Source organism: Stenotrophomonas sp. GD03777, assembly GCF_029842485.1.
In the GTDB taxonomy this organism is placed as follows: domain Bacteria; phylum Pseudomonadota; class Gammaproteobacteria; order Xanthomonadales; family Xanthomonadaceae; genus Stenotrophomonas; species Stenotrophomonas sepilia.
On the sequence record NZ_JAOCGL010000019.1, the window covers coordinates 1 to 47,922 of the forward strand.

40 protein-coding genes, 1 tRNA gene and 7 pseudogenes are annotated in these 47,922 nt (G+C 63.5%); 32 read left to right on the forward strand and 16 right to left on the reverse strand.

Annotation, left to right across the window (positions count from 1 at the left end; translation table 11 throughout):
* Positions 1–96 precede the first annotated feature (96 nt).
* The 3 genes from serC to aroA all read left to right on the forward strand — a co-directional run bounded on the left by serC (position 97) and on the right by aroA (position 3,817).
* Positions 97–1,182: a 3-phosphoserine/phosphohydroxythreonine transaminase gene (serC, locus tag N5E02_RS06705; protein ID WP_279946103.1), complete on the forward strand. Its 1,086-nt coding sequence runs from the start codon at positions 97–99 to the stop codon at positions 1,180–1,182.
* Positions 1,183–1,233: 51 nt separating this feature from the next.
* Positions 1,234–2,433: a prephenate dehydratase gene (gene pheA, locus N5E02_RS06710; RefSeq protein WP_049414995.1), complete on the forward strand. Its 1,200-nt coding sequence runs from the start codon at positions 1,234–1,236 to the stop codon at positions 2,431–2,433.
* Between the two features lie 76 nt (positions 2,434–2,509).
* Positions 2,510–3,817 (forward strand): 3-phosphoshikimate 1-carboxyvinyltransferase, encoded by a 1,308-nt coding sequence (gene aroA / locus N5E02_RS06715; RefSeq protein ID WP_005417295.1) that lies wholly within the window; start codon positions 2,510–2,512, stop codon positions 3,815–3,817.
* Between the two features lie 186 nt (positions 3,818–4,003).
* Here the strand turns inward: aroA and N5E02_RS06720 are convergent, their stop codons facing one another.
* On the reverse strand, positions 4,004–4,576 hold the full coding sequence (locus N5E02_RS06720) for an energy transducer TonB (RefSeq protein ID WP_069139846.1): 573 nt from the start codon (positions 4,574–4,576) through the stop codon (positions 4,004–4,006).
* A gap of 119 nt (positions 4,577–4,695) precedes the next feature.
* On the reverse strand, positions 4,696–5,334 hold the full coding sequence (locus N5E02_RS06725) for an energy transducer TonB (protein WP_005417291.1): 639 nt from the start codon (positions 5,332–5,334) through the stop codon (positions 4,696–4,698).
* 113 nt (positions 5,335–5,447) lie between these two features.
* On the opposite strand from N5E02_RS06725, the gene serS reads away from it, so the two are divergent.
* Positions 5,448–6,728, forward strand: coding sequence for a serine--tRNA ligase (gene serS / locus N5E02_RS06730; protein WP_065196080.1), 1,281 nt, complete (start codon positions 5,448–5,450; stop codon positions 6,726–6,728).
* 144 nt (positions 6,729–6,872) lie between these two features.
* Here the strand turns inward: serS and N5E02_RS06735 are convergent.
* Positions 6,873–7,220 (reverse strand): annotated as a pseudogene (locus tag N5E02_RS06735) (ligand-binding protein SH3); the annotation flags it as partial.
* 137 nt (positions 7,221–7,357) lie between these two features.
* Entirely contained in the window at positions 7,358–7,945 is a 588-nt protein-coding gene (locus N5E02_RS06740; protein WP_005417285.1) for an NAD(P)H-dependent oxidoreductase, read from the reverse strand.
* Between the two features lie 127 nt (positions 7,946–8,072).
* Between N5E02_RS06740 and N5E02_RS06745 the strand changes: the two genes are divergently transcribed.
* Both N5E02_RS06745 and N5E02_RS06750 read left to right on the forward strand, forming a co-directional pair.
* Positions 8,073–9,065: a LysR family transcriptional regulator gene (locus N5E02_RS06745; protein WP_005410175.1), complete on the forward strand. Its 993-nt coding sequence runs from the start codon at positions 8,073–8,075 to the stop codon at positions 9,063–9,065.
* Positions 9,066–9,220: 155 nt separating this feature from the next.
* Positions 9,221–9,310, forward strand: a tRNA-Ser gene (locus tag N5E02_RS06750).
* A 43-nt stretch (positions 9,311–9,353) separates the two neighbouring features.
* Here N5E02_RS06750 and N5E02_RS06755 read toward each other — a convergent pair.
* The 3 genes from N5E02_RS06755 to N5E02_RS06765 all read right to left on the reverse strand — a co-directional run bounded on the left by N5E02_RS06755 (position 9,354) and on the right by N5E02_RS06765 (position 13,761).
* A complete protein-coding gene (locus tag N5E02_RS06755) occupies positions 9,354–9,839 on the reverse strand; it encodes a DUF6713 family protein (protein WP_279946104.1) in 486 nt (161 codons plus the stop codon).
* A gap of 27 nt (positions 9,840–9,866) precedes the next feature.
* On the reverse strand, positions 9,867–12,620 hold the full coding sequence (locus N5E02_RS06760; RefSeq protein WP_279946112.1) for a UvrD-helicase domain-containing protein: 2,754 nt from the start codon (positions 12,618–12,620) through the stop codon (positions 9,867–9,869).
* Positions 12,621–12,771: 151 nt separating this feature from the next.
* The gene (locus tag N5E02_RS06765; RefSeq protein WP_279946105.1) at positions 12,772–13,761 is read right to left on the reverse strand and encodes an oxidoreductase; all 990 of its coding nucleotides are present in this window, start codon (positions 13,759–13,761) and stop codon (positions 12,772–12,774) included.
* 101 nt (positions 13,762–13,862) lie between these two features.
* Between N5E02_RS06765 and N5E02_RS06770 the strand changes: the two genes are divergently transcribed.
* The 4 genes from N5E02_RS06770 to N5E02_RS06785 all read left to right on the forward strand — a co-directional run bounded on the left by N5E02_RS06770 (position 13,863) and on the right by N5E02_RS06785 (position 17,391).
* Positions 13,863–14,210, forward strand: a complete 348-nt coding sequence (locus N5E02_RS06770; protein WP_049471387.1) for a helix-turn-helix domain-containing protein — start codon at positions 13,863–13,865, stop codon at positions 14,208–14,210.
* Positions 14,211–14,698: 488 nt separating this feature from the next.
* Positions 14,699–15,106 (forward strand): hypothetical protein, encoded by a 408-nt coding sequence (locus N5E02_RS06775; protein ID WP_134970660.1) that lies wholly within the window; start codon positions 14,699–14,701, stop codon positions 15,104–15,106.
* A gap of 76 nt (positions 15,107–15,182) precedes the next feature.
* Positions 15,183–16,049: a hypothetical protein gene (locus N5E02_RS06780; protein WP_065179542.1), complete on the forward strand. Its 867-nt coding sequence runs from the start codon at positions 15,183–15,185 to the stop codon at positions 16,047–16,049.
* 19 nt (positions 16,050–16,068) lie between these two features.
* Entirely contained in the window at positions 16,069–17,391 is a 1,323-nt protein-coding gene (locus N5E02_RS06785) for an XVIPCD domain-containing protein (RefSeq protein WP_279946107.1), read from the forward strand.
* A gap of 49 nt (positions 17,392–17,440) precedes the next feature.
* Here the strand turns inward: N5E02_RS06785 and N5E02_RS06790 are convergent, their stop codons facing one another.
* The gene (locus N5E02_RS06790; RefSeq protein ID WP_279946108.1) at positions 17,441–19,582 is read right to left on the reverse strand and encodes a TonB-dependent receptor; all 2,142 of its coding nucleotides are present in this window, start codon (positions 19,580–19,582) and stop codon (positions 17,441–17,443) included.
* 72 nt (positions 19,583–19,654) lie between these two features.
* Positions 19,655–20,299 (reverse strand): TetR/AcrR family transcriptional regulator, encoded by a 645-nt coding sequence (locus tag N5E02_RS06795; RefSeq protein WP_279946109.1) that lies wholly within the window; start codon positions 20,297–20,299, stop codon positions 19,655–19,657.
* A gap of 79 nt (positions 20,300–20,378) precedes the next feature.
* Between N5E02_RS06795 and N5E02_RS06800 the strand changes: the two are divergent.
* A pseudogene (locus N5E02_RS06800) lies at positions 20,379–21,901 on the forward strand (FAD-dependent monooxygenase).
* 8 nt (positions 21,902–21,909) lie between these two features.
* Here N5E02_RS06800 and N5E02_RS06805 read toward each other — a convergent pair.
* The 6 genes from N5E02_RS06805 to N5E02_RS06830 form a co-directional block, all read right to left on the reverse strand.
* Positions 21,910–23,613: a PAS domain-containing sensor histidine kinase gene (locus N5E02_RS06805; RefSeq protein ID WP_065186201.1), complete on the reverse strand. Its 1,704-nt coding sequence runs from the start codon at positions 23,611–23,613 to the stop codon at positions 21,910–21,912.
* Positions 23,614–23,990: 377 nt separating this feature from the next.
* On the reverse strand, positions 23,991–24,239 hold the full coding sequence (locus N5E02_RS06810) for a hypothetical protein (RefSeq protein ID WP_005417258.1): 249 nt from the start codon (positions 24,237–24,239) through the stop codon (positions 23,991–23,993).
* A gap of 113 nt (positions 24,240–24,352) precedes the next feature.
* Positions 24,353–24,598: a hypothetical protein gene (locus tag N5E02_RS06815; protein ID WP_005417256.1), complete on the reverse strand. Its 246-nt coding sequence runs from the start codon at positions 24,596–24,598 to the stop codon at positions 24,353–24,355.
* Positions 24,599–24,722: 124 nt separating this feature from the next.
* Positions 24,723–24,992 (reverse strand): hypothetical protein, encoded by a 270-nt coding sequence (locus N5E02_RS06820; protein ID WP_005417254.1) that lies wholly within the window; start codon positions 24,990–24,992, stop codon positions 24,723–24,725.
* 143 nt (positions 24,993–25,135) lie between these two features.
* The gene (locus N5E02_RS06825) at positions 25,136–26,347 is read right to left on the reverse strand and encodes an MFS transporter (RefSeq protein WP_005417252.1); all 1,212 of its coding nucleotides are present in this window, start codon (positions 26,345–26,347) and stop codon (positions 25,136–25,138) included.
* Between the two features lie 127 nt (positions 26,348–26,474).
* Positions 26,475–26,894 (reverse strand): HD domain-containing protein, encoded by a 420-nt coding sequence (locus N5E02_RS06830; RefSeq protein ID WP_049415052.1) that lies wholly within the window; start codon positions 26,892–26,894, stop codon positions 26,475–26,477.
* 130 nt (positions 26,895–27,024) lie between these two features.
* On the opposite strand from N5E02_RS06830, the gene N5E02_RS06835 reads away from it, so the two are divergent.
* The 19 genes and pseudogenes from N5E02_RS06835 (at position 27,025) to N5E02_RS06925 (ending at position 45,351) form a co-directional block, all read left to right on the forward strand.
* Complete coding sequence (locus N5E02_RS06835; protein ID WP_005417248.1) at positions 27,025–27,282, forward strand: hypothetical protein; 258 nt, start codon at positions 27,025–27,027, stop codon at positions 27,280–27,282.
* 35 nt (positions 27,283–27,317) lie between these two features.
* Positions 27,318–28,997 (forward strand): type IV secretory system conjugative DNA transfer family protein, encoded by a 1,680-nt coding sequence (locus N5E02_RS06840; protein ID WP_061480696.1) that lies wholly within the window; start codon positions 27,318–27,320, stop codon positions 28,995–28,997.
* A gap of 424 nt (positions 28,998–29,421) precedes the next feature.
* Entirely contained in the window at positions 29,422–29,868 is a 447-nt protein-coding gene (locus N5E02_RS06845) for a hypothetical protein (protein WP_095377175.1), read from the forward strand.
* 89 nt (positions 29,869–29,957) lie between these two features.
* Positions 29,958–31,013 (forward strand): type IV secretion system protein, encoded by a 1,056-nt coding sequence (locus N5E02_RS06850; RefSeq protein WP_019660295.1) that lies wholly within the window; start codon positions 29,958–29,960, stop codon positions 31,011–31,013.
* Positions 31,010–31,789 carry a TrbG/VirB9 family P-type conjugative transfer protein gene (locus N5E02_RS06855; protein ID WP_014037652.1) on the forward strand — a complete coding sequence of 260 codons (780 nt, stop codon included), beginning with the start codon at positions 31,010–31,012 and terminating at the stop codon, positions 31,787–31,789. Before N5E02_RS06850 ends, N5E02_RS06855 begins: the two co-directional genes overlap by 4 nt.
* Complete coding sequence (locus N5E02_RS06860) at positions 31,786–33,057, forward strand: TrbI/VirB10 family protein (protein WP_053500185.1); 1,272 nt, start codon at positions 31,786–31,788, stop codon at positions 33,055–33,057. The genes N5E02_RS06855 and N5E02_RS06860 overlap by 4 nt, the downstream gene beginning before the upstream one ends.
* A 14-nt stretch (positions 33,058–33,071) precedes the next feature.
* Entirely contained in the window at positions 33,072–34,115 is a 1,044-nt protein-coding gene (virB11, locus tag N5E02_RS06865; RefSeq protein ID WP_049415061.1) for a P-type DNA transfer ATPase VirB11, read from the forward strand.
* 15 nt (positions 34,116–34,130) lie between these two features.
* A pseudogene (locus N5E02_RS20930) lies at positions 34,131–34,595 on the forward strand (lytic transglycosylase domain-containing protein); the annotation flags it as partial.
* Positions 34,596–35,175: 580 nt separating this feature from the next.
* Complete coding sequence (locus tag N5E02_RS06875; protein WP_046431329.1) at positions 35,176–35,583, forward strand: TrbC/VirB2 family protein; 408 nt, start codon at positions 35,176–35,178, stop codon at positions 35,581–35,583.
* Positions 35,576–35,884 carry a VirB3 family type IV secretion system protein gene (locus N5E02_RS06880; protein WP_019660289.1) on the forward strand — a complete coding sequence of 103 codons (309 nt, stop codon included), beginning with the start codon at positions 35,576–35,578 and terminating at the stop codon, positions 35,882–35,884. The genes N5E02_RS06875 and N5E02_RS06880 overlap by 8 nt, the downstream gene beginning before the upstream one ends.
* A gap of 81 nt (positions 35,885–35,965) precedes the next feature.
* Positions 35,966–38,407, forward strand: coding sequence for a VirB4 family type IV secretion/conjugal transfer ATPase (locus N5E02_RS06885; protein ID WP_279946111.1), 2,442 nt, complete (start codon positions 35,966–35,968; stop codon positions 38,405–38,407).
* A gap of 45 nt (positions 38,408–38,452) precedes the next feature.
* On the forward strand, positions 38,453–39,250 hold the full coding sequence (locus tag N5E02_RS06890) for a hypothetical protein (RefSeq protein ID WP_231109098.1): 798 nt from the start codon (positions 38,453–38,455) through the stop codon (positions 39,248–39,250).
* A gap of 78 nt (positions 39,251–39,328) precedes the next feature.
* On the forward strand, positions 39,329–40,486 hold the full coding sequence (locus tag N5E02_RS06895) for a type IV secretion system protein (RefSeq protein ID WP_065186154.1): 1,158 nt from the start codon (positions 39,329–39,331) through the stop codon (positions 40,484–40,486).
* A gap of 43 nt (positions 40,487–40,529) precedes the next feature.
* The gene (locus N5E02_RS06900; protein ID WP_081275808.1) at positions 40,530–41,009 is read left to right on the forward strand and encodes a DUF4189 domain-containing protein; all 480 of its coding nucleotides are present in this window, start codon (positions 40,530–40,532) and stop codon (positions 41,007–41,009) included.
* Positions 41,010–41,220: 211 nt separating this feature from the next.
* The gene (locus N5E02_RS06905) at positions 41,221–41,457 is read left to right on the forward strand and encodes a hypothetical protein (protein ID WP_231109097.1); all 237 of its coding nucleotides are present in this window, start codon (positions 41,221–41,223) and stop codon (positions 41,455–41,457) included.
* A gap of 293 nt (positions 41,458–41,750) precedes the next feature.
* Entirely contained in the window at positions 41,751–42,257 is a 507-nt protein-coding gene (locus N5E02_RS06910; protein ID WP_111175885.1) for a DUF4189 domain-containing protein, read from the forward strand.
* A gap of 349 nt (positions 42,258–42,606) precedes the next feature.
* Positions 42,607–43,320, forward strand: a pseudogene (locus N5E02_RS06915) (type IV secretion system protein); the annotation flags it as partial.
* 995 nt (positions 43,321–44,315) lie between these two features.
* Positions 44,316–44,720 (forward strand): annotated as a pseudogene (locus N5E02_RS06920) (type IV secretion system protein); the annotation flags it as partial.
* A 208-nt stretch (positions 44,721–44,928) separates the two neighbouring features.
* The gene (locus tag N5E02_RS06925) at positions 44,929–45,351 is read left to right on the forward strand and encodes a DUF4189 domain-containing protein (RefSeq protein WP_279946113.1); all 423 of its coding nucleotides are present in this window, start codon (positions 44,929–44,931) and stop codon (positions 45,349–45,351) included.
* A gap of 229 nt (positions 45,352–45,580) precedes the next feature.
* Here the strand turns inward: N5E02_RS06925 and N5E02_RS06930 are convergent.
* Positions 45,581–46,087, reverse strand: a pseudogene (locus tag N5E02_RS06930) (integrase core domain-containing protein); the annotation flags it as partial.
* A 792-nt stretch (positions 46,088–46,879) separates the two neighbouring features.
* On the opposite strand from N5E02_RS06930, the gene N5E02_RS06935 reads away from it, so the two are divergent.
* Positions 46,880–47,359 (forward strand): DUF4189 domain-containing protein, encoded by a 480-nt coding sequence (locus tag N5E02_RS06935; protein ID WP_279946114.1) that lies wholly within the window; start codon positions 46,880–46,882, stop codon positions 47,357–47,359.
* A gap of 372 nt (positions 47,360–47,731) precedes the next feature.
* Positions 47,732–47,922: pseudogene (locus N5E02_RS06940) on the forward strand (type VI secretion protein); the annotation flags it as partial.

Sequence of the window (47,922 nt, forward strand, 5' to 3'; positions counted from 1 at the left end):
CCGATGGATTCCGATGAAACCAAATTTCCCTTGCCGCACAAGGCCGCAAGGCTGGTGCACTGCGGCATACTAGGGGTCTTGCCCCACAGGTGTGACATGACGCGCGCGTTCAACTTCAGTGCCGGCCCTGCGACCTTGCCGGAATCGGTCCTGCGCCAGGCGCAGGCGGAAATGCTGGACTGGCACGGGTCCGGCGCTTCGATCGTGGAAATGAGCCATCGCGGCGCGGAATTCATGTCCGTGGCCGCCGAGGCCGAGGCCGACCTGCGTCGCCTGCTCGATATCCCCGAAGACTACGCGGTGCTGTTCCTGTCCGGTGGTGCCACCACCCAGCAGGCGTTGATCCCGCTGAACTTCGCCGCCCCCGGCCAGCGTGCCGACTACGTGGTCAGTGGCCACTGGGGCAAGACCGCGGTCAGGCAGGCCGGTGTCTACGTGGACGTCAACATCGCCGCCAGCAGCGAGGCCGATGGCTATCGCACGCTGCCGCCGCGCGCCGACTGGCAGCTGTCACCCGATGCCGCCTACGTGCACATCACCGCCAACGAGACCATCCACGGCGTCGAGTTCCGTGATGTGCCCGACACCGGCAACGTTCCGCTGATCGCCGACTTCAGCTCGTCCATCGCCAGCGAGCCGCTGGACGTGCGCCGCTACGGCGTGATCTATGCCGGCGCGCAGAAGAACCTGGGCCCGGTCGGCATCGCGGTGATGATCATCCGCCGCGACCTGCTCGAGCGCAGTGGCCAGCCACGCGCGGACATCTTCGATTACCGCTCGCATGTCGCCCGCGATTCGATGCTCAATACCCCGCCAACCTGGAACTGGTACCTGGCCGGCCTGGTGTTCAAGTGGATGCTGGCCGAGGGCGGCGTGGCCGAGTTCGCCAGGCGCAATGCCGCCAAGGCCGCGCTGATGTACGGCGCCATCGACGGTTCCGGCGGCTTCTACCGCAATGAGGTTGCACACGCGGCCCGTTCGCGGATGAACATCCCGTTCTTCCTGCCCGATGCCGATCTCGATGCCCGCTTCGTGGCCGAGGCCAAGGCCGCTGGCCTGCTGGCGCTGAAGGGGCACAAGGTCGTCGGTGGCATCCGTGCCTCGCTGTACAACGCCATGCCGCTGGCCGGGGCCGAGGCGCTGGTCGCCTTCATGGCCGATTTCCAGCAGCGTCACGGCTGAGCAATGAACGGCGCGCACCGTCGGGTGCGTGCCCCGAAACAAGGAATTCCGATGGCAAGCAGCAAATCCAGCAAGAAGGCGCCGAAGAAGGCCGAACCGGCCAAGGACAGCGTGCCCACCAAGGCGAAGGGCAAGGCCAAGGCCACCTCGAACCCGGCACCCACCCTGGCGCCGCTGGCGCTGGCCGATGTGCGCTCGAAGATCGACCAGATCGACCGCGACATCCAGAGCCTGATCGCCGAGCGCGCGCGCTTCGCCCACCAGGTCGGCAAGGCCAAGGGCAAGCTCGCCGCCGCCGTCGACTACTACCGCCCCGAGCGCGAAGCGCAGGTGCTGCGCATGGTGGTGGACCGCAACGAAGGCCCGCTCAGCGATGAACTGCTGGTGCACGTCTACCGCGAGATCATGTCGGCCTGCCTGGCCCAGCAGGAGCCGCTGAAGATCGGTTACCTCGGCCCGGAAGGTACTTTCAGCCAGCAGGCCGTGCTCAAGCACTTCGGCCGCTCGGCGCTGGGCCTGCCGATGGCCAGCATCGAAGAGGTGTTCCAGGAAGTGGAAGCGGGCAACGCCGATTTCGGCGTGGTGCCGGTGGAGAATTCGGGGCAGGGCACCATCCAGATCACCCTGGACATGTTCCTGACCTCCAACCTGAAGATCTGCGGCGAAGTGGAACTGCGCGTGCAGCAGTTCCTGATGTCGCGCAGCGGCCGCATCGAGGACATCGAGCGCATCTACGCGCATCCGCAGTCGTTCATGCAGACCTCGGCGTGGCTGCGCGCCAACCTGCCGAAGGCCGAGAAGATTCCGGTGTCGAGCAACGCCGAAGGCGCGCGTCGTGCGCGCAACGCCGACGACGCGGCGGCCATCGGCGGCGAGAGTGCAGGCCACGTGTACGGCCTGAAGAAGGTGGTCACCAAGCCGATCCAGAACGATGCCGACAACACCACCCGCTTCCTGGTGGTGGGTCGCAACATTTTCCCGACCTCCGGGCACGACCGCACCTCGGTGCTGGTGTTCATCCATGACAAGCCCGGTGCGCTGTTCGACGTGCTCAGCCCGTTCGCCCGCCACGGCATCAGCATGAACCGAATCGAGTCGCGGCCGTCACACCACGGCAAGTGGGAGTACGGCTTCTTCATCGACCTGGCCGGCCATATCGACGACGCGCCGATGCAGGCCGCGCTGGCCGAACTGGAAGCGCACTCGGCGCAGATCAAGGTGCTGGGCTCCTATCCGGTGGCCGTGCCCTGAGTGCTGCTGTGGCGGCAACAGCCGCCGCTCCCTGATGCATCGCCGGCGCTGCCGGTGTTTACGGAATGATCGAACGATGAGCAACGCGCAACACTGGATTGCCCGCAAGGGCCAGCCGCTGCAGGGCAGCCTGACCATTCCCGGCGACAAGTCGGTCTCGCACCGCTCGGTGATGTTTGCCGCGCTGGCCGATGGCACCTCGCACATCGAAGGCTTCCTGGAAGGCGAAGACACCCGCGCCACCGCGCGCATCTTCAGCCAGCTGGGGGTGCGCATCGAAACCCCCAGCCCGTCGCAGCGCATCGTGCATGGGGTGGGTATCGACGGCCTGAAAGCACCGCAGGCACCGCTGGACTGCGGCAATGCCGGTACCGGCATGCGCCTGCTGGCGGGCCTGCTGGCAGGCCAGGCCTTCGACTGCACGCTGATCGGCGATGAATCGCTGTCCGGCCGACCGATGCGCCGCGTGACCGGCCCGCTGTCGCAGATGGGCGCAAGGATCGACACCCAGGACGACGGCACGCCGCCGCTGCACGTGCATGGTGGCCAAGCGCTGCACGGCATCGATTTCGCCTCGCCGGTGGCCAGTGCGCAGGTCAAGTCGGCGGTGCTGCTGGCCGGGCTGTATGCGCAGGGCGAAACCAGCGTGACCGAACCGCACCCGACCCGCGACTACACCGAGCGCATGTTGTCCGCATTCGGCGTGGACATCGCGTTTTCGCCGGGCAAGGCCCGCCTGCGCGGTGGCCAGCGCCTGCGCGCCACGGATATCGTGGTACCCGCCGATTTCTCTTCGGCCGCGTTCTACCTGGTCGCCGCCAGCATCATTCCCGGTTCCGAGCTGCGCCTGAAGCAGGTCGGCCTGAATCCGCGTCGCACTGGCCTGCTGCATGCGCTGCGCCTGATGGGTGCGGACATCAGCGAAGAGAACCCGGCAGAACAGGGCGGTGAACCGGTGGCCGACCTGGTGGTGCGCTACGCCCCGCTGAAGGGCGCACGCATTCCGGAAGAACTGGTGCCGGACATGATCGACGAGTTCCCGGCGCTGTTCGTGGCCGCCGCGGCCGCCGAGGGCCAGACCGTGGTGAGCGGTGCGGCCGAACTGCGAGTGAAGGAATCCGACCGCCTTGCGGCGATGGCCACCGGCCTGCGTGCGCTGGGCATGCAGGTGGACGAGACCGAAGACGGCGCCACCCTGCACGGCGGCGTTCGGCTGGGGAGTGGCACCATCGAAAGCCACGGTGACCACCGTATTGCCATGGCGTTTGCCATTGCCGGCCAGATCAGCGACGGCGAAGTGCGCATCAACGACATCGCCAACGTCGCCACCTCCTTCCCGGACTTCGACGGCCTGGCACGCAGCGCCGGCTTCAACCTGGCCTGATCGGCCGATCAGGTTTTCCGGTAGGTGCCAACCATGGTTGGCACGCGCCCCCTGTCCGGTAGGTGCCGACCTCGGTCGGCGCGCTCACATCGCCCGGTAGGTGCCGACCTTGGTCGGCACGCTTCTCCGCATAAAAGGACGGAGGCCGAAGCCTCCGTCTAAACATCACGAACCCCTCGTCCGCGATCAACGCTGTCCGGTACGGAAATCCACCGGGACCCGCACCACACTGGCCACTGCACGGCCTTCATGCATCGCCGGCTGGAACTTCCAGTTCTGCACGGCGCTCAGCACCGCACGATCCAGGTCACGGCTGCGCTCGCCGCTGCGCGAAACAATCGCAGCATTGGTGACCTGGCCGCGGGCATCGACATTCAGGCTGGCGACCACGCTGCCCTGCACGCCATTGCGCAGCGCGGCAGCGGGGTAGGTCGGCTTGCTGTTGCCTGCCAGCGGGCGTGCCTCGCGATTGCGTACGGCAGGGGGGGCCTTGCGCTGGTTGCCGGCCGCTGCGGCCTGGCGGGCCGCAGGCTGTTGTACATCGGCGACCGGCGCCTGCTCGGGCGCGGGCAGCATGCGCTCGCCGACCGGTGCCGGCGCCACGTCTTCCTGGTTCGAGTGACGCAGCCAGAGCAGCGCGGCGGCAAACATCGCCACGATCAGCGCGATCCACATCCAGGGCGACGTGGGCTTGTGCTGTTCGCTGGCGTCCTGCTGCAGCTGCGGCGAATGAAGGTCTTCGTGGGTGGTGGCGGTCATCGCAAACTCCTTCCGTCAATGGACGACGGGGAGAGTGTTGCGCGGGCCAGTGGCGGGAAGTGTCAGCGTTGCGTCAACGCGACCGGCAGGGTTCAGTTTGCCTGCCGGGAAACGTTCAGTTACTGGGTCTTGAAGTCGAACGGCACTTCAATGCTGCCCGGTACGGCCTGGCCGTTGCTCTGCGCCGGGGTGAAGCGCCAGCGGCGCACCGCATCGGTCGCGGCACGGTCGAGCTCGCGTGAGCCGCTGCGCTGGATCACCGTGGCATTGTTCGGATAGCCGGTGGCATCCACGTCCACGCGCACCACCACGCTGCCGGTCTCGCCGGCGCGCAGCGCGGCGGCCGGGTAGGCCGGTGGAGGCGACTGACCGGCGATCGGCATCGGCTGGCTGTTGCCTGTAGCAGCCGGCGCCGGGGCCGGTGCGACCGGGGCCGCTTCAGCGACGGGCGCCGGCGGTGGCGGCGGGGTTTCGACCAGCTTCGGGGCTTCCTCCTCGACCGGGGCCGGCTTGGCATCGGGCATGTCGCTGGAACCGGCGGCCGCAGCCAGCGGTTCGGGCAGCGGTTCCACCTGCGCCGTCTCCTGCGGGGTCTGTGCGGCCGGGTCGGCGCGGAAGAATTCCTTGTCGCGACCGGTGTACCAGACCAGCACGAACAGCAGCACGCCCACGCCGAAGGCGATGCCCGCGATCTTCAGGGCGTTGCGCGGGATATGCACGGTAAACGACTTGGCGGACGACGAGCGGGGTGCAGACATGGACCGGACCAGTACGGAATGCCCCGATTCTGCCACGGCGGGAATGAACCGGGCGGCAGAAATCCGTATAACAAGCGATAATCCCATCCCTGATACCCACCACGACACCTGCCATGCTTGATCCAGCCCTGCTCCGCCACCAGCCCGCCGACCTCGCCGAACGCCTGCGCACCAGCCGCGGCTTCGAGCTCGACGTGTCTGCCCTGGAGTCCCTGGAGGCCGATCGCAAGCGCATCCAGGTGCGTACCCAGGAGCTGCAGAGCCTGCGCAACAGCCGTTCCAAGGCTATCGGCCAGGCCAAGGCCAAGGGCGAGGACGTGTCGGCCATCATGGCCGAGGTCGCTGCATTCGCCGACGAGCTGAAGGCCTCGGAAGTGGCGCTGGACGAGCTGCGCGAGAAGATCGAAGCGATCTCTATGGGGATTCCGAACCTGCCGGCCGATGACGTGCCGGCCGGTTCCGACGAGAACGACAATGTCGAGCAGGCGCGCTGGGGTACTCCGCGCCAGTTCGACTTCAAGGTGCTCGACCACGTTGAGCTGGGTGCGCGCAACGGCTGGCTGGACGGCGAGACCGCGGCCAAGCTGTCCGGCTCGCGCTTCACCGTACTGCGCGGCCCGATCGCGCGCCTGCACCGTGCGCTGGCCCAGTTCATGGTCGACCTGCACACCGGTGAGCACGGCTATGAGGAAACCAACGTGCCGCTGCTGGTCAACGCCGATTCGCTGCGTGGCACCAGCCAGCTGCCGAAGTTCGAGGACGACCTGTTCAAGACCGCCGTGGGCGACTCCACGCGGTACCTGATCCCGACCTCGGAAGTGCCGCTGACCAACATCGTGCGCGACGAGATCGTCGACGCCGAGCGCCTGCCGCTGCGCATGACCGCCCACTCGATGTGCTTCCGTGCCGAGGCCGGCAGCGGGGGCCGCGACGTGCGCGGCATGATCCGCCAGCACCAGTTCGAGAAGGTCGAGCTGGTCTCGATCAGCCGCCCGGAAGACAGCGACGCCGAGCACCAGCGCATGACCCGCTGTGCCGAAGTGGTGCTGGAAAAGCTGGGCCTGCCGTACCGCAAGGTGCTGCTGTGCACCGGCGACATGGGCTTCTCGGCGGTGAAGACCTACGATCTGGAAGTCTGGCTGCCGTCGCAGGAGACTTACCGCGAGATCTCCTCGTGCTCGAACTGTGGTGACTTCCAGGCCCGCCGCATGCAGGCGCGCTGGCGCAACCCGGCCACCGGCAAGCCTGAGCTGGTGCATACCCTGAACGGCTCGGGCGTGGCGGTTGGCCGCGCGATGATCGCGGTGATGGAGAACTACCAGAACGCCGACGGCAGCATCACCGTGCCGGAGGCCCTGCGCCCGTACATGGGCGGTCTGGAAACCATCGCCTGATTCTCTGGCTGGGTGGGTGCCATGCTTGCATGGCACCGTATCCACGCATGGCGTGGATCTACTTGAGGATGTTGCACGCGCCGGGCATGAATTCAACGATGCCCCAGTAGATCCACGCCATGCGTGGATGAACCCCCGCGAACACTCCACAGCGCGCAGCTTCTCCAACGGCACCCATCCCGGTTCGCCGGCCTCCGGCATGCACCATGCCCACCCGTTAAGCGTGCGCATCCCTCGCAGCAGCTGCCCCGGATCCACATCCAGTTCGCGTGCGCAGTAATCCTGCGTGGCAAACGCGCCACCCTGCGCATCGTGGCCGATCACCGGCGCCGGCACGAAGCCGGGCTGCTGCCCCTCGGCCTCGCACAGGAACCAGTCGTCCCAGCCCTCCGGGCCTTCATAGCGTTCGCCCACTACCAGCGCCTGGCCGCGGCGCAGGGTGATCGGGTGCGGAAATTCGCTGCGGTGCGCAGCCGTCACGATGTAGTTCATGCCCCCAGCCTAGCGCGTCGCAAAAGAAAACGGCCCCGCATAGCGGGGCCGCCAGGGTGGGCCGGGATGGGGGAGGGGATCCCGGCCCGCGTTCAGCGCCCAGACGAGGAGAGAGGGGCGCCGAACGTTGGAACGCGTTACGCAGCGACGGCTTCGGCCGCTTCGTGCGACGGAAGTGCCGCCAGCGCACCGGCAATGGCGTCTTCACGGTGCTGCGGCGAATAGGCGATGCCTTCGGCGCGCACGAATTCGACCTCGTTGATGCCCATGAAGGCGAACACCTGGCGCAGGAACGGCTCCTGGAAGTCGGCCGGCGAGTCGGTGTAGATGCCGCCACGGCTGCTGGCGATTATCACCCGCTTGCCACCGGCCAGGCCCACCGGGCCGTTCTCGGTGTACTTGAAGGTGCGGCCGGCCACGGCCACGCGGTCGATCCAGGCCTTCAGCGTGGATGGAATGCTGAAGTTGTACATCGGCGCGCCGATCACCACGATGTCGGCGTCCAGGAACTGCTGCATCACCTGTTCAGCGTCGGTCGCCTCGGCCGCGTCGGTCTTGGCCAGCGAGCTGCTGCGCAGATGCGGTACCGGATTGGCGTCAAGATCGCGATAATCGACCTGCAGGCCATCGATCTGGCTGGCGAAGCGGGCGACCACAGCGGCCGACAGCTGGCGCGAGACGGAGTTGTCGCCAAGCACGCTGGCGTCGAGATGCAGAAGCTTCATGGCAGTCACCTGTGTTCTGGGAGGAAGGGGCGGGATGGCCCCGCCGACGGAGAGAACGATAGGTTGTTGCAAAGGCGGAATAAAGGTGGTTGAATGCCACGTATTGTTCTAGATATGGAACTCGGGTATGCATGACCTGAATGACCTGTACTACTTCGCGATGGTGGTCGACCATGGCGGATTCGCCGCCGCCGAGCGCGCACTGGGTATTCCCAAGTCGCGCCTGAGCCGCCGCATCAGCCAGCTGGAAACCGACCTGGGCGTACGCCTGCTGCAGCGCTCCACGCGCCGTTTCGCGGTCACCGATGTCGGCACCAGCGTGCACCGCCATGCGCAGACGATGCTGGCCGAGGCCCAGGCCGCACGCGAAGTGGTGGACCGCCTCAGCGCGGAGCCGCGCGGTGTGGTGCGCGCCAGCGTGCCGGTGTCACTGGCGCAGATGCAGCTGCCCAAGCTGCTGCCCAAGTTCCTTGAGCAGTACCCGAAGGTGCGGCTGCAGCTGAACATCAGCAACCGCCGCGTGGATATCATCAATGAAGGCTACGACGTCGCCCTGCGCGTGCGTTCGCGCCTGGATGACGACGGCAGCCTGGTGATGCGCAGCTTCGGCCAGGTGCAGGAACTGCTGGTGGCCAGCCCGAAGTACCTGGACCGCGCCGGACGCCCCAAGGACCCGGAAGAGCTCACCCAGCACGTCACCCTCAGCATCAGCGAAGACGAAGCACGCCAGCGCTGGGAACTGCATGGCCCGGAAGGCGAAGTGCGCCGGGTCGACTTGCAGCCGCGCGTGGCCGGTTTCGACTTCCCGCTGCTGCAGAGCATGGTTAAGGACGGTTTCGGCATCACCATGCTGCCGGAGACCGTGTGCGCCGACGCCGTGCGCAACGGCGAGTTGGAAGTGGTGCTGCCGGACTGGTCGCTGCCGCAGGGCGTGTGCCACGCCGTGTTCGCTTCGCGCCGCGGCCTGCTGCCGGCGGTGCGCGTGTTCATCGACTTCCTGGCCGAGCACCTGCCGCCGCAGCTGGAGGCCTCGCGCCTGGATTGCGGTGGCGCCTGTGAAAAGGCCAAGGAGCGGATCAAGGCCAGTGCGCTGGGTGCGCTGGCGGTGGATGCCGGCTGAGAGGTCTTGAAGGCAGCGCCGGGCGATGTCCGGCGTTGCTGTTCTACGGCGAAGGCCCCACCGTGCCGGATGCGGAGGGCAGGGGCATGGTGGTCTTGGGCAAATGTCCGTCACGTGCGAGAATACGGCGCTGCCCGGGCGACCGGGACCCGATTGGAGAGATGGCCGAGCGGTTTAAGGCACCGGTCTTGAAAACCGGCGAAGGGTCAAACCTTCCGTGGGTTCGAATCCCACTCTCTCCGCCAGTTGATTCAAAGAGCCCCTGGATTCAGGGGCTTTTTCGTCTCGTCAGTCCACGCCATCGATCTGCACGCGAGCCGGGGTAGCACGGCGGCCTTGCATGAGGAGCCCGACGCCGGCCACGAGGCAGGCCGCCAGCGTTGCGATGGAGAGCGGAAGCAGGAACTCGTCACGACCGGCCGCGGCGAAGCCCACATGAATCATGGCGGTGCCGGCGCCAACTGTCCCGCACAGGCTGGCATACGCCCGCGCGGAGGCCTTGGCCAGCACAACCTGGCGATAGCCATGCAGCAGGGCGCCCACAGCGATCAGGTTGAAAGCCAGAAACCCCTGGATGCCGCCGGGAACGCCGAACAGGGCCCACTCGTGCCAGAACGCTGCATCAATCTGGTGCAGGACCAACGCCAGCAGTGTTGCCAGATACCACCGTTCCATGGGGTCGTCCATTTGAATGTCGGCAAAGTCTAGCAGCCGGAGTGAGTAGTCGATCTCCGCCTGGGCGAAGCTCACGGTGACGGTGAGGGCAGTGCGCACATCGCCAGGAAAGCGCAGAGAATACGCTCACCCACGACGCTCACTCTTCGGCTTGTTATGGCACAACGGGTAACTCGAGCACGACCGGAACGCCCCATGCGGCCCATTGCGGTCCACGAACACGCCCACCTTGCACACCGGGCAGCGCTCTTCGTGGATGGCCGCGCCTGAAATCGCGGTCACTTCTACGGCCCCGTCCTTCACCAGCTCATCCAGGAATGGCGAGTGCCTGCCCTGCAGGGTGAACATCGCAACCGACCGTCGCGCACGCGTCAGCGCGACATAGAACAGGCGCCGTTCTTCGCTCAGCGGATAGGTATCGCCGTCCGGCATCGCCAGCGAAAGCACCGGGTCATCCGCGCGCAGGTTCGGGAAGCTGCGGTTGATCATGCCCGGCAGGATCACGTAGTCCGCCTCGCGCCCCTTCGATCGATGTGCGGTCAGGAACTCGACGTCCATCGTGCTGCCAAAGGCCGTCTTCCAATCCGAAGGCACTGCACCGCGATCCGCGCGATACCGCCCCAGAACAAAGACCGTCACGCGTCCATTGCGGCCCTGCGCCACCGCGCCTGACAACAGTTGCTGGTGCAGCTTCGAAAGGTACTGGCGAACGCCATCCTGCACCTCCTCACGCCGGTTCATCTGGAACGCCTGCAGCACCGGGCCGACTGCCGGCGCAGCAGAGCGGACCTTCTTGGCCATCTGCGCGGGGTTGCGGCTGATGAAGCGGCTGGAGACGTCGCACAGTGCCTGCGGGCAGCGGAACGTCTGCTCCAGTTTCAGCACCTGGCCATGCCCCATCCATTCACGGAATCCGGTCATCACCGAAACGTCGGCGCCAGCGAAGCGATTGATCGACTGCCAGTCATCGCCCACCGCAAACAGATAGCGGCCCGGTTGGCTGACCAGCGCACGGCAGAGGCGCGCACGGGCGCGCGAGGCATCCTGGAATTCGTCGGCCATCACCAGATCGTAGGGTGATTCATAGTGGCCCTGTTCCAGCAGCCCGGCGGCCATGTTGAGCATGTCCTCGAAGTCGATGCTGCGCTCGTCAGCCAGCGCGTTGTCCCAGGCCTGGAAAACCGGCCCGGCGATCTCCAGGAAGCGCCGGTAGCGTTCCTTGAACTGATCCTCGGGCATCTGCCGCAGGCGCGCCGCCATGTCATCCAGCGTCAGGCAGTTGCTCTTGGCATGCGCAATGAAGGTGCGCATCAGGCCAATCAGGTCTGCATCCGGCATCGGCTTGGCGCCCTGGTCAGGCAGCTCGCGGTCCGGGTGCGGGTCGAGTTCGACACCAGACGCACCCAGCCGCTCGGCAAGATGCTGCAGGGCCTGTCCACTGCGCAGGCCGAACGACGTCGTTTCGACCAGTGCGGTGCCGCGTGCCGCATGCTGCTGCCGCTTCCAGTGCATCCCTTCGCTGTAGTTGGCAAAGTGCTTCGGCGGATGGCCATCGGCATCCAGCGCAAAGTGCTCGTGATACAGCCGGGCGTCCGGATAGTAGAAGTCCGGACGATACTGGCGGTGGGTATCCGTCGCGGTATCGAACTCGTAGCGCCGCTCGTAGTCGTACGCCACTCCGTTGTAGAACAGCCAGTCGGCGATGACGCACTCTTCCAGGCTCTTCACCCGCTCACCCTGCAGTGTACGTATGTAGGGTGTGCCATCGCGGTCGTAACCATCGGCCATCATGTCGGCACCCAACGGCGGCAGATCGCGTCCGAACACCAGGCGGAACATGTCCCACTGGGTGCGGAAGTGGGTCGAACGGTCCTTCAGGTCGTCCACCAGTTCGGCCAGCTTGTTGAAGCCCAGCGTTGCGTCGACCGCCCATTCCGGGATATCGGGCTTGCGCCCTGTGGCCTTGGCGATGAGGGACAGGCCCAGGGCGTGGAAGGTCCGGGCTTCCACCACGGTGTCGCCCATGCCGAGCCGGTCGAAGCATCGCTGCGCGCGCTCTTCCAGCTCCTTGGCGGCGTCCTTGTTGAAGGCGAGCATCACGATCCGTTCGGGCTCCACGAAGCCGCGATCGATGGCATAGGCGGCCTTGGCAACCATCGTGGAGGTCTTGCCAGAGCCGGCCGCGGCCACGACCTGCACCCGGTTGTCGAAGCAGATGACGGCGCGGGCCTGCTCCGCGGTCAGCGGCCTGCTCTCGACCCGGTCCAGGAAGGGCTTGGCCAGACCCAGTTCACGGGTCGCCATTGCCTCATTGGCGTCCGCCCACATGGCGGGCCAATCCAGCTGCCAGTCGTGCAGTGCATCCAGTGCCATGCGGTGGCGGTCCGAGTGCAGGTCGTCATGCACCTCCTCGTCGAGGAACAGCTGCTCCAGCTCGGCTGACGGGAGGGGCAGGGACGGGCGTTCGGCCAGCAACGCCTGCTGCTGTTCGTACGTGATCCAGCGGCGGCCGGTGGTGCCTCGGTCGGTAAGCGCATCTGCCTCGGCCAGCCACGCCTGGATCTGCGCCAGAACGTGCTCAAACAGTGCCTTGCGCCCTCGTCTGGAGCGCGCGAAAAGCACGTGCTGAACGGCAGCGGCAAGCCGGGAGCCCTGGCTGTTCGGCAGCCCATCCACGGACAGTGCTTCACCGTGCTCGGTCGTCAGTTCGACCCGGGACCAGAGCACGCCGCGAACGACCCGCACGCTGTGTTCGTTCGCCACATGCTGGTGGTATTGCCTGCCGTCGATCAAAAGCGCGAGCTGTTCGCCATCCAGCCGCAACTGCCAGTCCGGCGAGCGGGTGACACGCTGGCCCCAGACCGAGGGGCGCCATTCCATAGACATCCAGATACTGCCTTGCGTACGTCACCGGGCGTAAAGCGCCCTTGCCGCCCCATGATAAGGCGGCTTGGCGTGGCACGCTGCGTTTTCCGGTCAGTCGCGCGCGTGAGCCAGCGATGGCATTGCACCCTCGCCAGCGCGACAGGCGTCAGGCGTTCACATCCACGACGATGCGGCCGCGCACCTTGCCGGGGATGATCTGCCCATAGACATCCAGCACCTCGGCGAGGCCGATCTGCTGCACGGTGCTTTCCAGCTTTTGCGGGTCCAGGTCGGTCGCAAGCCGATCCCAGGCGCGCTGGCGAACCTCTTGTGGGGCATTCACCGAATCCACGCCGGCCAGGGTCACGTTGCGCAGGATGAAGGGCAATACCGAGCCGTGCAGAGCGTCGCTCTGCGCCAGGCCGCACGCGGCCACGGCACCGCGATACTTCGTCTCGGCGATGGCGTTGACCAGGGTAGGGCCGCCGGCCACATCCACCACGCCGGCCCAGCGTTCGGCACTCACCGGCCGCTCGCGCGGCTCCGAAAGCTGCGCACGATCGATGATCTCGGCCGCACCCAGGTTGTGCAGATACTCAGCATGCTCCGGGCGTCCGGTGGCGGCTACCACGCGATAGCCCAGCTTCGACAGGATCGCCACCGCAATCGAGCCGACGCCACCGTTGGCGCCAGTCACCAGCACATCGCCCTTCTCGGGCGTCACCCCGGCATGTTCCAGGGCCAGCACGCACAGCATCGCGGTATAGCCAGCGGTGCCGATGGCCATGGCATCGCGGGTGCTCAGGTTGCCGGGAATCCGGTTGAGCCATTCGCCGCGTACGCGGGCGCGCTGTGCCAGGCCGCCGTGGTGGCCCATGCTCAGGTCCCAGCCATTGAGCACGACGCGGTCGCCTGGCTTGAAGTCGGCCCTGCTGGATTCCAGCACCACGCCTGCCAGATCGATGCCGGGAATGAGCGGGAATGTCCGGATGATCGGACTCTTGCCGGTGAGCGCAAGCGCATCCTTGTAGTTGAGCGTGGAGTACTCGACCTGCACCAGGACGTCGCCGTCCATCAGGTCCGCCTCGTCGAAATCGACCAGCTCGGTCGAAAGCTGGTTGTTCGTCTTGCCGGTCAGCAGGGCTTTGAACGTCATGGATGGCCTCACATTGATGGAATGGGGCCATGCTAGGCTCGTGCCACTATTGCAACAAGAACGATGATTTTCCGTAGGTACTATGGTTTTCCGGAGTATGCATGCGTAGCAAACGGTGGGACGGCAAAAGCGGTTGCGCGGTGGAAGTCACGCTGTCGGTGATCGGCGGCGTGTGGAAGCCGATCATTCTTTTTCACCTGATGACCGGCAAGCGGCGTTTCATGGAACTGACGCGGCGGGTGCCCAACGCCACCCAGTCCATGCTCACCAGCCAGCTCCGTGAACTGGAAGCCGATGGCGTGGTGATCCGCCACGTGTATCCGGAAGTGCCGCCGAAAGTGGAATACGAGCTGTCCGAGTTCGGCCGCACACTGGCGCCGGTGCTGCTGGCGATGCGCGAGTGGGGCGAGACCTACCGCGGCTATCAGAGCACCCAAGGCGATAGCTGAAGGCTGCGCGGCGTTGCGCTTGCCGCATGTGGGTTTCGCGAATGCCTACAGCCATCGGCGGGTCTTTGGCACCGCGAGCGCGCATGTCGTATACGGCTGGATAGGGCGTCCGGAAAGTACGCGTCGATGGTAGTCGCCTGCTGGCGAAGAACGCCAGTCAATGGACAACTCGACATCCACTGACGCAACTAACGTAGCGACGTGATCGATCAGGATTTCCCTGCTTTCCACCGCCGGTTCAGGGCGGTAACCATGTCCGCGCCAAGGCATTCGCCGTGGCCGGGATTGGCGTCCTGAACGTACATGATGCGCGGCGTCACGGTTGCAGCCAGAGTTGCAACCGTGACAATGCATCGCCTGCCAGTTCATGGCGGACGGTGCGTGGGGATCTCTCGATCCGCCGGCTTCTTGCATCATGTATCCGGCACGCCAACCCGCACCGTCCGCCACCTTGCATCTGCAGGTGGCCACAACGTGAGGTTGCCGTCATGCCCGAACGTCTTCCCGACCATCCCCGCCTGCACGCGCTGCTGGGTGCCGCTGTACTTGATCTTCCCGCTGCCTTGGCCGAAACGCTGGAGGACGCGCTCCGCGAATCCGCCGAGTTCGTCACCCCATCGGCATTCTTTGCACACCTGAAAGGCCACGGCAGGAACCTGCGTGCCGATGGCGAGGCCTGGAGTGAAATGTGCCTGAGCCCCGGCCGCGCCTTCGACATGGCCCTGGCGACCCGCAGCATTTCGGGCATCACGGCGTTGACCGCGGTGCTGCACGCTGCGCATGTGGCGCGGGAGAGCGACGATCCCGCCTGCTGTCCCTCCGCCGCCGTGGTCGAGGGCCTGTTCAACGCCTGCCAAGTGCTGTCACTGCAGGTAGAGCGCTGCCTGGTTCCATGAAGGGCTGCGATGCGGTTCCTGTTCGGTTGACGCCCGGCTCCTTATAGTGGCGCTGGAACCCTGCAATGGAATGCCCATGCACGTGATGTCCCCGAGCCGTTGCCTGACGCTTGCACTTGCCGTCGCGGTGAGCGCCAGCGCATGTGCACGGTCACCGTCCACCGAACACGAAAGGAATCCCGCCATGTCCGGCGCAACGCAGACCGGCCGCACGATCAACGGCCACACCTATACCGATGCGCCCGTGGACGTGAAGCTCGGGCCGAATACCTTCCGCATTCCGGCCAACTACCTGGACAGCCAGATCGCACCGTGGCCAGGCGAGGGCGTGACGCTGGTCATCGAGTGGCCGGACATGAAGCCGACGGCGCCGGGCGCCCGGGCCAATCCGCGTACGAATGATTTCCGGAAGGAGATTGCTGTGGCGATCGACTACATCGATCGTGCGCCAATCGAAACATCATTGGAGCGCTTGTCCTCCAACCAGGCATCCACCGAGGAGGGGTCGGTGGAGCGAAAGGATCCTCGGGATCGGCTCGATCTGCGGATTGCGCAGCCCGATGTCATGGGCCTGACGCCTTACGCCATCGATGAAACGAGGATGGCGGTTTTCTCGAAGGAGTACGAAGCACGCTATGGACAACCGCCCACCCGCAATCCTGCCTATGAAGATGACTGGTACATCGCGCGCGCTCCCAACGGCAACCTGACCACATTCATCAAATGCGAAAACACGGCGTTCCGGGGGGACGGCGTTCGACTGCAGGGCGATCAGGTCATCAGTGAGCAGGGACAAGCCGCCGCGGGGTGCTTCCACTATTTCTCGGATGTGGAGAACAAGCTTTCCATCTCGCTGAACTACAAGCGGGCCTTCCTGGCGGACTGGAAGCGGATGGAAGATGCGGTGCGGGATGTTCTCGCGCGCTCCCGGGTCCGGAAGTGAGTGCATTCAGGAGCAGGCGATGGGCGGATTGACGCAAGAAAATCTCAAGATTCTGGCCAGCTATGCCAAGGCTGGAAACCGCGAGTTGTACTGGAACTATCTGTCGCAGCTGCCGGACGCGGATGGCTATGGGACGCTTGCGCTGGGCGTGGTTCGCAACGACAGCTTGCCTGGCCGCGTTGCAAACAGCTATGCACAGGAGTATGCCCGGCATCAGGAAGGCAAGGGCTCCGGCTTTCCCGACGCGCAGCTGAGCGAGCGCCAATGGGAGATGTTTGGGCAGACGCTTCTGCGCCAGGACCTGGAGCGACGCCTGTTTTGGATGGAGCAGGGGCGATCCGACCTGGCACTGAATCTTCCCGGCAAAGACGTGATGCTGGCTCACGACCGCGCATTTGAACGGCATGAACTCGATCCCAACTGCTGGACGCCGCGCGTGTTGCTGCAGGCGGCTGAACAGAAGAGCGGCCCCGAGAAGCTGGAGCAGATCTGGACCAACATGCTCAACAACGACTATGCCGGCGGCCCGCGCGTAGGCAATACCAGTGTTGATGCCATCAGCCAGATGGGATGGGCGAAGGGCGGCCAGTACCTCACCCGGTTGAGCGTGCTGGAAGCCACTCAGGCATTGGAAGGGCGCTCGGCGGTCGATCCGAACGTCATCGGTGGCAACAGCTACTACGCAATGTATTTCGCAGCGGACAGGAAGTGGGCCAGTGTCAGCGCGAGCGGCGGCCACATGTCGATGCGGGAGATCACAGACCCCGCACGCATCGCCGAGCTCAACGACGCGCGCGAGGTTCGTCTGGAGCGCCAGGAAAAACGCACCCAGTTCCACCCGGACGACCCGTACCGGACCATCACCCGCAGCCCGCTGACCGCAGCTGTGGACGACGTGCCGGATTTCTCGCAGGCACCGACCCGCCTGGCCGACATTGGTCCGGGCCACCGCGGCTACGCACTGATGCAACAGGTGCGCGAAGGCGTGGCCGCGATCGATGCCGGCGCCGGGCGTACCCACGACGAGAACAGCGAGCGCCTCGTAGCGAGCGTGATGGCATTGGCCCGTCGCAACCAGCTTGAACGGGCCGACCATGTGCTGCTGAGCGCGCAGACCGCCGAGCATCCGGCCGGCCGCAACGTGTTCGTGGTGCAGGGCGAGATGAGCGATCCCGCGCATCTGCGAGCGGTCATGCCTACGGACACGGCAGTGCAGACGCCGGTCGAACACTCGCTGCGGCAGATCGAGGCCGCCAGCCTGGAACGACAGCAGGCGGCCATGCAGCGCCAGCAGGACAACGACGTCCACGCGCGTGACAACCCTGCGATGCGGATGGGCTGAGGTTACGCAGCAGAGCCGAGCGGGCGCCCGGCTCGGCTGGAAGGCCTTCTCAGAAGCTGTAAGCCGCCTGCACATACACCCGCCGCGGCTCGCCCGGGAAATGCCCGTTGCGCTCGATGAAGCCGCTGGCCGCGTACACCTTGTCGAACAGGTTCTTGACGTTGGCCTGGAACTGCCACTGCTTCCACGTGGTCTTCCAGCTCATGTCGAATACCGTGTATGCCTTGACCGCCTGCCCATCCAGGCTGACACGCTCGCCCACATGGTCGGCGCCGAAGCCGATGGCCGAGTTGATCGACGGCAGGTCGTAGCGCGTCCACACGCCGAGCTTGTTGCGTGGCGCATTGGCGAAGCGGTCGCCGGAGGCATTGGTGATGCCGTTCGGTCCGGCATCCTTCACCCGTGCGTCGTTGTAGGCGTAGGTCAGGTTCACCACCCAGCGCTCGGTCACGTCGGCCAGCAGGTCCAGTTCCATGCCCGTGCTGCGTACCAGGCCCAGTGCAGCGAGTTGGTTTACCCCGCCGATCACCTCGCCGGTGGCCTGCACGATGTTGCTGCGGTCGATGCGGTAGGCCGCCATGTTCAGGGTCACACGGTCGGCCAGCAGGGATTTCAGGCCGATTTCCCATTGCCTGCTGCGCTCAGCGTCGAAGGGCCCACCGGCCGCCGGATTCTGGTTGGCGGCACTCTGCGGCACGAAGCCACTGGCGACGTTGGCGTACAGGTTCACGCCGTCCCGGGCGGCAAAGGTGCTGCCCAGACGCCAGCTGAGCGCATTGCCATCGACGCTGCTGCGACCCATGCGGTCCTCATCCTTGAAGCCATCCCAGCGCAGTCCGGCCAGCACATGCCAGCGCGTGCCCAGTGCCAGCTCATCCTGCAGATAGCCGCCGTAGCGTTTGCTGCGGGTGGCGGTGCTGCGCCAGGGTAGTGCGGCCAGGTTGTAGTCGTGCCAGGTGCTCGCGCCATAGACCGGGTGGAACAGGTCGATGCCGCGCACAGGGCCGGCGCCGCGTGCCAGGTCGGCGCTGTTGGCGGTCTGCGCGGTGAAGTCGGCGTCGAGCTGATACACGTCGGCACCGAACAGCACCTTGTGTTCGATACGGCCGGTGTTGATCCGCCAGACGGCATTGCCGCTGGCGGTGAAGGCCTCGTTGTCGCGGATCTGGTTGCGCAGCTGGCGCGTCATCCACTCGGCCACGCCGTCGCGATCACGATCAATCAGCCCCATCGGCTCGTGGTACATCTGGTGCTCGTTGTTGCTGAACCAGCGCGCGGCAATGTCCACGTCCAGGTTGTCGCGCGGTGCGAAACGATACTGCGCCAGTGCGACCTTGGCGCGCATGTCGAGGAAGTCACTGGCCTCGTTGTGGTTCCATCGCCGGTCGGTCAGGAAGCTGCCGGCATCGTTCACCGGCACGCCGCGCAGGCGGTTGCCGCCCAGGTTCTGGGTGATGTCGGTGAACTGCAGCACCAGTTCGCCGGTCTGGCCGACATCGAAGGCCAGCGAGGCATCGCCGATCACGCTTTCGCTGTCGGCATTCCAGCGCACGCCCTGCTCGCTGTCGGCATACAGGCCGGCGCGATAGCGAATGCTGCCGCTGGCATTCAAGGGGCCCGTGCCTTCGATCGATCCGGCGCGGAAGTCCTTGTCGCCTGCCTGCAGCTCGATGCGGCGTTCGGCGCGCGCCTTGGGCTTGCGCGTTACATAGTTGATGACACCGCCCGCATCACCACCGCCGTACAGCGCACCGGCCGGACCTTTCAGCACTTCCACGCGTTCGATATTGAACAGTTGCGGCACCGAGAAGCCTGCATAGGGATCACCGCGCAGGCCGTCGTAGAGCACGTTCTCCTGGCGGAACCCGCGGAGGGTGACGCCGGCATAGCTGAAGAAGCTGATGCCGCTGATGCTGCGGTACAGATCGGTGACCTGGCGCGCCGCCTGGTCGTCGATCAGCTCGCGCGGCACGACCTGGATCGACTGCGGTACCAGTTCCAGCGGGGTATCGGTGCGGGTGCCGACGGCCGCATCGTTGGTGCGATACAGGGTCTGCGCGCGGCCGCGGACTTCCACTTTGTCCAGGTCCTTCGGGGCGTCAGCGAAGGCCTCGGAAGCCAGTGCAGGTGTAGCCAGGGAAAGGGGCAGCGCCAGGCAGAGGGCGCGCTTGAGCGGGGTTGGAAAGGGCATGAGGGACGAGGCTGGGCCGCAAATGAGAAAGATTAGCATTTGCAGTGCTTCGGGACCTATCCCCCGGATGCACTATGGACGCGGGCCCGGGTCGGTATACGGGGTGCCGGCCAGGGCCACCAGCACGCCGGTGCCGCCGCGTACGATCAGCTGCAGCACCGCCTGGCGCGGATCCTCACCCTCCTGCTGGCTGGCCAGGCCTCCCTGATAGGCCGCCACCATCGACGCCAGCAGCATCGCCGCACCCAGGCGTGCCTCGGCATCATCCGCTGGCCGCCCGACCGCGCTTGCCATCAACAGCGTGAGGTCGTCGGCCAGCAGTGCCTGCAGCCGTCGCGCGTGCGCGACCAGCACCGGACTGTCGGCCACGGTGGCCCAGAAGGCCGCTGCACCGGAGTTGATCCGCAACAGGGGATGGCCGCTGTCGAGCAGCTCCCTCATCAGAGACTGGAAGGCGGCCAGCGGCGTCATGCCGCGGCGCGCCGCCATGCCCTCGCGCAGCAACGCCCGCGCCTCCTCGTCGCGGTCGAATACCAGGTCCTCCTTGCTGGCGAAATAGTTGAAGACTGTCTTGCGCGAGACCCCGGCGGCCTTGGCGATCTCGGACATCGACACCGCCTCGAAGCCACGCCGGATGATCAGCGCGGTGGCGACATCGGAAATTGCCTGTCGGGTCTGTGCCTTGCGTTGCTCGCGACGGCCTTGGGGCGGGGTCATGGCGGTTGGCTTGTGTAAACGTACACCGAGTGTAACATTGTGCGCACCAGAGCGCCGGGCCGGCGCAGGGGGGAACCTGATGCTGTACGACGTTGTCATTGCCGGGCCGGCCCGGTCGGCTTGTTCCTGTCCTGCGAGCTGGCCCAGGCCGGCTGTTCGGTCCTGCTGCTGGAGCAGGCTGAGTCGCCCGATTCAGCCCTGAAGCGCCTGCCATTTGGCCTGCGCGGCTTGAACGCGCCCACGTTGGAAGCGCTGGATCGGCGCGGCCTGCTGGACGCGGTCGCAGCCCGCCAAGTGCTGAAGCCGGACAAGGGCGCACCGCCGCCCGGCACCGCCCATTGGCTGGCACAACCGCGGCCGCTGGGAGGCCACTTCGCCGGCATTCCGTTCGCGCTGGATGACGTGGACAGCGGACGCTGGCGTGATCGCCTGCCGACCCCGGTACCCATGCAGATGGCGGTGGAGCTGCAGTCGCTGGAGGCGGTGCTGGCCGAGCGCGCAATGTCGCTGGGTGTGCAGATCGAGCGGGGCTGTACGGTGCAGGCAGTGCAGGCACACGACGCACAGATGCAGGTGCAGACCGGTCGCGGGCTGATGCGGGGCCGATGGCTGGTCGGCTGCGATGGCGCCCGCAGCACGGTACGCAAGCACTCCGGCTTCGAGTTCGCAGGGACGGCGCCCGAGTTCACCGGGTACACGCTGCAGGTTGAACTGGCCGATCCGTCGGTGCTCACCCCGGGGCGTCGGTTCACCAAATACGGCATGTGCAATTTCAACCCGCCGGGCGTGCTGGCGCTGGCCGATTTCGACGGTGGCGCAGGCCACCGCAGGCCACTGGACCTGCACGCCGCCCAGGCGTTGCTGCGGCGGGTGTCCGGGCGCCAGGCAACGATCACCGCGTTGCATCTGGCCACCACATGGACCGATGCCGCGCGCCAGGCCACGGCCTATCGCAGCGGCCGCGTGCTGTTGGCTGGTGATGCGGCGCACATGCATTCGCCGCTGGGAGGGCAGGGCCTGAATCTCGGCATCGGCGATGCGATGAACCTGGGGTGGAAGCTGGCCGCCGTGGCGCGAGGCGACGCCGCCGAGACGCTGCTGGACAGCTATCAGGCGGAGCGCCATCCGATCGGCGCGCGGGTGCTCGACTGGTCGCGTGCGCAGGTGGCGTTGATGCGACCAGGCCCAGGGCAGCGCGCGCTGGCGGCGGTCTTCGCCGACCTGGCCGCGACCCGCGACGGTGCCACCTATCTCGCTGAGCGGTTGTGGGGCGTGGCACAACCACCGGTGTTCAACGGCGAGCATCCGTGGGTTGGCCAAAGCGCGCCTGACGTCCAGCTGGCCAATGGCGATCGCATGGGGGAGCTCCTGCGCGCAGGGAAGGGCGTGCTGCTGGGGCTCGATACCGGCGTTTCACTCGGCCCGATCTTTGCGCGCTGGCAACGCTCGGTTCCCTGCGTGATATCCACGGCGCGCGATGCGATGGGACTGGGTGCGTTGCTGGTCCGCCCTGACGGTATTGTGGCCTGGGCCTGCGATGCTGGCGGCGACACGTCGGGGCTGGAGTCTTCGCTGGAACGCTGGTTCGGTTTGCCGTGGTGAACGGCGCGCTAGGGGGATGCCATCATGGCCTGGGCGCGGTGCCCGGTCTCGGTCATCACCGAGGCCAGCTGCTTCAATGAGTACGGCTTGCGCAGCAGGGTGAAGCCATGGCCAGGATCCCGCGCCAGCAATTCGCTGTAGCCGCTGGTGAGGATCACCGGAAGCTCCGGGAAGCGGGCGCGGATGGCACGGGCCAGATCCAGGCCGTTCATGCCCGGCATTACCACGTCGCTGAAGACCACATGGAAGCGCGCGGCATCCCGTTCCAGCTCGGCCAGGGCCTCGTCCGCATTGCGTGCAAGGACCACGCTGTAGTCGAGTTCGCGCAGGGCGCCCACCGCAAATTCGGCCACGTCGACGTTGTCTTCCACCACCAGCACGCAGACGCCATGACCATGCTGCAGCCCCGATTGCGCCGCCGGCCGTTCCGCCGTTTCTCCTGCCTGCGCCAGTGGCAGATACAGCGTAAAGCGGGTACCGGCGCCGGCCTGGCTCTGCACGTCCACCTCGCCTTCTGACTGCTTGACGAAGCCGAATACCTGGCTGAGACCGAGCCCGGTCCCAGCGCCCACGCTCTTGGTGGTGAAGAAGGGCTCGAAAATGCGGTCAACCACCGCAGGGTCGATGCCCGCTCCTGTGTCGGTCACACTGATCGCGGCAAAGTCGCCCTTCATCGGCGCGGCGAAGCGCACCGAAGGCACGGCGGTTACCCGTTCCACTTCGATGGTCACCCGGCCGTGTCCCTCGATCGCGTCGCGGGCATTGACCGCGATGTTGATCAATGCGGTGTCCAGCTGGGTCCGGTCCAGCAGTACCGGCATCGGTGTATCGGGCAATGTCAACGACACCTGGATGCGCGCGCCAAGTACCGTGGTGATGATATCCGAGAGCGCGTGCACGCTTTCGCAGAGGTCGAAGACCTCCGGCGACAGGCTCTGGCGACGCGAGAATGCAAGCAGTTGCGCGGTCAGCTTGGTGGCGCGGTCCGACGCTGTTGCAATGGCCTGGATGTAGCGGCGCCGGGTGTCGTCTGCCGGCCACGTGTGCAGGAGCATGTCTACCGAACCGGTGATGACCTGCAGCAGGTTGTTGAAGTCGTGGGCCACCCCGCCGGTGAGCTGGCCGATCGCCTCCAGCTTCTGCGACTGGCGCAGCTGCTCGCGGGCGCGCACCAGTTCCAGATGGGCCTCCCGCGCCTGCTCGGTGATCGCCGCGACCTGGCGGCTGTGCAGGTCGCGCTCGATCACCCGTTCGGTCTGTTCGCTGACCACGCACAGGATGCCGGCCACACTGCCGCAGCCGACGCGCAGCGGCGAATAGGAGAACGTCCAGAATGTTTCACGCAGCGTGCCGTCGCGATCCATCATCAACGGGAGGTTCTTGAAGCTGCGGCTGGTGCCGGCGAAGGCATCGTTGACGGCCTGCACCACGTCCGGCCATACGTCCGCCCAGACATCCTCCAGGCGATTGCCCATCGCGCGGTGCAGTTTTTCCCCCAGCATGGGCAGGTACGCATCATTGAAGAAGAACGCCTTGTCTTCCTTGCCCCAGGCAAGCCACAGGGGTTCTGGCGAATCCAGGATCATCGCCAGTAACGTGCGAAGTTCGGCGGGTGCGCTTGCGGCAGTGGCCGAGCGGGCCCAGTCACTGTCCTGCAGCAGTCGGTAGGCGAGCTGATCAGGTGCAGAGACTGGCAGGGGAAAAGGATGCATGGCCGCCATTGGCGCAGGAAGGTGGCGCAGCATAGCCGAGCGCATGTCATGACGCTCTGCACACCGCCGACATGAAGGCCTCGCCACTTCGCCGCCGACGTGGCAGCGATGCACCCCTTGTTCCGCAGGTTGCCGCTATCGCGGCGCAGCGCGAAGGGAGGCGGAGCTGGCCTGAGCGGCGGGTCTAGCCCTCACGACCTGCCTGCGCGGTGAGCGCATCCCGGCCAGCCTCGGTGAGATCGATATCCCCGTCCTCTGCCTGTACAGCCCATCCGGCGGTCACCGCCCAGGTTGCGGCATCACCGCGCACCGGTTCTGCAGCGGCGATCGCTTGGAGTATTTTCCGCTGTTCCGCAGTCATTATCACGTCGCGGTCCTCAGATACCCAGCAACGACGCCGGTTGCCAGTCCGACAGCCGGGCATGGCTGACCGGCTGATGGCAGCCGCACCCGTCGCAGCGGAACAATGCTCCACCTGGCAAGTGCACCAGATTGTCCTCACTGGCCGAACTGGTCGATGTGCAATGCCGGCAGGTGACCGTGAGCGCGGTGATGCGCTGCACGCCCCCTGACAGATCGAACACGGCCTCGAACGCGCGAATGACAGGGTGGGCAGTGTCCGGCATCTGAATCTCGACAGGGTGGGGAGACCTCATCGTCGCGCGCCGGTTGTGATGGGCCAGTCAGCCAGGTGCATGGACATGATCAAGACAGCTGCGGCAACCGGCAGCGCTCCATTTCAGAGATCCTTTTTCTTTCCGCTCAGGTCCAGCGGCTTGTCACTGCCGCCGCGCTCGCTCGACCACACTTCCACACCCTTGTTGCAACGGCTCTCGCGGGCAGCGACCTCGCGTGGCAGATCCTTCAGATGGGGTGACTCTTGGCAGGTCGGATGCATGGCGCTGTCGTCGTAGGTGGCGCAGGCGCTGAGCGACGCCAGAGCGATGGCAGTGAGGGTGGCGCGGAATGAAGGCTGCAGGTTCATGGGGTGGCCTCGGGTAATGCCAGGATGGTCATGGAATTCAAATCCGTGACGCCGGGCATGCACAATCGGACCCATTGCACTTGTTATTCTGTAACAAATGCGCGATAGTCCGGCCCCTGCTGGGTCAGGCGATGCAGATCATCAGCACCATGCACAGCGCCACCATCAGCACGAACACACGACGGCTCAGCGCCAGGCAGGCCAGATAGGCTGCGAGCGCCCAGGCAGCCAGCAGTGCGCAGGCCACCACCCACAGCCCGATCCCCATCATCGAATCGGCTGCCAACGCGGACAAGGCGATGGCCTTGGACAACGCCACCCCCAACACGCTGCCCAGCATGCCGGCCTGCAAGGCGATGGCATCGTGGCGGGCAGGGGCGCGAGGGTGGTGCATTGTGGGTCCGGTGCAGGCCGAGAAAACGGCGTCGGCTGCACTGTGCCCAAATGCACATCCACGAAATGTGTTCATCGCGCGTCAGGAGCGCGACGAAGCCGGCTCAGTCGAACGGTTGACCTGTGGATGCGGTCGTCCGTTCTTCAGTGGTTGCCGGCGGCGACGGTCTTGCGCTTCCTGTCCAGCATCACCGCCACGCACCACAGCAGCAGGCCGCCGATCGCGGTGGCTGCACCGACATAGCCGGTACTGGCCGGGCTGAAGCCGGCGCTGATCGCCATGCCGCCCAGCCACGGGCCGAGTGCGTTGGCGGTATTGAAGGCGGCGTGATTGGAGGCCGCCGCCAGCGTCTGCGCTTCGCCGGCCACGTCCATCAGGCGCGTCTGCAGCACCGCCGCCAGCGCACCCATGGTGCCGACCGTGATGATCATCGGGCCGATGGTCCACACCGACTGTGCGGCCAGCGGATACAGCAGCAGCATCACGATCGACCACAGCAGCACCACGGCGGCGGCCTTGAAGTGGAACTTGTCCACCAGCCAGCCACCGGCGATGTTGCCGATGATCGCGCCGATGCCGAACACGCCTACTGCCAGCGGCATCCACGATTCGGCCACACCGGTGACCTGCACGAGGGTGGGTGCGAGGTAGGTGAACACGCAGAACATGCCGGCGAAGCCGACCGCACCGATCGCCAGCGCCAGCCACACCTGGGGAGTGTTGAAGGCGCGCAGTTCGCGCATCGGCGAGGTACGCACTTCGTCCGGGTCCGGCAGCAGGAAGCGCGCGATCATCGCCACCGTGGCAATGGCCAGCACGCTGACCAGGGCAAAGGCGGTGCGCCAGCTCAACTGCTGGCCCAGCCAGGTGGTCAACGGATTGCCGACCAGGATCGCGATCGACAGGCCCAGCAGCACCCGCGACATCGCCTGGCCGCGCTGGCCGGCAGGGCTGATCGCAGCGGCCACCAGCATCGCAACGCCGAAGTAGGCGCCATGCGGCAGGCCGGCGACGAAGCGTGCCACCAGCATCGTGCCGTAATTCGGTGCCAGCGCGCTGGCCAGGTTGCCGATCGCGTAGAAGCCCATCAGCGCCAACAGCAGCTTGCGGCGCGGGAAGCTGGCACCCACGAAGGCGAGGATCGGGGCACCGACCACCACGCCGATGGCGTAGGCGCTGATCAGGTGCCCGACCTGGGTTTCGGAAATCGACAGGCCGCGGCTGATCTCCAGCATCAGGCCCATGCTGGCGAATTCGCTGGTGCCGATGGCGAAGCCACCCAGTGACAGAGCGAGGATGATCAGGGTGCGCTGGCGGGGCGTCAGCCGCGCAGCCAGGGAAGAGTTGGGGCTCATGCGGGGGCGCGATGGGGCGGGGGAGCCGTTCATTGTACTGCTGCACTGCAACAGGAGCAGCAGCACTCAGAGTAAATCAGCGTTTGATCGGTGACACGCCGGCCCTCCGCGCCGCCTCGCGGCGGGCTCAGATGCCCAGCGCCGCCCGGGCATGAGCGTATTTGTCGCGAAGGCGCCCTGCCGTGGTCCCGTCCAGCATCGCCAGCCGCTGTGGATCGGCGTTGTCATCCAGATCGGCGCGCTTCACTTTCAATGCAAGCGGGTGGGCGGCAATGCGCGCGTAGTAGCTGTCCGCGTCAGGAGCTGCATCGCGGTTGAGCAGTTGCACCGCCTCGCGCAGCGGCGCCGGAAATACCTCGATCCGCGCGGCAAACGCCGGGCAGTCCTCGGCCACGTCATGCAACCAGGCCACCACTTCGGCGTCATCGTCGCCGCGCACGGCGGCCGCCACCCGCGCCACATGGCCGATATAAGGCTGGCCGGCCTTGTCGATCTGCCCCGCGTGGGCCTCGGTGGCCAGCGTACGGGCAAGTGCTACCCAGTCCATTGCAGTCTCCTTGGATATCCGCGCACAGTTTCGCGCAAAAGCCGCAGCGGTTGTGGATGCGCCCATGACGCTGCCACGGGCATGATGGCGAGGCAGGGGACGCAGTGTTGCCCCGACAAGGAGGAGTGAGATGCAGGAGTTCAGGCATGTGCTGGAAACCCGTGGACGCTATCAGCTGGTAGCGGTGTCCTACGAGCCGGTGTACGCTCCCGGCGATGTGGTCGGCCATGCGGTCGTCGCCGACGATGGGGATCGTCTGACCGACCTGATATCACTGGCCGAAGCGCGCCAACGCTTGCTGCAACTGGTGCGTGAAGAGGGCGAGGAGCCCGGGCTGGAAAACGAGAACCACCTGCGGAAGAAGGCGTCGCGCTGGCGCCACCGCTAGGCCGTCGCGCCGCGTGCGCATCATGGAGGATTCGGGTGTTGCCCAGTAAGAAGTATCTGCTCATCGCCATCATCACGCTGGCGACCCTGCTGCTCGGTTTCGTGTTTTCCGGCTATCTGACCCTGCTGTTCCTGGGGCTGGACACCCAGCTGTTCACCTGGAACACCTACTACCAGTACGTCCACGCCATCGGCCAACCGCAGGTCGCGCCCTTCGTGGGCAAGATCAAATGGGCTGGCTACGTGGGCTTCGGCCTGCCCCTGCTGGTGCTGCTGGTGGCCGGCCTGGTGCTGCTGCTGAAGAAGGACAAGCGCTCGCTGCACGGCGACGCGCGCTTCGCCACCGGCGCCGACCTGGCCAAGCACGGCATGTTCAAGAAGACCGGCCAGAGCATCGTGGTCGGCAGCCATGGCGGCAAGCTGGTGCGCCTGGATGGCCAGCAGTTCGTGATCCTGGCCGCGCCGACCCGCTCGGGCAAGGGCGTGGGCGTGGTCATCCCGAACCTGCTGGAGTACGGCGAATCGCTGGTGGTGCTGGACATCAAGCAGGAGAACTTCGACCTGACCAGCGGCTGGCGCGCCAGCCAAGGCCAGGAAATCTACCTGTTCAATCCCTTCGCCGAGGACCGGCGCACGCACCGCTGGAACCCGCTCAGCTACGTCTCCGATGATCCGGCCTTCCGCGTCTCGGACCTGATGAGCATCGCCGCGATGCTGTATCCGGACGGGGCCGAGGACCAGAAATTCTGGGTCAGCCAGGCGCGCAACGCGTTCATGGCCTTCACCCTGTACCTGTTCGAGAACTGGGACGACGAGCGCAGCAGCGGTTTCCCGGGCGGCGCCGGCACCCCCACGCTCGGTGCGGTGTACCGTCTGTCCTCCGGCGACGGCACCGACCTGAAGAAGTACCTCAAGACCCTGTCGGAGCGGCCGTTCCTCAGCGCCAACGCCCGTTCGGCGTTCGCCAACATGCTGTCGCAGGCCGATGAGACCTTCGCCTCGATCCTGGGCACCTTCAAGGAACCGCTCAATCCCTGGATCAATCCGGTGCTGGACAAGGCCACCAGCTGCAACGACTTCCTGCTGACCGATGTCCGCAAGAAGAAGATGACCATCTATATCGGCATCCAGCCGAACAAGCTGGCCGAGAGCCGGCTGATAATCAACCTGTTCTTCAGCCAGCTGATCAACCTCAACACCAAGGAACTGCCCAAGTCCAACCCGGACCTGAAGTACCAGTGCCTGCTGCTGATGGACGAATTCACCTCGATCGGCAAAGTGGAGATCATCGCCTCGGCGGTGTCCTACATGGCTGGCTACAACATCCGCCTGCTGCCGATCATCCAGAGCATGTCCCAGCTCGACGCCACCTACGGCCGGGAAGTGTCACGCACCATCATCACCAACCATGCCCTGCAGATCCTGTACGCGCCGCGTGAGCAACAGGATGCCAATGACTATTCGGACATGCTGGGCTACACCACGGTGCGCAAGAAGAACGTCACCCATGCCCGCGAGAAGACCCACAACTTCACCGAGGAACGGCGCGCGCTGATGCTGCCGCAGGAGCTGAAGGCAATGGGGCCGGACATGGAGGTGTTCCTGTATGAGGGCATACCGCATCCGGTGAAGTGCGACAAGATCCGCTACTACAAGGACCGCTACTTCACTTCGAGGCTGCTGCCGAAGGTGGACGTTCCGATGCTGAACGTCTAATTCACGACGCTTAATTTGTGAATTTGATTCGAAGTTAAGGATGTGAATTCGTGATTTCGGTCAAGAATTTGGCATTTGTTCATGGATTTTCAGACTTGTCTGACATGGAATTGACGCGTGGTGGTGCGACCCTGTGCATGTCGTCCAGAAGTGTGTGCTGGATGTCGAAGATGTAGCAGCAGGGTGGCCAGGAGTTTGTGCCATGGAAACAAGGATGGTTTCGACGTTGGTGAGGTATGCGGATGTGTTGTCGGCTGCGCCGATGGCCCCGCGACCTGGTTGGCAGCCTTTGGGCTGCAGGGGAGCCGGAGTGGGTGCGCTGCACACAGCGTGTCCCTCCGATTCCGGCGTGCGCGATGCAGCGCCGGACGACCAGGGGACCAATGCTCGGGACTGCTTTTTCGTACGTCAAAGTGAAGCCCGTATGAATCAGGCGTTTATCGCGAAAATGTCCATCGCCGCAGTGGCGGCGCTGATGGTGGCCGGTTGCGCCACCAAGTCCGCTCCGGATTTCGGAGGCCGCTGGAAGCCGGTCAACCGCTTTGCTGCGACGACGACCGAAATTCCGCTGTACTCCAGCTACGTCTACCAGGCCTCGCCGATGGATGGCACGCTCAAAGCCATGCTCGAGCGCTGGGCCAAGGATTCCGGGCGCACGCTGGACTACCGCCTCAGCTCGGATTTCACTCTGTATGGCGCGGTCTCGAACATCGACACCACCAACGCACAGCAGGCCGTGATCGATCTGACCGCAGCCTATGCGGCGCAGGGCATCTCCGTCTCCATCGTTGGCAACCAGATCGTTGTGCAGAGCGCTGGCTCGACGCCGACCGCGTCGGCGCAGGGCGCTGATTCCAAGAGCGGCACCTGAGCCCACCTCGAAATCATCGAACGTGCCGCTCCCCGCGCCTGTCGCAGGGGTGCCACGCCCATTGATGTTTCAGCAGTACGGAAGAATCCATGTTCCGCAAGAAGGATCCCGGCAATAGTCCCAAGGTCGAGCAGTCGGTCGCCAAGGCGGTCAGCTACGAGATCACCGTGGCCGACATGGCGCGCCGCAGCGAGCGGCGCGCGTGGTGGGTCGCCACGGGCTCGTTGCTGATGTCGCTCGCGCTGGCGGGGGGCTACTACTACATGCTGCCGCTGAAGGAGAAGGTGCCGTTCCTGGTGATGGCCGATGCCTACACGGGTACCGCGACCGTCGCGCGCCTGAGTGGCACGTTCCAGGGCGAGACGATCACCACCAACGAAGCGATCAATCGCAGTAACGTCGCCCAGTACGTGCTCGCGCGCGAATCGTACGACTCGGCGGTGATGGGGCTGCGTGACTGGGAACTGGTGTTCGTGATGTCTACCGATCCGGTGGCGCAGTCCATGCGTGTCCGCTATGCCGGCAACAATCCGCAGAACCCGTTCGTGATGTATGGCCGCGAACGCGCGATCCGGGTCAAGATCCTCAGCATCACGCCGCTGGGCGCAGAACCGAACGGCAGCTTCCGCGGCGCTTCGGTGCGCATCCAGCGCAGCCTGCTGGACAAGCGCACCGGCGTCTCTACCTACCTGGACAACCAGCTGGTGACGATGCGCTTCGAGTACAACCAGAACCTGGCGTTGTCCGAGCAGGATCGCATCCTCAATCCGCTGGCGTTCCAGGTCACCGAGTACCGCGTCGACAACGACTACTCGCGTGGCGTGCCGGTGCCGGATGACGGCGCCATGCAGGCACAGGCGCAGCAGGCCGCGCAGGCCGCGCAGCAGGCGCAGGGTGTCTACGATCCCAACAATCCGGCCGCGGCCACCATGATCGACCCGGCCACCGGCCAGCCGGTCGCGGTGCCAGCCAACGGCCAGGTACCGGGTCAGGCAATGCCGGGACAGCCTGTACAGGGCCAACCGATGCCGGGTCAGCCGGTGCAGGGGCAAGCAATGCCGGGGCAGGCCATGCCCGGACAGCCGGCCATGAGGCCGGCGCAGAACAATTCCACCGGAACTGCTGATGGAGCAAGCAACCGATGAGTAGTCGAAATATCAGGGGAAGCGCGCTGGCGCTGCTGTCGATGTTGTCGTTGCTGTTCTCAGCAGCGGCGATGGCGCAGGCGGTTGACCACTACGAGTACGAGAAGGACCGCATCTATCCGGTTCGCACCGGCCTGGGCCTGACCACCCAGATCGAGTTGAGCCCGAACGAGAAGATCCTCGACTACAGCACCGGCTTCAGCAGCGGCTGGGAACTGACCCGTCGCGAGAACGTGTTCTACCTCAAGCCGAAGAACGTCGACGTCGACACCAACATGATGGTGCGCACCGAGACCCATTCCTACATCTTCGAACTGAAGGTAGTAGCCACCGACTGGCGCCAGCTGGAGCAGGCACGCCGTGCAGGCGTGCAGTACAAGATCGCCTTCGTCTATCCCAACGACACCGTGTTCGGTGTCGCCCAGGAAGCGGTCGAAGAAGAGGCCAAGCCGTTGTTGAGCTCGGAACTGGCCAAGGACCGGCAGTACAACTTCAACTACTCCTATTCGACCAGCAAGGCGAAGAAGATGGGGTGGCTGATCCCGGTCAACGCCTACGACGATGGTCGTTTCACCTACCTGAAACTGCCGAATTCGCCGGAGTACAAGACCGGCATCTTCCCGGCGGTGTTCGGTCGTGAAACGGAATACGGTGAAGACTTCGTGGTCAACACCACGGTTGAAGGCAATACGCTGATCGTGCACGGGACGCACCCGTACCTGGTCATCCGCCACGGCGACTTCGTCGTCGGCCTGCGAAGGAACGTGAAGAAATGAGCCAGCAGAACACTCCCGGAAACGACCCGAACAACGGACGCGACGAGAGCCAGAGCCCGTACGGCGCACAGGGTGCCGCGGACGCGCCGTCGAATCCCTACTTCGGCACGACCCAGGCCGAGCCCGCGCCGGATCTGGATGCGGCCGCGCCGCAGCTGCGCTCGGCCGAAGAGCAGCGGTTGAACCGCAAGGCGCTGCTGTTCCTCGGCGGTATCGTGCTGCTGCTTGTGGCCATGGGCTTCCTGCTGTTCCGGAAGGGGCAGGATGACAAGAATGCCGTGCAGAAGGTGCCGGAAGTTGCGCGCGTGTCTACGCCGACGCTGCCGGACGCCGTGCAGACGGATCCGGTTCCGTCGCAGGCGATGCAGCCCGCTGACCCGATTCCGATGCTGCCACCGCTGCCGCCGCAGGAGAGCAATGCCATTTCGCCAGCGATGATGGGCACGCGTCAGGAGCGCGAGATCGAGCGTGGCCCCTCGCTGCTTGATCGCCGCATTGCCGGGTCTGGCGGTGGCGTGGGTGGCATGGGTGAAGGGCAGGGTCAGGCTGGGGGTCCTCCTTCATCCTACGAACAGGCCATGCTCGCCACGCTGCAGGCGCAGAACGGCAACACCGCTCCCGCAAAGGTTCGCCGCGGCCCGGACGTCGAGGATGTCTCCAGCGCCACCTACATCCAAAGCCCCGATGCGCTGCTGGTGCGTGGCACCTACCTGCGTTGCGTGCTGGAAACCCGCATCATCACCGACCTCGCCGGCTACACCTCGTGCCTGCTGACCGAGCCGGTGTACTCGATCAACGGTCGCAACCTGCTTCTGCCGAAGGGCTCCAAGATCTATGGCGCCTACGGCGGCGGTCCGATGGGCAAGCGCGTGGAAGTGATCTGGGATCGCATCACCACACCGAATGGCATCGACGTTGCGATGTCCAGCCCGGGCGTGGATCAGCTGGGTGGCGCCGGTCATCCGGGCCAGTACAGCGCGCACTGGGGTAGCCGTATCGCTTCGGCGCTGATGATCAGCCTGATTTCCGATGCCTTCAAGTACGCAGCCGCCGAACACGGTCCGGAGACGACCACCATCGCCAATAACGGCATGACAGTGCAGTCGCCCTATGAGAGTGCTACCGCACGCACGATGGAGCGCCTGGCCAACGAGGCACTCAGCAGCAACCGTCGTCCGCCGACCGTCACCATCAACCAGGGCACGATCGTGAACGTCTACGTCGCCAAGGACGTCGACTTCACCAACGTGCTGCATCCCCGCCGGTAACCCAACGAACGATCATGGACGCCGAAGTGTCACCCCTCGCCCTCGTCTCCAGCGATTTCCTGCGCTATCAGTACGAAGTGCTGGGCATCGCCGAGTACATGACCTCTCCGGAAGTGACGGAAATCTGCATCAACCGTCCCGGTGAGCTGTACCTGGAAACCCGGGCGGGGTGGCAGCGGGTGGACGTGCCGAGCCTGACCTTCGAGCGGGCCCGGCAGTTCTGCACGGCGGTGGTGAACGAGAGCAACACCGGCCAGCGCATCACCGATGCCGATCCGGTGGTGTCGCTCACGTTCCCCACTGGCCAGCGTGCGCAGTTCGTGATTCCGCCTGCATGTGATGCAGGCAAGGTGTCGATCACCATCCGTCTGCCGTCCAAGCACACCAAGTCGCTCAGCCAGTATCACGAAGACGGCTTCTTCAATCAGATCCTGGAAAGCGATGGCAGCATCAGCGAGCAGGATCGCGAGCTGCTGGAGCTGCGTCATTCGCGAGAGTACGCCGAGTTCTTCCGGCGTGCGGTGATGTACCGCAAGAACATCGTGGTATCCGGTGCGACCGGCAGCGGCAAGACCACCTTCATGAAGGCGCTGGTCAACCATATCCCGGACAACGAGCGCCTGGTCACCATCGAGGACGCACGCGAGCTGTTCCTGACCCAGCCCAACGTGGTGCACCTGTTGTATTCCAAGGGCGGGCAGAGCACCAGCAATGTGACGGCCAAGAGCTGCATGGAAGCCTGCCTGCGCATGAAGCCCGAGCGCATCATCCTGGCCGAGCTGCGCGGTGACGAAGCGTTCTACTTCATCCGCAACTGCGCGTCCGGCCACCCGGGCTCGATCACCAGCTGTCATGCCGGCAGCCCGGAGCAGACCTGGGACCAGCTGGCGCTGATGGTGAAGGCTTCAGCCGAGGGTTCGGGCCTGGAGTTCAACGTGATCAAGCGGCTGTTGATGATGACCATCGACATCGTCGTGCATATCAAGGCGCATGCCGGCTCGCGCTACATCACCGGCATCGACTTCAATCCTGGGCGTGCCCAGGGGCAGGAGGGCTGAGGGATGCTGCCAGGACTGGAAATGATGGCGTGCCCGGAGATGGCCGTGTCGATGGATGTGATGCAGCACGTCATCAACGTCGAATCGTCGCGCAATCCCTACGCCATCGGCGTGGTCGGCGGTGCACTGGTGCGCCAGCCCAAGGCGTTGGATGAAGCGCTGGCGACGGTGCGCATGCTGGAAGAGAAGGGCTACAACTTCTCCATCGGGCTGGCCCAGGTCAATCGCTACAACCTGGGCAAATACGGGCTGGATTCCTACGAGAAGGCCTTCCAGCAGTGCCCGAACCTGCAGGCCGGTTCGCGCATTCTCGCCGAGTGCTACAAACGCTCCGGTGGTGACTGGGGCAAGTCGTTCAGCTGTTACTACTCGGGCAACTTCGAGACCGGCTTCCGTCACGGCTACGTGCAGAAGATCTACGACTCGATCCGCCGCGGCCAGCAGATTGCCAGCAATGGTGTCGCACCGATCGACGTGGTCAGTCGGGGTGAGCGCCGCGCGGTGAAGGTCGAGCATCACCCGCAGCTCGCTTCGCCGGCGCAGGCGCGCATCGTTGCTCAATCCAATGGCCCGGTGTACGTGCCGTCGGAAGATCCCGCACGCGCCTATGTCGTGTACCCGTCCACCGGTGCGATGGCGCGGGGCAGCCTGCTGAACATCGCCGACCAGGCACTGTCCAAGGTGGTGCTGGGTTCGGTGGACAGGATGATGCAGCCTCAGGCGCAACCCAGCCAAGGGGCCGCCTATCCGCAGCAGCAGGCCGCTGGCATGCCGCAGCAGCTGCCGCAGCAGGGCCCCGCACAGGCGATGGCCATGCCGCAGCAGTTGCCGGGCGCCGCCGGTGCCAGCAATGAGGGGCCCGTGATGCTGCGGCCCTGGAGCGAGCGTAACCAGCCTGTGGCAGGTGCCGACAATTCATTCAACGCGCCGGTGCAGGCCGCACCGGTGCAGCAGATTCCCGCAGGGGATGCGGCCTTCGTGTTCTGACGAAGTCGTGGTGCGGCCAGTCCCCCGGCTGGTCGATTCAGTTGTGTTAGTCCATCAACAAGGAAATCAATCCATGAAGCGATCCAATCTCGACCTCGTCCAGGCCCAGCGCACGCTGAAGACCCTGCTGATGGCCACGATCTTCGTTGGCGCACTGTTCGCCCCGCAGGTGTTCGCAACCGGCACCGACTTCGGCGGCACCGACAAGAAGGTCTGCGGTTTCTTCTCCAACATCAACGGCCTTCTGAACATGGCCTCGATCGCCGTCGTGACCATTGCGGTGATCTTCGCTGGCTACCAGATCGCCTTCGCGCACAAGCGCATCGGTGACGTCGCGCCGATCCTGATCGGTGGCGTGCTGATCGGTGCCGCCGGCCAGATTGCGCGCATGCTGCTGGGCGAGGGTAGCGACGGCAAGTGCGGTGGTGGCACCAGCACCTCCTACCTGATCAACCACGTGATTCAGTACTACAGTGCATAAGAACGTCGTGTTCCGCGGCTGCACGCGCCCAGCGATGTTCCTGGGCGTCCCCTACCTGCCATTTTTCATGGTGGCAGGTGGGTTGCTGCTGCTCAGCATGTACACGAACTTCTGGTTCCTGCTCACCATTCCGGTGGCGGTCTTCATCATGCGGCAGATGGCCAAGCGTGACGAAATGATCTTCCGCCTGTTGGGCCTGCGCCTGATGTTCAAGCTGAAAGTCCGCAACGTGCAGGAACACGATGGCATGTGGGTATTCAACCCCAATCATTACCGCGACAAGCCGGCCCGAATGGATTGAGGTCCGGATCCGGCCTGGCGGGCGTCCGCGCCCGCCGGGTCTTTTGTAACTCCTTGGCACTACCTCTTTGGAAGCAGTCGTATGTTCAGCCCTGACACCTCCATCAGTGAGTTCATTCCGTTGTCGTCGCATGTCGCTCCGAACGTGGTCAAGACCACGGGCGGCGATTACCTGCTGACCTGGCATCTGGAAGGGCTGCCGTTCGTCGGCCGCGAGGAGTGGGAGCTCGAACATCGCCACAACACGTTCAACCGCCTGCTGCAGACGCTGCGCGCGCCGGATTTCGTCAACGTCGCCTTCTGGGTGCACGACATCCGTCGTCGCCGCACGCTGAAGGGCAAGAGCAACTACAAGCAGCGCTTCAACCAGGACGTGTCCGACCAGTACATGGGCATGCTGTCCTCGCAGCGCATCATGCAGAACGAACTGTACCTGACCATGATCTATCGCCCCGTGGTGGCGGGTAAGCGCTTCGTCGAGAAGTCGGCGAACGTGGACAAGCTGCGCGCGGAGCAGGAGCAGGCAGTCGAAAAGCTGATGGAACTGGCCGGCAACGTCGAGGCCGTGATCCGCGACTACGCGCCATACCGCCTGGGCATGTACGAGGCCAAGAATGGCGTGGTGTTCTCGGAAACGCTGGAGCTGTTCGGTTACCTGATCAATCGCATCGACGAGCCGGTGCCGGTGCTGTCGGCGCCAATCAAGGATTACCTGCCGGTCAGCCGTCATATGTTCTCGGCCAAGACCGGTGACTTCGTCATCAATACCCCCAACGGTGCCAACCACTTCGGCGCCATCCTGAATATCAAGGAGTATGCCGAGGGCACTTACCCGGGCATTCTCAACGGCCTGAAGTACCTGGACTACGAGTACGTCATCACCCATTCGTTCAGCCCGATGGGACGTCAGGATGCGCTGAAGGTGCTCGACCGCACCAAGGGCATGATGATCTCCTCAGGTGACAAGGCGGTGAGCCAGATCGTCGAGCTGGACCAGGCGATGGATCAGCTGTCGTCGGGCAACTTCGTGCTGGGTGAATACCACTTCATCATGGCGGTCTACGGCGACACCCAGGCCAAGCTGTCGCAGAACGTCGCTTCGACCCGCGCAGAGCTATCCAACGCCGGCTTCGTGTCGACCAAGGAAGACCTGGCGGTTACCTCGTCCTTCTATTCGCAGCTGCCGGGCAACTGGCGCTATCGCACACGCTTGGCCAATGTCAGCTCGCTGAACTTTCTGGGCCTCTCGCCGCTGCACAACTTCGCCACCGGCAAGCAGCACAATAACCCGTGGGGCGACTGCGTCACCACGCTGCAGACCACCAACGGCCAGCCGTACTACTTCAATTTCCACGCGACCCATCCGTCGGAAAACTCGCTGGGGGAGAAGGCGATCGCCAACACCATGGTGATCGGCAAGTCCGGTACCGGTAAGACCGCGCTGATCAACTTCCTGCTCAGCCAGGTGCAGAAGTATGAGCCGTCGCCGACCATCTTCTTCTTCGACAAGGATCGCGGTGCGGAGATCTTCGTGCGCGCCTGCGGTGGTAACTATCTGGCCCTGGAGAACGGCGCGCCGACCGGCTTCAACCCGTTCCAGTGCGAGAACAATGAAGCCAACGTGCAGTTCCTGGCCGACCTGATCAAGGTGCTGGCCGGCAAGCGTGAGTACAGCGCCCGCGAGGAAGAGGACATCTACCGCGCAGTGGAGAGCATGCTCGATACGCCGATGCACCTGCGCAGCATGACCAACTTCCAGAAGAGCCTGCCCAACATGGGCGACGATGGCCTCTACGCGCGCATGCGCCGCTGGACCTCGGGCAATTCGCTGGGCTGGGTGTTCGATAATCCGGTCGATACCGTCGACCTGAGCAAGGCCAATATCATCGGCTTCGACTACACCGACATCATCGACAACCCCGAAGTGCGTGTGCCGGTCATCAACTACCTGCTGCACCGCCTGGAGTCGCTGATCGATGGTCGTCCGCTGATCTACGTGATGGACGAGTTCTGGAAGATCCTGGACGGCGAGGGTGGCCTGAAGGAGTTCGCGAAGAACAAGCAGAAGACCATCCGTAAGCAGAACGGTCTTGGCATCTTCGCGACGCAGAGCCCGGAGGACGCGCTGAAGAGCGATATCTCCGCCGCGCTGATCGAGCAGACCGCCACGCTGATCCTGCTGCCGAACCCGAATGCCAGCAAGAGCGACTACATGGACGGCCTGAAGCTGACCGAGGCCGAGTTCAGGGTGGTTACCGCCCTGGACGAGCGCTCGCGTTGCTTCCTGGTCAAGCAGGGTCATGCCTCCAGCGTGTGCCAGCTCAACCTGCGTGGCATGGACGACATCCTGTCGGTGATCTCGGCCTCGACCGACAACATCGACATCATGCATCGGGTGTTGCAGACGGCTGCAGTCCGCAATCGGATCACCGTGGACGAGCTCACGCCGGAACAGTGGTTGGAAGATTTCTATAAGAATCGAAAGGGTTCGGGCAAGACGGCGAGTGCTGAGGCCGTGGCATGAGTCGGGTGTCCCGACGCTCTTGAACGACCGACTATGGAGACGATGATGAACAGTCTGAGCAAGAACAGGAAGAAGGCCGGTATGCCGCGCAGCACTCGACTGAGCGCGTTGGCATTGGGCGCCGTGATGTCGTTGGCAACCACGACGGCGAACGCAGGCTGGCCGGTGTTTGATTACTCGAACCTGATGCAGGCCATCTATGAGTACAAGAACTCGATCACCAGTTACGCGGCCGACGCTGCCGAGTATGCCGAGCAGGCAGAGCGTTGGAAAAGGACGCTGGACCAGTACGCTCAGGCGCTGGTGAAGGTGCAGGCTCAGATGCGCAAGATCGGCCTGCCGGAGGGGCAGCCGTTGGTACCCGTGCCTGCGGACTATCTGGTGGCGGAAACCTGTGGCAGCAAGAGCAGTTTCTCGCCCGGCGATCTTTTCAAGAGTCTTGTGTTCAATCCGACCGGTGACATGAAGGAGCAGCAGACCCAGATCTGCGTGAACATCCGCATGATGCAGAATCGCAAGTACAACGATTCGGTCATGTTCCTCGCGCAGTCCATTCCCCAGATGGAGTCGGGCCTGAAGGAAATATTCGATCTGCGCATCTTCAGCAATGATCAGGGCAACGTCCAGGGTTCGGACAGCGAAGCGACCCGCATGGCCAACAACCTGGAAGTGGCAGCGCAGAGCTGGGAAGGACGCATGCGTTCTTACGATGCCTACATTGAAGTCATGGAAGCCAACCAGAAGATTGTGGCACAGGCGGCGCTCAAGGGAGATCCCACCAAGACCCTTGCGAGCGATCTGGTGAAGACAGTCGCGCTGAAGGCTGCACTGTCCATCGATTGAGGCAGGCGGTGGGGTGGCCAGAGCAAGTGCAAGGGGCGGCCACCGGTGCAAAAGCGGTATTACCAAGGGATTGCAGGAATGACGATCAGGTCGATTGCCAACTTTGATTTTTCGGGCGGGTTCCAGGATCTGATGGAGCACGCTGTGCGTATCCAGTCGATCGGCGACTTCGTGTTCTTCAAGCTGATTCTTGACTACCTGCGCGACAGGATTGGCAAGTTCGGCTTCCATTTGATGGAGAACATGATGACGTGGGTCGGCGGCATCGCGCTGACCCTGATGACCCTGTGGGTGCTGGTACAGGGCTATCGGATCGTCACCGGCCGCAGCCGGGACTCGATGATGATCCTGGTGACCAACATGGCGCGCGCCGCCCTGATCGTGGCGGTGGCGACGAGCATGGGCATGTTCGGTCGCGACCTCCATGAATTCCTGACGGAAGACGTGAAGGGGCTGATCACGCACGTTGTGACCGGCAAGGACGAGAAGCCCGAGGCGCAGATCGACAAGAGCCTTGCCTGGATGCAGGTGGCGCTGTCCAGCATCGATGGGATCAAGATTCTCAATGATCCCGAGCTGCAGGCTGACAAGACCCGCGCGATGTGGTTCATCGGCCTGGGCACGGGTGGCCCTGCGGTGACGGCAGGTTCAATGCTGCTGCTGTATGAGGTCGCCATGGCCCTGTTCATCGGCTTGGGACCACTGTTCATTCTTTGCCTTCTGTTCGACCAGACCAAGCAGCTGTTCCAGCGATGGCTGTTCTACGGCATTGGAACCATGTTCTCCATGGCGGTACTGGCGGCGATGGTATCTATCGCGCTGGACATGGTGATCCGCGTGTCGGCCTCGTTCTGGATGACAGCGCTTGTGAACAAGTTCCCGCTCATGGGCGCGTCCAGTGACGGTATGACCAGTCAGGCGATGCAGCAGGGTGGCATGGGATTGATCCTGACGACCTTGATTCTGACTGCGCCCCCAATGGCGGCCATGTTCTTCCAGGGCACCTTGGGTAGCTTCATGGCATATTCGCAGATAGGTGGTAGCGCAGCCGCTACTCCGAGTGCGGATGGGCGTCCACCCGGCACCTATACACCAGCTGCTCCTTCGAAGCAGGATTCTGTCAATCCGGAAACCAGTAATTCAGCTGGGAATGGCAGGCTCACTGTTCCGCAAGGGGGGCTGCTGTCCCCCCAGGAGACTGGGCTCCGGGCTGCGAATAAGATCAGCGGCAATTGATGAAGAGGTAAATATGTCTTTGGCTTCGCGCGTGATTCTTCTGATGATTACGTTGGTAGCTGCCGGCCAAGCATTTGCAGAAGGGCGTTGCCCGCCAGGTCAGTACCCAATCGGTGGCCCGGGTGTCGGTGGGTGCGCCCCGATTCCAACTGGGGGGGAGAGCGGCACATCTGCGCCCAGGCCCGACGGCCGTTGGATCAAGACGTGGGGTGCCATCTCTCTGTCACCTGCGTCCGGTGACATGGGGGCATCCAAGGGTCATAAGGATAAGTCGGCAGCCGAGACAGAAGCCCAAGAGCGATGTGCGCAGTATGGGGCGACCGACTGCAAAGTCCTGACAACTTACAAGAACCAGTGCGTTGCCTACGCGACCGCGCAGGAAGGACGGAAGGTAAGGACGAACACGGGAGCATCGCGCGAAAGTGCAACCCAGAATGTGCTGGCTGCGTGCAGTAAGGAGAGCATTGGGCAATGCAAGGTGCTCTATACCGACTGCACTGAGCCGCTCTTCAAGTCTTACTGAGCGAAGTGCGACCGGGGCGTACAGGCATGAGTTGTTAGAGGTCGCATTACGGCTTGTTAGCGAGTATTGACCAAACCAACATTCAGAGCGTTTGCTGTACGAGGTCGCTTTGGGCCTCGTTCTTCGTCCTGCGGTCCCTGTGCATCTTCTGTCTGCTGTTTGCCTAGGCCAAGCAGCTGTTCAAAGGTAGTTGTTCTACGGCATAGGCACCATGTTCTCGATGGTGGTTCTTGCGGCGATGGTATCTATCGCGCTGGACATGGTGATCCGCGTGTCGGCCTCGTTCTGGATGACAGCGCTTGTGAACAAGTTCCCGCTCATGGTCGCGTCCAGTGACGGTATGACCAGTCAGGCGATGCAGCAGGGCGGCATGGGATTGATCCTGACGACCTTGATTCTGACTGCGCCCCCCAATGGCGGCCATGTTCTTCCAGGGCACCTTGGGTAGCTTCATGGCATATTCGCAGATAGGTGGCAGCCCGGTGGCACAGGCGCCTGGCCCGAGCGGGCAGCCGCCGGGTAGCTACTACACGCCGGATAAGCCTTCGACGAGCAAGGGAAGTGAAGGCGCTAATGAAGTTGGTGCTCCAACAAAGATGTTCACCGGTCCTTCTAACTCCACGCCCGAGCATGATCCAGGCAGGATGGGGATTGGCAATAAACCGAGATAGAGCCAAGGTGATTGTGATGCGTGCAGCGAATAAATTCAGGGCGAAGCAACTGGTAGCAGCGTACGCCTCGATGCTGTCTTTGCTGTTGATCCTCTTCTTGGTGGATGCTCCGTCCGCTAGCGCAGAAGGTCGTTGTCCACCCGGACAATATCCCATTGGTGGGCAGGGCGTGGGGGGGTGTACACCGATTCCGGGCGGGGACAGTGGGGCGAATGCAACGGCGGCGCCTAGGCCAACAGGCCGCTGGTTGAAAACTTGGGGAGCTATTGCCACTGCTCCGAGCGGTGATGCCGGTGCATCAACGGGTCAGAGTTCGAAAGGCGCTGCAGAAAAAGAAGCTATTTCGCAGTGTGCCCGCGGAGGCGCTAGTGATTGCCGAGTGACGATGTCCTACAAAAACCAATGCGCTGCAATGGTTACCCCTTCGAGTCTCGAAAGAGGAGGAGCGGTGACGTGGCGAGCCGAGACGGAGGCTCTCGCGACGAAACTTGCAATGGATGAATGCACAAAGCGGGGAAGCGCAGGGTGTAAAGTATTTTATTCCGCATGCTCTGATCCGATTTTTCAGGAGTACTAGTGGAACTTCAGCGTGAGCGAATTTTGAGACTGGCTTGCAAGTATGCCTGCTTGGCAGGTGGGGTCTGGGGCTGACGGGTGGTGCGCGTTGGCGCTAGATTTAAGTGGCGTCCGTTTAGTTGAGAAGGCTTAATTCAGTTGGGCTCCTCAATATGATGTCGCGAATCGCCTCCAAGTTCGTCAGGCCGTACCGCTATCCCGCGTGCAATCCTGTGGGTGTATTTCTGATGATGCGCGTATACGCTGAGCGCGCATTGGATTGTTAAGCTTGGGCTCACTTCGTGGGAAGTGCTCAAGGGATATCGGCTCATCAATGATGGCCTTGGTGATTCAAGAGACGAACGCCAGCCCTGATCGTGGCGGTGGCGACGAGCATGGGCATGTTCGGTCGCGACCTCCATGAATTCCTGACGGAAGACGTGAAGGGGCTGATCACGCACGTTGTGACCGGCAAGGACGAGAAGCCCGAGGCGCAGATCGACAAGAGCCTTGCCTGGATGCAGGTGGCGCTGTCCAGCATCGATGGGATCAAGATTCTCAATGATCCCGAGCTGCAGGCTGACAAGACCCGTGCGATGTGGTTCATCGGCCTGGGCACGGGCGGACCTGCAGTGACGGCAGGTTCCATGTTGCTGCTGTATGAGGTCGCCATGGCCCTGTTCATCGGCTTGGGACCACTGTTCATTCTTTGCCTTCTGTTCGACCAGACCAAGCAGCTGTTCCAGCGATGGCTGTTCTACGGCATTGGAACCATGTTCTCCATGGCGGTACTGGCGGCGATGGTATCTATCGCGCTGGACATGGTGATCCGCGTGTCGGCCTCGTTCTGGATGACGGCGCTTGTGAACAAGTTCCCGCTCATGGGCGCGTCCAGTGACGGTATGACCAGTCAGGCGATGCAGCAGGGCGGCATGGGATTGATCCTGACTACCTTGATTCTGACTGCGCCCCCAATGGCGGCCATGTTCTTCCAGGGCACCTTGGGTAGCTTCATGGCATATTCGCAGATAGGCGGTAGCCCGGTGGCACAGGCGCCGGGCCCGAATGGGCAGCCGCCGGGTAGCTACTACACGCCCGCGCAGGAGAAGAATTCATCGCAGGGGTCCAGTGGTCCCTCTCCGCAACTTGAAGGGCGCTCGGTGATGGGTTCTGGTCAAAATCAGCATGTTGAATCCAAGTCGCCGGGTGCCTTGGGCAACGCGTTGGTGAAATGAAGACCCGTTTTTCGTTGAAGGTGAAGATGATGAAGACTCTGTTGCTCTTGGCGATTTTGTCGATTCCTGCAGCGGCATATGCCGAGGGCAGGTGTCCGCCAGGCCAGTATCCCGTGGGTGGTGCTCAGGGTGTTCTTGGGTGTGCCCCGATTCCGGGGGGGAGCTGATTCTTCGTCATCGCCGACCGCACCCGCTCCATCTGGGAAGTGGGAAAAGCGATGGGGCGCGATTGCGGAAGACTCCAGCGCCAATGCTCGTAGGGTCGTCAGCGCTACAGGCGTTTCGGAATCTCGCAAAAGCAAGTCCGAGGCGATCTCTGTGGCTCTGGATCAATGCCGTTTGGGAGGAGGGCAGAAGTGCCAGGTTCTCATCGTTTACAACAATCAGTGCGTGGCGCTTGCGGATACTCCTAAAGGCGCGACTTCGGCAAGCTCGATAGCTGCCCGCGCGGAAACCTTGGAGCTTGCAAGGCGTAACGCATTGGAACAATGTAAGGCGGCTGCGAATGGTACCGAGTGCAGCGTCATCTACTCGACCTGTAGTGAGTCTGAGTTCAAGTCTTTCCGTTGATGTGATTCCTGACACTGGCTGGGCTTGGTTGCATACTGAAGGTCTGCTTTTTTTATTTTAGGGGTGGCCCGCTAAGACGTGGGCCATTTCTATTTTCGCTTTCGCTTTCGCTTTCGCTTGAGATGGCGAAGTTGCGCCAAGGGTGGGCGCTGTTGTCCACGGGTTCGGTCAACGTGAGCGCGAGGTGATTACTCTTGGAGATAAAACGTCGTTCTGTAATTCATTTGTCTACTAGCTTCTGCCTTTGGCGCTGAGTTGATTGGTTCGGGGCGCAGTTCATCCTTAGTCTATTGTTCGATCAGACCAAGCAGTTGTTCCAGCGATGGCTGTTCTACGGTATTGGAACCATGTTCTCCATGGCGGTGCTGGCGGCGATGGTCTCGATCGCGCTGGACATGGTGATCCGCGTGTCGGCCTCGTTCTGGATGACGGCGCTTGTGAACAAGTTCCCGCTCATGGGCGCGTCCAGTGACGGCATGACCAGTCAGGCGATGCAGCAGAGCGGCATGGGATTGATCCTGACTGCCTTGATTCTGACCGCTCCCCCAATGGCAGCGATGTTCTTCCAGGGAACCTTGGGCAGCTTCATGGCATATTCGCAGATAGGTGGCAGCCCGGTTGCTCAGGCGCCGGGCCCGAGTGGGCAGCCGCCGGGTAGCTACTACACGCCGGCCGCTCCGGAGAAGGGGCATTCTGGCCAAGACAGTGGTGCGCATGATCGTCATGCGACTGCACGTTCAACTCTTCCATCATCAGATTCCACCAGGGTTGCCGAAACCGGCCTCAGAGCTGCACATCCCGGCAATCAATAGCCGCCACACATAACGGAGTAAAAGTGTGAAATACATATTGCCCTTCATTCCTGCCGGCTTGCTCCTATGTTTTTTTATGACGGGTGAGGCGAAAGCGGAAGGGCGTTGTCCGCCAGGGCAGTACCCGGTCGGTGGTCAAGGAGTAGGTGGATGCGCACCTATTCCGGGCTCCGGTGCTGAAGGCGTGCAGAGCAGTCCTATTGCTACTGGGCGTTGGATCAAGACTTGGGGGGCAATTGCGGGGGCGGCAAGCACGGGCGATATGGGGGCTTCCGTTGGAAGGCGCTCCAAGCGAGAAGCCGTCTCAGAAGCGCTTGCTCGGTGCGCGACACACGGGGCGAAAGACTGCAAGATCGATACAACTTACAAGAACCAGTGCGTCGCATATGCTGACCCTGAGCCGGGCAGTAAGGGGATAGTTTCCATTTCAGTCGCCGGCTCAAGAGAGGAGGCGACCAGTCGGGTTCTCTCCTACTGTGCGAAGAACGGTGGTGGGTAATGCAAGGTGTTGTACACGGATTGTGCTGAGCCAATATTTGAATCTTTCTGAGCTATGTCAGTTGAATCACGGGCGGAATCCCTGAGTCGGCCTTTGCGTGATGGGAACAGCCTGCTGAAGATCAGCCCACTTCATTGGTGGTGAGCTGGCACAGCAGATCTAGTTGGTAAGGTTGGGTGTCGCCACTAGTCACTTCGACGGCCCCCCGGGTTTTGAGTGGCGGGGCTCTTTAGAGTCCGGGTTTCATCGTAGCGGCTTTGGCCGCCAGCTGTTGGGCATAGGCGGTCGGGGTCAGGCCGCCCAAGATCTTCTTCGGTCGCTCCTCGTTGTGTTCCCGTCGCCAGGTCTCGATCTCGGTGCGGGCGTGCAGCAGCGTCGGGAACCAGTGCTCGTTGAGGCATTCGTCGCGCAGGCGGCCGTTGAAGCTCTCGATGTCGGCGTTCTGGTTCGGCTTGCCTGGCTGGATAAAGCGCAGCTGAACACCGCGCTAGTGCGCCCACGTCACCATCGTCTTGCCGCAGAACTCCTTGCCGTTGTCAGTGCGGATCACCTGTGGCAGACCCCGTGTCAGCGCCAGCCGATCCAGCACCCGCGTTACGCCGTGGCCGGAGATGGCCCGCTCCACCTCGATCGCCACCGCCTCGTGTGTGGCATCGTCGACGATGGTCAGGGCCTTGAGCACCCGGCCCTCGGCGGTGCGGTCGAACACGAAGTCCATCGACCAGACTTGGTTGGCCGCTTTGACCTGCCCCCGGTTTTCAGGGCCAGCCTAACTTAAGTAGAGTCCGTCCCCATACCGAGGACGGACATGAAGAAGCGTTTCACCGACGAGCAGACCATTGGCTTCCTGAAGCAGATTGAATGGTAGAGGTGGGTACATGAAGTGCTTTGCAATGCATTTTCTGCTTGTCATTTCTAACGTGGCGTCGGCAGAAGGGCGTTGCCCACTGGGGCAGTACCCAATTGGAGGGCAGGGCGTGGGCGGTTGTGCGCCCATACCTGGTGGACAAGCCAGTGCTGAGAGTGGTAGCCAGGTGCCAACGGGTAGATGGGAAACCCGGTGGGGTGCGCTAGCCCAGGATGCGGGTCGTCGAACAAGTCAGGTTTTGGCGATTGGTGTGGCGGAGGCCAGAAAATCAAAGCGAGAAGCGAAGTCTCTAGCGCTCTCTGAGTGTCGGCGGATGGGTGGGCAAGAGTGTGAAATTACTCTCGAATATCACAATTAGTGCGTTGCACTAGCCGGACCGGTGATTGGTTATGTTCGCCTAATGAACGTGAAGACTGTGGCGTATCGCTCGCCGAATGAGCGCGATGCGAAGGCAGAATCACTGCGGCTCTGTGAGGCCGAAGGTAAAGGGCGCAGTTGTACCGTTATCTACTCTGCGTGTGGATCTACACATGTTGCCGATACGCAGTCGGATACAGGCCGATTTGCCAAGGCGCCTATTTAGTTCGCGGAGATTCGCGTTGTTTGTGTAAGGAGAGTTGCCTGATGAGAATCATTCATTTGCTAGCGCCGTTGGTGTTCATGATCGCTACATCGGCCTTTGAGGCTCACGCTGAGGGGAGGTGTCCTCCGGGGCAGTACCCCATCGGAGGCCCGGGTGTCGGTGGTTGCGCACCGATTCCCGGAGGCGAAGGTGCAGCGACCAGTGAGCCTAGAGCGACGGGTAAATGGATCAAGACCTGGGGCGCAATTTCGTTGGCGCCTTCGGGCGCCTCTGGCACCTCAACAGGGCGAGTACGGAAGACGGAGGCTGTTGAAGAGGCGCAGAGGAATTGTGCTGAATCCGGCGGAGTGGGATGCAAGGTCACAATTGCATATAAGAATCAATGCGTGGCTGCCGTTGTAGCCAGCTCGGGTACAGATGGAACCACGCAGTTTGGTACCGGCGCGACGATCGAGAGTGCTAAGGAGTTTGCCTCCCGGCTATGTGCCTCGAAAGGAGGAAGCGATTGTGCTGCCGTCTATTCCGCTTGCTCTGAGCCGATCTTCGAGAAATTCTAGAAGTCCTATAGCGGGTCTGTGGTCGTCCGGCTCGATTGAATGTGAGCCAGATCGAAATGGTTAGGTGCCCCATAGTCGTGCGCCGACTCAGGTGGCTGTATTAGGGGCGAATCCGCATGCTTCCGTAGCTTGATTGCGTGGTGCCGGAAAGATGAATGACAGCGGATCAGAGACTGCATCTAGCATTGCCCCGGGATTGAGTGGCGAGGTACGCGTTTCTGACGACGCGTATACGATGAGCGAGAATTGGATTGTTGAGCTTGGGCTCACTTCGTGGTACGTGCTGAAGGGATATCGGCTCATCAATGATGGCCCTGTTGATTCAAGAGACGAACGCCAGCCCTGATCGTGGCGGTTGCGACGAGCATGGGCATGTTCGGCCGCGACCTCCATGAATTCCTGACGGAAGACGTGAAGGGCCTGATCACGCACGTTGTGACCGGCAAGGACGAGAAGCCCGAGGCGCAGATCGACAAGAGCCTTGCCTGGATGCAGGTGGCGCTGTCCAGCATCGATGGGATCAAGATTCTCAATGATCCCGAGCTGCAGGCTGACAAGACCCG

Bases quoted from the DNA above. Each gene is read 5' to 3' on its own strand.
- N5E02_RS06805 (WP_065186201.1), bottom strand. From the start codon at position 23,613: ATGCATCCTTTTCCCCTGCCAGTCTCTGCACCTGATCAGCTCGCCTAC.
- N5E02_RS06885 (WP_279946111.1), top strand. From the start codon at position 35,966: ATGTTCAGCCCTGACACCTCCATCAGTGAGTTCATTCCGTTGTCGTCG.
- N5E02_RS06875 (WP_046431329.1), top strand. From the start codon at position 35,176: ATGAAGCGATCCAATCTCGACCTCGTCCAGGCCCAGCGCACGCTGAAG.
- N5E02_RS06905 (WP_231109097.1), top strand. From the start codon at position 41,221: ATGTTCTCGATGGTGGTTCTTGCGGCGATGGTATCTATCGCGCTGGAC.
- N5E02_RS06925 (WP_279946113.1), top strand. From the start codon at position 44,929: ATGACGGGTGAGGCGAAAGCGGAAGGGCGTTGTCCGCCAGGGCAGTAC.
- N5E02_RS06850 (WP_019660295.1), top strand. From the start codon at position 29,958: ATGTTCCGCAAGAAGGATCCCGGCAATAGTCCCAAGGTCGAGCAGTCG.
- N5E02_RS06830 (WP_049415052.1), bottom strand. From the start codon at position 26,894: ATGGACTGGGTAGCACTTGCCCGTACGCTGGCCACCGAGGCCCACGCG.
- N5E02_RS06790 (WP_279946108.1), bottom strand. From the start codon at position 19,582: ATGCCCTTTCCAACCCCGCTCAAGCGCGCCCTCTGCCTGGCGCTGCCC.
- N5E02_RS06775 (WP_134970660.1), top strand. From the start codon at position 14,699: ATGCCCGAACGTCTTCCCGACCATCCCCGCCTGCACGCGCTGCTGGGT.
- N5E02_RS06720 (WP_069139846.1), bottom strand. From the start codon at position 4,576: ATGACCGCCACCACCCACGAAGACCTTCATTCGCCGCAGCTGCAGCAG.
- N5E02_RS06935 (WP_279946114.1), top strand. From the start codon at position 46,880: ATGATCGCTACATCGGCCTTTGAGGCTCACGCTGAGGGGAGGTGTCCT.
- N5E02_RS06810 (WP_005417258.1), bottom strand. From the start codon at position 24,239: ATGCCGGACACTGCCCACCCTGTCATTCGCGCGTTCGAGGCCGTGTTC.
- N5E02_RS06785 (WP_279946107.1), top strand. From the start codon at position 16,069: ATGGGCGGATTGACGCAAGAAAATCTCAAGATTCTGGCCAGCTATGCC.
- N5E02_RS06895 (WP_065186154.1), top strand. From the start codon at position 39,329: ATGACGATCAGGTCGATTGCCAACTTTGATTTTTCGGGCGGGTTCCAG.
- N5E02_RS06825 (WP_005417252.1), bottom strand. From the start codon at position 26,347: ATGAGCCCCAACTCTTCCCTGGCTGCGCGGCTGACGCCCCGCCAGCGC.
- N5E02_RS06820 (WP_005417254.1), bottom strand. From the start codon at position 24,992: ATGCACCACCCTCGCGCCCCTGCCCGCCACGATGCCATCGCCTTGCAG.
- N5E02_RS06900 (WP_081275808.1), top strand. From the start codon at position 40,530: ATGATTACGTTGGTAGCTGCCGGCCAAGCATTTGCAGAAGGGCGTTGC.
- aroA (WP_005417295.1), top strand. From the start codon at position 2,510: ATGAGCAACGCGCAACACTGGATTGCCCGCAAGGGCCAGCCGCTGCAG.
- N5E02_RS06725 (WP_005417291.1), bottom strand. From the start codon at position 5,334: ATGTCTGCACCCCGCTCGTCGTCCGCCAAGTCGTTTACCGTGCATATC.
- N5E02_RS06855 (WP_014037652.1), top strand. From the start codon at position 31,010: ATGAGTAGTCGAAATATCAGGGGAAGCGCGCTGGCGCTGCTGTCGATG.
- N5E02_RS06765 (WP_279946105.1), bottom strand. From the start codon at position 13,761: ATGACGTTCAAAGCCCTGCTGACCGGCAAGACGAACAACCAGCTTTCG.
- N5E02_RS06780 (WP_065179542.1), top strand. From the start codon at position 15,183: ATGCACGTGATGTCCCCGAGCCGTTGCCTGACGCTTGCACTTGCCGTC.
- N5E02_RS06815 (WP_005417256.1), bottom strand. From the start codon at position 24,598: ATGAACCTGCAGCCTTCATTCCGCGCCACCCTCACTGCCATCGCTCTG.
- N5E02_RS06795 (WP_279946109.1), bottom strand. From the start codon at position 20,299: ATGACCCCGCCCCAAGGCCGTCGCGAGCAACGCAAGGCACAGACCCGA.
- N5E02_RS06860 (WP_053500185.1), top strand. From the start codon at position 31,786: ATGAGCCAGCAGAACACTCCCGGAAACGACCCGAACAACGGACGCGAC.
- N5E02_RS06910 (WP_111175885.1), top strand. From the start codon at position 41,751: ATGCTGTCTTTGCTGTTGATCCTCTTCTTGGTGGATGCTCCGTCCGCT.
- N5E02_RS06770 (WP_049471387.1), top strand. From the start codon at position 13,863: ATGCGTAGCAAACGGTGGGACGGCAAAAGCGGTTGCGCGGTGGAAGTC.
- virB11 (WP_049415061.1), top strand. From the start codon at position 33,072: ATGGACGCCGAAGTGTCACCCCTCGCCCTCGTCTCCAGCGATTTCCTG.
- N5E02_RS06760 (WP_279946112.1), bottom strand. From the start codon at position 12,620: ATGGAATGGCGCCCCTCGGTCTGGGGCCAGCGTGTCACCCGCTCGCCG.
- pheA (WP_049414995.1), top strand. From the start codon at position 1,234: ATGGCAAGCAGCAAATCCAGCAAGAAGGCGCCGAAGAAGGCCGAACCG.
- N5E02_RS06890 (WP_231109098.1), top strand. From the start codon at position 38,453: ATGAACAGTCTGAGCAAGAACAGGAAGAAGGCCGGTATGCCGCGCAGC.
- N5E02_RS06835 (WP_005417248.1), top strand. From the start codon at position 27,025: ATGCAGGAGTTCAGGCATGTGCTGGAAACCCGTGGACGCTATCAGCTG.
- N5E02_RS06745 (WP_005410175.1), top strand. From the start codon at position 8,073: ATGCATGACCTGAATGACCTGTACTACTTCGCGATGGTGGTCGACCAT.
- N5E02_RS06740 (WP_005417285.1), bottom strand. From the start codon at position 7,945: ATGAAGCTTCTGCATCTCGACGCCAGCGTGCTTGGCGACAACTCCGTC.
- N5E02_RS06845 (WP_095377175.1), top strand. From the start codon at position 29,422: ATGAATCAGGCGTTTATCGCGAAAATGTCCATCGCCGCAGTGGCGGCG.
- serC (WP_279946103.1), top strand. From the start codon at position 97: ATGACGCGCGCGTTCAACTTCAGTGCCGGCCCTGCGACCTTGCCGGAA.
- serS (WP_065196080.1), top strand. From the start codon at position 5,448: ATGCTTGATCCAGCCCTGCTCCGCCACCAGCCCGCCGACCTCGCCGAA.